Consider the following 55,680-nt stretch of genomic DNA (forward strand, 5'->3'; position numbering starts at 1 on the left):
ACCAGATCGCAAGCCGCCAGGAAGGCGACCGAGTCGTCGTAGTTCGGCGCCATCGGCTCGTAGAGCGGATCGCCGGCGTTCTGGCGGTCGACCACGGCGGCCATGCGCTTCATCGTCTCCATCACCTGCTGCTCGGTGCAGACGCCATGATGCAGCCAGTTGGCAATGTGCTGCGAGGAGATGCGCAGCGTAGCGCGGTCTTCCATCAGGCCGACATCGTGGATGTCAGGCACCTTGGAGCAGCCGACCCCCTGGTCGATCCAGCGCACGACATAGCCGAGGATTCCCTGGGCATTGTTGTCGAGCTCGCGCTGGATCTCCTCCGGCGTCCAGTTGGGACGGGTGGCCACCGGGATCGAAAGGATGTCGTCCAGTTTCGCCCGCGGTCTTGACTTGAGCTGCTGCTGGACGGCCTTCACGTCGACCTTGTGGTAGTGCGTGGCATGCAGCGTCGCGGCGGTCGGAGACGGCACCCAGGCGGTGTTCGCGCCGGCCTTGGGGTGCGCGATCTTCTGCTCCAGCATTTCGGCCATCTTGTCGGGCATGGCCCACATGCCCTTGCCGATCTGCGCACGGCCGGAGAAGCCGCATTCGAGGCCAATGTCGACGTTCTGGTTCTCGTAGGCCCCGATCCAGGCCGACTGCTTCATGTCGCCCTTGCGGATCATTGGGCCGGCTTCCATCGAGGTGCGGATCTCGTCGCCGGTGCGGTCAAGGAAGCCTGTGTTGATGAAGACCACGCGCTCCCTGGCGGCGCGGACGCACTCCTTGAGGTTGACGGTGGTTCGCCGCTCCTCATCCATGATCCCCATCTTGATCGTGTTGGGCGCCAGACCGAGCATCTCCTCCACGCGTGAAAAAATCTCGACGGCGAAGGCGACCTCCTCGGGCCCGTGCATCTTGGGCTTCACGACATAGATCGATCCGGTCCGCGAATTGGCGCGGCGGCCGTTCGGGCCGACGTCTTGCAGGCCGCAGAGAACCGTGACCGCCGCATCCAGCAGGCCCTCAGGCACTTCGTTCCCATCCCGATCCAGGACCGCGGGCGTGGTCATCAGGTGGCCGACATTGCGCACCAGCATCAGCGAGCGCGCCGTCACCGAGACGCTTGAGCCGTCCGGCGCGGTGTAGTCGAGGTCGGGGGTGAGTTTCCGAGTAAAAGTACGGCCGCCCTTCGAGACCTCCTCGGTGAGGTCGCCTTTCATCAGGCCCAGCCAGTTGCGGTAGACCAGCACCTTGTCCTCGGCGTCGACCGCCGCGACAGAGTCCTCGCAGTCCATGATGGTCGTGATCGCCGCCTCGATCCTGACGTCCGAAATGCCGGCGGGATCGGTCTTGCCGATCACCGACGCGCGGTCGAACAGGATTTCGATGCCGAGGCCATGGTTGCGTAGCAGGATTTTTCTCGGCGCGTCAGGCTGCCCAATATAGCCCGCGAATTGTGATCCGTTCGAAAGCGAAAGCGTCTGGAGTGTTTCCTCGCCGTCGCCAATCGTATGGGCACGGTGGAGAACCAGGGCACCATCTTTCACCGACACACTGCCGACATCGCTCCAACTCGCGCCCTCGATCGGCACGGCCGCATCGAGGAACTTCCTGGCCCAGGCGATGACCTTGGCGCCGCGCCCGGGATTGTAGCCGCCTTCGCGCTCGCCCGCCTCAGTCTCCGGAATGGCATCGGTGCCGTAGAGCGCGTCGTAGAGGGATCCCCAGCGCGCATTCGCAGCGTTCAGCGCATAGCGGGCATTGGAGACCGGGACGACGAGCTGCGGCCCGGCGATCTCGGCGATCTCGGGATCGACGTTCTGGGTGGAGATCTCGAAATCGGGTCCCTCGGGAACGAGATAGCCGATCTCCGCGAGGAATGAGCGGTAGGCGGAAAGATCGGCGGGCGCGCCGTTCTCCTCATGCCAGGCGTCGAGCTTGGCCTGCAGGGCATCGCGCTTTGCGAGAAGCGCACGATTGCGTGGGGACAGATCATGGATCAGGGCGGAGAGCCCGCTCCAGAACTGGTTCGCGTCAACCTCGGTACCGGAAAGTGCCTCATCCTCGACGAAGCGCGCCAGTTCCGCGGCCACCTTGAGCCCATTCCTGTCGACGCGGTCTGACATGCCAGTACTCCGTGCTCCTCGCGATTTTGAATGGCCGCGCAATGACACGTACGCAGGGTAGGGTCAATTGCAGGCATTCTGCAAAGCGTTTCACAAAAATGGATCGCGTTCGAAGAATTCTTGCGCCCACTGTCGGATGCCGATCCTCCCGGACGTCATTTTGTCGACAAGAAGGAGAAGGCGATGGCCAAGGAACCAACCATCGAAGTCGAAAACATGATCAGCCCGGGATCGCGCTACCGGGTCAACGCGGCGAAATACGAGGCGATGAAAGACGCGATGCTCGCGATCCTGCCGGATCGCGCGCCCGGACTTTCAGTCAGCGAGATCAAGGCGGCCGCTCTGCCGCTGCTGCCGGACGAACTCTTCCCCGGCGGCGACAAGGCCGGCTGGTGGATCAAATGCGTGCAACTCGACCTGGAAGCGAAGTCGGTGCTGAAGCGGACCTCAAAGCCGGTGCGGCTTTACAGGGCGTAGGGCGATTCATTCCAGCTACAAGCATAGTCCCTCACCGCACCCTCTCTCCGCTCGCGGGGAAAAGGTGCCGGCAGGCGGATGAGGGGCCCCAGCCGCCGCAGCTTAACTCGCGATGCGCGGCCGGCCTGCCGCAACCGCGGTGATTGTCGCCTCGATGAACATCCGCTGACCTTCGATGGTCGAACTCCTGATGTCGCGGGATACGTCGATCTCCGCGGCATCGGCCCCGGCCGCGTTGGCCGCCTCGGCAGCCAGTTCACGGACACGCTTCTCGGCAGCGGCGAGCGCCTCGTCCTCGTCAAGGAAGTCGCGCACCAGGTCGCCGGCCGACAGCCGGAACAGGCCCTCGCGCGGCTGGGAAACCAAGGCCTCGGCCGACACGCGCACCTGGCCCACCACAGCGCCGAGCGCGTTCGCCACATCGGCATCGCCAGGCACGGCGCATTCATTGCCGACCAGCGGCGGCAGTCCGGCATAGTGGAGCGAGGCGGACGCGCCGAGGCCGATCACCGGACGGTCCAGCGCGACACTCAGGCGGGCTATGCCCCCCGTTCCATCGACCGCCCGCTGCACCAGCGCGTGCGCCACCGTCTCTGCGCCGTCGAGGCCGTCCTCGGCGAATGAGGTCTCCAGGATCACCTCGGCGGAAAAGCGCGTCACGGCGCTGAGCACGCGCTCGCACAGCGCTTCCGCCGTCTCGCCGATCGGCTGGCCGCGACCATCGCGTTTGCGAGCAAACAGTTCGGCGCCCATCCGCCCGCATGCACCGTTCCAGTTCGCCTGCCGACCGAGCACATGTGCGGCATCCGACGGCGTGAAGCCGCACACATGGACGAGCCCGCGCGCGACCAGCCGGTTCAGAGTCGCAATCTGCATGTTGGAGGTGACGAGCGTGTCCAACGGCACCGGCGTCGCTGATATCTGATCGTAGAGCTTCTGCTCCGGCGGGGTCAGGCCGGCGGAAAGGCGCTCCGGAACCCCGGTCCGAATGGCGAAGCGGCCGTCGAGGCGGCCCGGGTTGGGTGCGCGGAGCTGCCGCTCCAGATGCTGCGTGACGGTCTCGGCGTGCGACACCCCGACGAGCGAGAGCGGCACCAGCCGCCGCGGCCCGAGCAGGATTTTCGGATCGAGCCCTCCGTCTTCCAGCCGCACCTCGGAATCGCCGCCGAGGCCGAAGGTGCGCATCGCGACCGCTTCCACCATGGTGCGGAAGCCGCCCACCGTCGCACCCTGCGGATCGAGCCTCGGATGGCCGTGGTCGAGCACCGCAACGTCGGTCGTGGTCCCGCCGATATCCGAAACGACGGCGTTGTCGAAGCCGGTCAAGTGCCGAGCCCCGACGAGGCTGGCCGCTGGGCCGGATAGGATGGTCTCGATCGGCCGGTGGCGAGCGAAGTCGGACGACACCAACGCACCGTCGCCGCGGACCACCATGAGCGGCGCGGCGATCCCGCGGCCCTCGAGAAATCCTTCGGTGGCGGATATCAGCCGGTCGATCATCGAGATCAGCCTGGCATTGAGAAGGGTGGTCAGCGCCCTGCGAGGTCCGCCGAGTTGCGCGGAAAGCTCGTGGCTGGTGGTGACCGGCAGGCCTGTGCGCTCCCGGATGAGATCGCGAGCCTGGATTTCGTGCGAAGGATTGCGGGTGGAGAAATAGGCGCAGACGGCAAAACCGGAGACGGAACCGCCGAGCGTCGGCAATGCCTCTTCGAGCGCGGCGAGGTCCAGCGGCCGGGCATTGCCATGGACGTCATGGCCGCCTTCGCAGAACACCACCGGATCGCCGCCAAGCGCCTTGTCCAGTCCGTCACGCTCAAGATCGGCGGGAGTGAAACCGATCATGATGAGGGCGACGCGCCCGCCCTGCCCTTCGACCAGCGCATTGGTGGCGAGGGTCGTCGACATCGAAACGAGCTTTACGGAACCGGGAGCCGCGCCGGAATCCTTCAGCACGGCGTCGGCCGCCCCCGAGATGCCGACGGCAAGATCGTGCCGGGTCGTCAGCGACTTGGCCTTGGCGACGACGCCGGTCGCCTCCGACCAGAGAACCGCGTCGGTATAGGTGCCGCCGGTGTCTATCCCTAAGAAAAGGCTCATTGCGATATCATCTCCTCCTGCTCCAGGGTCAGCGGCTTAATGCCTGCCGGCACTGGCTCAGGCTTTTCCTGCGTGATCGGAGCAGGCTGCTGGGTAGAAGTTCTTTGCGGAAGAGAACTCGTCGAAGGGCCGGCACATGCCGCGAGGGCCGCGCATGTCATGACCGGGAGAAGGCGGATGGCACGGGAGATCGAAGTCATTCAGGGAAGCTGTGGAGCCGGTCGGGAGCCGAAGTGTTCGTTATGCCAGGAAGGCCTTGGGACTCTGGACCGCGCTTAGCCTGAATCCCGGCACTTAGCCAGCCCGCCGCCGGGCTGGCCTATCGTCCATGGAAGCGATGGCCCTGCACCTCAATTCGAGCTCATGGCGCCAAGCAGCTTGCGCAGGTCCCCGAAGATCGCGATCAGGCCGAAGACGATCGCCGCCACAAAGACGAAGAACACCGACACCGCCGCCATGGTCGGCGTATAGCCGTAGCGGAGCGCGTTGAAGATTTTTATGGGCAAGGTCTCCAGCGTGAAGCCGACCGTCATATAGGCCACGATGTACTCGTTGAGCGACAGCACGAAGGCGAAGGCGTAGCCCGAGACCAGGTAGGGAACGATGAGCGGCAGAACGACGGTGCGCATGATCGTGCGGTCGTCGGCACCCATGGTCGAGGCCGCCTCGGTCAGGGAGCGATCGATCGAGGCGAAACCCAGCGACAGTGTGACCAGTGGCAGGGTGACGAAGAAGATGCCGTGGCTGATGGCGGCGGTCCAGGGCTGGCCGTAGAGGCCGCTGGAGGCCCAGAAGGTGAGCATCCCCAGCGCCGTGATCACCGGCGGCAGGATGAAGGGGGCGATGCCGAGAAGCTGGAAAATGTTCGCCCAGGGCGCGATGCGCCGCCACAGGAACCAGGCGAGCGGCAGCGCGATCGAGACGGCGATGGCTGCCGAACTCAGCGCCAGCAGGACCGAGGCGATCAGCGCGCGACGCCACTCCGGGTCGAAGAAGATCTGGGCGTACCAGGAGAGCGAGAAGCCGACCGGAGGAAAGGCGAGGTCCTGCTTCTCGTTGACCGACACGCCCAGCACGACGATCAGCGGCATGGCCAGGAACAGGCCTACGGCCGCAAGGTAGAGCCTACTTAGGATCTTGCCGCTCATGCCGCGCTCTCCCTCCGTCCGACCAGAAGCGTAAGGCCGACCAGCGCCAGCGAGATCAGCACCAGGAACACCGCCATCGCAGCGGCGAAGGGCATGTTGGACTGATAGATCGCCTGATCGGTGATCAGCACCGACAGCGTCCAATGCTGCGGTCGGCCGAGGATCTGCGGCAACAGGTAGGAGCCCAGCGCGAAGACGAAGACCATGATGATGGTCGCCACCAGCGTGTTCCGTAGCGCCGGAACCACCACGTTGAAGAAGGCGCGTCCGGGCGAGGCGCCGAGCGTGCGCGCCGCTTCGACCAGGGTCGGATCGAGCCGCACCAGGGCGGGGTAGAGCACGAGGATGGAATAGGGCAGCGCCTGATAGACCATTCCCGTCAGCACCGCACCGAAGCTCGGCAGAAGGGCAACGGGCTGATCTATGAGCCCCAGCCAGACAAGGAGGTTGGAGATGCCGGCGGTTCGGGACAGGAGCGTCGACCAGGAGAAGCCGATGATGACTTCCGACAGCGACAGGACCGACAGGAGCGCCACCAGCCAGACGGTCTGGATCGCTCTCGACTGGCGGACGAGCAGATAGGTGAACGGAAAGGCGATGGTGACGCAGCAGAGGGCCACGAGCACCGACAGGAGCAGTGAGAAGCCCAGCACCTGCCCGAAGAACAGCGACAGGAAGCGGGCATAGTTATCGAAAACGAAGGCGGTCTTGTAGAAGCCGGCCGGATCGCGCTGGAAGAAGCTGACCGCGATCATCGTCGAGAAGGGCACGACGAAGAAGATGATCAGCATCAAGCCGGGATAGACCAGCGGCGCATAATCGGTGAGCGAGCGGGTGTGTTCGCGTTTCATCGGGCAGGCTCCGTGGCCGGAGTTCGCCCGAATAGCACCCCTATGAAACCTGTTACGCTCATGCCTTCACCACCACGCAGGCTTCCGGCGGCAGCGTGATGCCCACCGCATTGCCCTCGGCGAACTCGCCGCGGTCGCGCGGGGTGGTGACGGCGACGATCTTCGTCCCAGAGGCCTCCACGAAGGTCTCGATGGTGCCGCCGAGATCGCGCACGAAGGTGACCGTCCCCGGGATCGTGCCCGGCTGCGGCGGACCAAGCTGCACGTCCTCGGGCCGGATCGAGACAAAGGCTTTCGACGCCCCCTCTGGCAGAGTGAGGCCGGGGATCGCGGTGCCGAGCACCGCCGCCCGGCCGGCCGAATCCCTTTCGACCGGAAGCAGGTTGGTCGAGCCGATGAAGTCTGCAACGAAGGCGTCCGCCGGCTTGCGATAGATGTCGACCGGTGCAGCCGCCTGACGAATGCGACCGCGATCCATGACCACGACGAGGTCCGCCATGGTCATGGCCTCCCGCTGATCGTGCGTCACCACGATCGTGGTGATACCGAGCCGCTGCTGCAGCTGTCTCAACTCAACCTGCATCGACTCGCGCAATTTTGCATCAAGCGCCGACATGGGCTCGTCGAGCAGGAAGAGTTTTGGCGACAGAGCCAGGGCGCGTGCGATGGCGACCCGTTGGCGTTGGCCGCCAGAGAGTTTCGATACGGCTCGGTCGGCGAAGCCGGGCAGATGTACCAGCTTCAGCAACTCTTCCGCCCGGCTCTTCTGCTCCTGCCTGGAGGCCCCGCGGATACGCAGCGCATAGGAGACGTTGTCGCCGACGGACAGGTGTGGGAACAGCGCGAGCGACTGGAAGACCATGCCGAAGTTGCGCTTGTGGGTCGGGACCGAGGTTATGTCGTCACCGTCGAGCATTACTGCCCCGGCGGTCGGCTCCTCCAGGCCCGCGATCATCCTGAGCAGTGTGGTCTTGCCGCAGCCCGATGGGCCGAGCAGGCAGACGAAGGTGCCGTGCGGAACCGACAGGCTTACCTCGTCGACGGCTTTGAAATCGGCGAACTGCTTGGTGACGCCTTGGATTGATAATCCGGACATGTAGAGGTCCCGGTGTTCGAGGCTGGACACTGCGGCTGGATGCTGATGCATGAACTTCATGCCGCTGGTCAGCAACTGAAAACTACGATTGATTGGCGGGTGAGAGGAATTCGGGAGCGGAAGCAGCGGCGCCGAGCCAGCCGGCGCATCGGGGAGGATGGGCCACCCCGACCGCGGCGACGGCCTCGCCCTCGAACTGGAGGGACGCCATGTGGTTCTGGCCATATAGCGTCACCCTGGAACTGAAAAGGACCCGGACTGGCTGGCAAGTCGTGTTCCGGGTCCAATTCAGGATCTAGGAAAGGGGGCCGGGCGAAAGCCTGGCTCCCACTCCAGCTTCCAAAATAACGCCAAACCGGTGGGCGGACAAGGCTCCCTCGCCTGAGCCTCAGCCTACGATCATCTCCGTCCACTTCTGGTTCAGCCAGTCGGCCTTGGTCGCGTGCAGGTCGTAGCGAGGAATGATCGGCTCGATCTCGGTCGAAACCGCGGCGAACTCCTCTGGCGTCAGATCGAGCACCTCGCGCTTCAGCGTCGGCGCGGTTCCCACCTTGCGCGACATCAGGCCCTGGATCGAGGGCTGGCTCATGTAGTCGATGAAGACCAGCGCCTCGTCCATCTTCTTCGAAGCCCTGGACACCGCCCAGCAGCCCGAATCCTGGATGCCGCCCTCCTTCGGGAAGGTCGAACGCACGGGGTGACCTTCGGACGCGGCCAGCCCGGTGACGTCGTGGTAGTACTGGCCCATCGGGATCTCGCCCGACTTCAGAGCCTGCTCGAATTGAGCCTCGTCGCGATACCAGAGCCGGACGTTCGGCTTGACCTCGGCGAGCTTCTCGAAAGCCTTGAGCTGGCCTTCCTCGGTATCCAGCGCATTCGTGCCGCCGAAGAAGGTCTTCGCCGTCACTTCCAGCAGAAAGGAGTTGGAGACGAGCGCGAGCAGGCCGAGCTTGTCCTTGTTGGCCGCATCCCACAGCGCCTCCCACGATTCCGGCGCCTGCGGATAGACGTCGGTGTTGGTGACGAGTGTGATGTACCAGGCCACCGCGCCGATGCCGGCGATGCGCCCATCCTGATACTTGGACACGAACTGCGGCAGCAGGTCGCCAAAATGTTTGATGCGCGTCTCATCGATCGGCGCCCAGAGCTCGGTGGACTGGCCCTTGAGCATCGGCACCTGCGCCATCATCGACACGTCGGCGGGGGCCTGTCCTGCCCGGGCGGCCTGCTCGAGTTGCACCAGCCATGCCTCGCCGGTCGGCTCTGCAACGGACTCCACGGCGATGCCTGTCGCCTTGGTGAAGTCCGGGAAGATGTGCTCGTCGAAGGACTTCTTGAAGTAGCCGCCATAGACGCCGACCTTCAGCGACTTGTCCTGCGCTCTCAGCACCGATGGCATGGCGAGTGCGCCGGCGCCGACGACGGCACCAGCCAGCACCGTGCGGCGGCTGATCTTGGTGTTCATGTCCTTCTCCTCTTCTAAGGCCGCTCCGGCCTATGTTCTCAAGCGGTTTTCGAACCCCTCGTACCGCGTTCTTCTCAGTCCCCCTTGCCGCCGATCGACGGGCTGAACACCATCAGCGACAGGATCTCGAACAGAACCTGCGCGCCGGCGTGCGCCGTGTTGGTCGTGGCATCATACTGGGGCGCGACCTCGACGACGTCGCCGCCGACCAGGTTGACGCCCTTAAGCCCGCGCAGCAATTCCAGCACCTCGCGCGTGGTCAGCCCGCCCACTTCGGGGGTGCCTGTCCCGGGGGCGAAGGCCGGGTCGAGGCTATCGATATCAAAGGAGAGATAGGTCGGCCCGTCACCGACGATCCGCTTGGCCTTCTCGATGATTGCCGGGATTCCCATGCCGGAAATCTCCTCGGCATGGATGACCGTCATGCCGGATTCATAGGAGAATTCCCACAGGTATTCCGAGGAGCCACGGATGCCGATCTGGATCGTGCGGGCCGGATCGAGTGCGCCGTCAAGCACGGCGTTGCGGAACGGGCCGCCATGGTGAAACTTGGTGCCGTCGAAGGCGCCGCCGGTGTCGCAATGGGCGTCGATGTGGATCATGCCGACGGGACGGTCGCGCCCGACCGCCTTCAGGATCGGATGGGTGATCGAGTGATCGCCGCCCACCGAGAGCGGCGCGACGCCGGCAGCCACGATCTGGCTGATGCGCTTCTCGATGTCCTCATGGCTCATCTCGAGCCGGTAGCGGCTGCGGAACGGCACGTCGCCGATATCGGCAACGCGCAGGTCGTGCACGGGGGCGCAGTCCAGCACATGGTTGTAGGGGCCGATGCGCTCGATCGTCCTCAGAGCCCGCGGCCCGAAGCGGGAGCCGTTGCGGTTGGTGACGCCGAGATCCATGGGCACGCCGACGATCGCGACCTGCAGATCGCTGAGGTCCTGCGCTTCGGCATCAACCGGCCTGTAAGGGGCGGAAAGGAATGTCGGCACACCGGAATAGGGCGCGAGCCGGGTGCCGCCCTTGGTGAAGATGCGATCGGCGACCTTGCGGAAGCGCGGATCGAACATTTCGCCGCCGTGACTCTCGCCATATTTGCTGCGGAGTTCCTCGAGCTTGCTCGGATCGATCGCCATCGCTTTTCCTCCTGAATTCTTCCCGCAGCTATGCGCCAAAAATGCGGGCTGATCCGATAAACCTCAGGGATTATCGCAGCCCCAGCTACTTGGCGGAAATTGGGCCAAAACGGTTGAGGGATCAATTGACATTGCTATAGCCTGTTCTGTGAGAAAATCTCACAGGCTGAACTCCAAAATCCCATGACCCGCCGGCTGCCTCCTCTCAATCCACTGCGCGCCTTCGAAGCGACCGCCCGCTACGGCTCGCTGACGCGCGCGGCGGCCGAGCTCAACGTGACGCACGGCGCGGTAAGCCACCAGATCAAGGCGCTGGAAACCTCGCTCAAGGCGAAACTGTTCGAACGAACCGGCCAGCGGTTGAAGCTCACGCCACAGGGCGCCGACCTGCTGCCGGCGGTTGCCGGCGCCTTCGAGAGCATCGCGGCGGCCACCGCGCGGATGACCCGGCCGACCGGCTCCGGATCGCTGGTGGTGAGTTGCGTGCCGGCGCTGCTGTCGCTCTGGGTCCTGCCGCGGCTCGGCTCGTTTGCGGCGCGCTATCCGAACATCCGGCTGAGGATGGTACCATCCAATGCGCCGGAGGACCTGCTGTCCCAGGAGATCGACATCTGCGTCCATTATGGCGCCCGCCAGTGGGGTGATTGCTGGTTCCGCAAATGGTCGGACCTGGAACTCTTTCCGGTGGTGAGCCCGACTTTGATGAACAACCGGCCGATCCGGAACATACGGGACCTTGCCGACCACCTCGTCCTTCACGGCGATGACGGTCGTGAATGGCAGACCTGGCTGGCGGCAGCCGACGCGCTCGACCTACCACGCGACCAGCAACTTCACCTCAGCGATGCGCGTCTTTCAACCGAGGCGGCGCTGCACGGGCTCGGCGTGGCGCTCGGAGACAGCGTGACGGCGAGCGACCTGCTTGCGCGCGGCCAGTTGGTGACGCCCTTCAACATCCGCGTTCCCGCGGTCGACTCCTTCTACGTGGCATGCCGCAACGGGGTGCGTTCGGCGCCTGTGGCGCAGGCCTTCATCGACTGGCTCTTCGCCGAACGCGATGCAGCTACCCGGAACGAGGCGGGACTGGGCGGACAGATCGGAATCCGGAAGAAGCGTGGACGCCAAGCAGCGGCCTTGTCACCCTGACCCGAGACTTTCAGCCCCGCCCAGTTGTTGTTCTTGATGTAGCAAGGTCCCCTCGTCGGAGAACCGAAGCGTCTGTCCGCAAGAACTGCCGAAGAGGAGGTACTGCAAAACTGCCGTGGCCCGCGCCGCAGGCCGTACTTTTTGTCGGTCCAGGGGCCGAAAATAACGCAACATTCGGATTCGATGCTATACGCGGGTACCGGAGCCCGACACATGGCGGGAGTTTGCATTCGAGGGGCCGATGGCCACGACCGACATAGCGCGACGCGTCTACGACCACACCTGGAAGCTCGATCCGATCATCCGCAGCCTGCTGGACACGGATTTCTACAAGCTTCTGATGCTGCAGATGATCTGGGGCATGTACCCGAACGTCGATGCGACCTTTTCGCTGATCAACCGCACCACGAAGGTCCGCCTTGCCGAGGAGATCGACGAAGGGGCCCTGCGGGAGCAACTCGACCATGCGCGGACGCTCCGTTTCACCAAGAAGGAGATGATCTGGCTGGCCGGCAACACTTTCTATGGCCGCAAGCAGATTTTTGAGCCGGAGTTCCTGGCGTGGCTGGAGAACTTCCGACTTCCTGAATACAACCTCGAAAAGCGCGACGGCCAATACATCCTCGAATTCTCGGGACCGTGGATGTACACCACCATGTGGGAAATCCCGGCTCTGGCGATCATCAACGAACTGCGTTCGCGCGCCGCAATGCGCGGTTTCGGACCCTTCGCGCTGGACGTGCTCTATGCCCGCGCCAAGGCCAAGCTGTGGGCCAAGACCGAGCGACTGCGCAAGCTGCCAGACCTGAAGATTTCCGACTTCGGCACGCGGCGCCGCCACAGCTTTCTCTGGCAGCGCTGGTGCGTGGAAGCGCTGAAGGAGGGCATCGGCCCGGCCTTCACCGGCACCTCCAACGTGCTGCTTGCCATGGACTCGGACCTTGAAGCGCTCGGCACCAATGCGCACGAGCTCCCCATGGTATTCGCAGCGCTCACCGACAGCGACGAGGAACTGCGCCGCTCGCCTTACCGGGTGCTTCTCGACTGGCAGCGCTACTATGGCGGCAACCTTCTGATCGTACTGCCCGATACGTTCGGCACGGCCGCCTTTCTGCGCGACGCTCCGGACTGGGTAGCGGAATGGACGGGTTTTCGCCCCGACAGCGCGCCGGAAATCGAGGGCGGCGAGCAGATCCTGACATGGTGGCGCTCGAAGGGGATCGATCCGCGCGACAAGCTGCTGATCTTCTCCGACGGGCTCGACGCGGAGGCCATCGAGACGACCTACCGTCACTTCGAAGGTAAGGTGCGGATGTCCTTCGGCTGGGGGACCAATCTCACCAACGATTTCGAGGGCTGCGCGCCGACCGAGACGGACAGCCTCAATCCGATCTCGCTGGTGTGCAAGGTGTCCTCTGCCAACGGCCGCCCGGCCGTGAAGCTTGCGGACAATCCCCGCAAGGCGACGGGCGACCCCGAGGAGATCGCGCGCTACCTGCGCGTGTTCGGCGAGAAGGGGCGGGTCGAGCAGGCGGTAAAGGTGTGAGGCGCGGGCGGCTGGGGGTGCTGCAACGAGCATGCTCCACTTCGCGTCATGTACTTGCCGACGCACCGTCCACCCTCTTCGCCGCCCTCCTCTTCCCCACCCAGGCCCTCGCCCATGCCTCGGACCGCGGGCACATCCTCCTGCTGCCGACAGGTCACTATCTCGTGGGCGGGGCCGCAGCCGTCGCAATCAGCTTCCTGGCATTGGCAGTCCTCCCACGACGAGCATTGGGCCCGCTCGCGGCCCGGCGGCTCCCGCTGGTCATGCTGCCCTCGTCCCTACCCTTCTGGACCAACCTGGCAAGCTTCGCCTTCCTGTGCGTCCTGATCGCGGCCGGCATCTTCGGCAGCCGCGATCCGCTCTCTAACCCGCTGCCGCTCGCGATCTGGACCATGCTCTGGGTCGGCCTCACCCTGATCGTCGGCGTCTTCGGCAATTTTTGGAGCTGGATCGACCCATGGTACGCGCCGGTGCGGATGGCCCGCCGCCTCTTCTCCAAGCCACACCTCGCCTATCCGAAAGCGCTCGGCTACTGGCCGGCAGTCGTGCTGTTCGCCGGCTTTGCCTGGTTCGAGTTGATCGACATCGCGCCGGACGACCCGTACCGGCTTGCCATTGCCGTCGCCTCATACTGGCTGCTCACCTTCGGCTGCATGCTTGCATTCGGATACGAGCCATGGAGCCGGCAGGCCGAGTTCCTCTCCGTCTTCTTCCGCATGATTTCGCGCCTCGGCATCATCGAGACGGCACGTGACGCAAGCGGCAGGCTCCGGCTCGCACTGTGCGCGCCGGCGGCAAAGCTGTGGCGCGAGGAACCGCTTCCCCTCTCTGGTGCGGTCTTCCTGCTTGCGGCGCTCGGTTCGGTTTCCTTCGACGGCTTCTCGAAGACTTTTGCTTGGCTGGGGCTGATCGGTGTCAACCCGCTGGAGTATCCAGGCCGTTCGGCCGTTCAGGGCGCGAACACCGTCGGTCTATTGCTCTTCTGCGCCGGGCTCATCGCCCTCTTCCTTGCCGCCGTCTCCCTGGGCGCCCGTGTTGGCAAGCAGTTCGACCGGCGCGTCGCGGCCGGGCGGCTGGTATGGTCGATCGTGCCGATCGCGCTCGCCTACCACTTCTCCCACTATCTCACGGCCTTCCTCGTCAACGCCCAGTACTTCGTGGTCGCGTTGTCCGATCCCTTCGGGCTCGGCTGGGACCTGTTCGGCACGGCGCACATGCTGGTGAGCGCGGGCATCACCATGGGGTCGGAATCGGCCTGGGTGATCTGGAATCTGCAGGCCTTCGCCATCATCGCCGGCCACGTGCTGGCGCTCGTGATCGCGCATGCCCTGGCAGCCGAGCCTGATGCTCCTCCCCGGACGGTCTGGGCAGAGCTTCCCCTCACCCTGCTGATGATCGGCTACACGGTCTTCGGCCTCTGGCTGTTGTCGACGCCGACGGCGGGATAGCGCTGTCCTAGGGGAAAGTAGCGCTCTTGCGACCCCCAACCTTTGGTGATTTAGTCCGCACAAGATCAGGCCTGGACAGGGGAATTTGCCTTGGTCCGGAGGCCAACCAGGAGGGGAACCGACATGACCACTACCAAGGCTGGCGGCTCGGATGCCACCAAAATCAGCCGCCGCAGCACGCTTAAGGGCCTGGCGACAACGGCGGGACTCGCCGCCGCTCCCGGCTTCGTCCGCTATGCCCAGGCGCAGAGCTCGACGCCGATCAAGATCGGCTTCCAGTCGCACCGCACCGGCATTGGCGCCGCCTATGGCCGCTGGTACGAGCGGACCACAGCCGCAGCCGTAAAGCTGATTAACGAGGCGGGCGGCATCAACGGCCGGCCGGTCGAGGTCATAATCGAGGACGACGGCACCGATCCTGGTCGCGGAGCGGAGGTCGTCGGCAAGTTCGCCACCCAGCACAAGGTGGACGTCGCCTACGGCACGCTGTTCTCGCATGTGGTGATCGGCTCGGCACCGGCAGCCGGCGAAGCCAAGCTGCCCTACTTCGTCGTGAGCGAAGGCCATCACGTCGCCTCGACAAAACTCAACCGCTATGTGTTCCAGCCCGGCATCACCGACGTGAGGAGCCAAATCCAGTCGGTCGCGCCGTGGATCGCCGGCAATGTCGGCAAGAAGGTCACGCAGATCTTCCCGGATTTCGCCTTCGGCTACGACCACCGCGACTACCTGCCGCCGGCGCTCAAGGCGCAGGGCGCAGAGGTGATCGCGCAGATCGCGATTCCGCCGACGGAGAGCTCGTTCACCCGCTACTTCCCGCAGATCCCGCCAGAGACCGAGGTGCTCTACCACGTCATGGTCGGCCCGGCGGTGCTCACCTTCGTCAAGGAGCTTGGCGAGTTCTACGGCTCCAACCGGCCGCAACTCTTCGGTTTCATCGACAGCCTGGAGGCAGTCGACATCAACAGCCCTGGCCTCGAGTTCCTGGATGGCAGCCATTTCTGGGAAGGCTCGCCACGCTACGCCCAGCCCAACGACTCGGATGCCCAGAAAGCCTATCGCGCGGCCGTCGGCATCGACGAGAACGGAGCTGCCGCCGGCGATCCGAAGGACGTGTCGACGGCGGCGCACATGTTCGGCTGCTGGGAGACGCTCTACGTCATCAAGAAGGCGATGGAGGATTCTGGCTACCGCGGGCCAGAGGACCGCGCCAAGCTTGTCGAGGCCACCGAAGCCCTGACGGAGTTCGCCGAAGGGCCGGAGCACCCGCAAGGCCCAAAAACCTTCAACGGCAAGATCCACCAGTGTTTCGGCATCCAGAACATTTCCAAGGTCGAGGGCGGGCGGCTCAACGTCGTGCACAAGACCAGGATCGAGGACGGGCTCTACGAGCCGGAAGGCGACTACACCACCATGCCGCTTTGAGGTCGCCGCGCAGGCAACTGGCGGGAGAGGTACTGACGCGGTATATACGGCGTCAGTACTCAGGAGAGATCATCATGGCCAAGGAAGCCGTCTTCACCATGAAGCTCGAACCCGAATTGCGCGACGCCTTCATGGCGGCGGCGAAACGGGAAGACCGCCCGGCGTCGCAGATTTTGCGCGAGTTCATGCGCGATTTCGTGGAGCGAGACGAGGAGTATCTAGAGTTTTTGCGCCGGAAGGTGGAGCACTCGAGGCGCCAGTTCGCCGCCGGAGAAAGCCTGTCCCAGGAAGAAGTCGACGCTAGGGCCGCGGAAAGGCGGCGTAAGCTAATGACCGGCCTCGATAACGAGGCCGGTTCGTGAAGGTAAGGTGGTCGACCGCCGCGAACCGACATCTCGACGAGATCGTTGAGTATATTGCCTTCGATAGTCCCGCCGCTGCGTTGCGGATGGACGACTTGTTGCGCGATGCGGCGAGGCGATTGGCCGACTTCCCCAATCTCGGAAAACCAGGGGCCATAGCCGGCACCCGCGAGTTGATCCCGCATAGAAGCTATCGCATCGTTTATGAGATCGATGACGACCTAGTGCGCATCCTGGCCGTAGTTCACACCTCTCGGCTGTGGCCTCCGTTCTCTGGCGAAGACGACTAGATGGCATTCGGTCCGCACCTACTCCTCGCCGCGCTCGAAGGGCTCGTCACTTCGGCCGTCCTGGCGCTGACGGCTCTCGGCCTGTCGCTGGTCTTCGGGGTCATGCGCGTGGTCAACGTCGCTCACGGCGAGTTCTACATGCTGGGCGCGGTGATCGCCTGGTGGGTAGCATCCCTCGTCGGCGGGCACCCTGCCGTAGGTTTTCTTGCTGCCCTCGTGATCAGCCCACTGATCGTCGGCGTCATTGCTTTCGCGGCGGAACGACTGGTGCTGGCGCGGCTGTCCTACAGCCCGGAGGCCACGATCGTCGCCACCATCGGCATGCTCTACATTCTGCAGCAGGCGGCGCTCAGCCTCTACGGACCGGAAGCGAGGCCGGTGCCGCCGCCCTTCAATTATCGCATCCTGCTGCCCTGGTTCGGCTATTCCGGCTACAAGCTGTCCGTGGTCGTGGCCTCGGCGCTCCTGCTTCTTGCGACATGGTACGTGCTCGCAAAGACGCGGATCGGCCTCGTCATGCGCGCCACCCAATACGACCGGGAGACGGCGCAGGCCTTCGGCATACCGGTCGGCCAGGTCTATGCCGGGGTGTTCGCCCTCGGCGCGATGCTGGCGGCGGTGGCCGCCGTGCTCATCGTGCCGATCAGCCAGGCGCATTATCTGATGGGGCATGACCCGCTGCTGCTGTCGTTCATCGTCGTCATCATCGGCGGCCTCGGCTCGCTGCGCGGCACGGTCGTCGCGGCGGTGGCGATCGGCATGGCCGACGGCATCATCTCCGTCTTCTTCTCGCCGACGCTGGCCAAGATCATCGCTACGCTGCTGGTGGCGCTCGTGCTCGTGTTCCGCCCTCAGGGCCTGTTCGGCGAGACGGCGCGTTGAAACCGGTGAATACGCCAGCAAGGCCTCTCATCCTACACGGCGCCGTCATAGCCGTCCTGTTCGCACTCAACTTCCTGCTGCCCGACTACCACCACGGCGTGCTTGCGCGCGTGATGGTGCTCGCGGTGTTCGCGATGGGCTACAATCTGCTGTTCGGCTATACCGGGCTGCTCAGCCTCGGACACGCGATGTTCTTCGCCGCCGGACTCTATGGCGCGGCACTGCCCATGGTACATCTGGAGTGGAGCGCGCTCTCCAGCTTCGGAACGGGTATCGCAGCCGGCGCGCTTTTAGCACTGGCGGTGAGCTTACTGGCGCTCAGGACCACCGGCGTGGCCTTCATGATCGTCACGATGATGTTCGCCCAGGTCGCCTATCTGCTGACGCTCTATTTCGGCGAGTGGACGCGAGGCGACGAGGGACTGGTCATCCCGCAGCCGCAGCGGCACATCGCGCTCCCCGGACTGGACCTCGACCTGACGAGCCCAACGACGCGATATATGACCGCACTCGTCCTGTTCTCGGCAGTGCTGCTGGCGACGCTTGCCATCGTGCGCTCCGGCTTCGGCCGCGTGCTGGTAGCGATACGCGAGAACGAGGAGCGGACGCGCCTGCTCGGCTTCGACGTCTTTGCCAACAAGCTCGCCGCCGTCACGCTCTCGGGCGCGATCTGCGCCGCGGCAGGGGCGACCTATGCGATCCTTTTCGGCTATGCGGGCGCGACCTTTGCCTCGATCCAGTATTCGATCCTGCCGCTGCTCTGGGTACTGCTTGGAGGTGCGGCCACCACGCTCGGTCCGCTGATCGGCGTGCTGTTGATGTACTATCTCGTCGATGCCTCGGGTCCTCTGCTGGAGCAGTACCTGCCGGGATGGAAATTGAGCAGTCTGGGCATTGTCGGCGTCTCGCTGGTGCTGCTGGTCCTCTTCTTCCCGAAGGGGATTCTCGGAACGGTGCGGGAGCGGTGGGTGAAATGGCTGCCGTGACGCCCTTGCTCACCACCACGGGCCTAAAAAAAGTCTTCGGCGGGCTGACCGCAGTCGACGCTGTCGACTTCGCCGTCATGCCGGGCGAGATCCGCGCGGTGATCGGGCCAAACGGCGCCGGCAAGACCACCTTCGTCAGCCTGATCTGCGGTCGCCTGCCGCCATCCTCCGGCGAAATACGGTTCGATGGGCGCGACATCACCGGCCTGCCGGCGCATCGCCGGGTCCGGCTCGGCATCGCCTACACGTTCCAGATCACCAGCGTCTTCGCCAATCTCAGCGTCTACGACAATGTCGCGCTGGCGGTTCAACGCACGGCCGCCGATCGGCGCTGGACGGGCTCGCTCCGCGACGGCGTCATGTCCGCCCTGTCGCGGACCGGGCTCGCCGGCCGGGCGCAGGAAAGGGCCGGTGCGCTTGCCTACGGCCACCAGCGACTGCTGGAGGTGGCAATGGGTCTGGCGCTGCGGCCGCGGCTGCTCATCCTCGACGAGCCGACCCAGGGCCTTTCCGACGGCGAGATCGAAAGCTTCACCGATCTCGTGCGCGAGATCGCGCAGGATGCCACGGTGCTTCTGATCGAACACAACATGCCGGTGGTCATGGCGCTCGCCCATCGCATCACGGTGCTGGATGCCGGAAAGGTGCTGGCTGAGGGCAGCCCGGAGGAAATCAGGGCCAACGCCGCGGTGCAGGCGGCGTATCTGGGGGCGACAGCCGCATGACCGCCGTCCTCACCATCTCCGGCCTCGACTGCTATTACGGCGCGGTCCAGGTGCTGCGCGGGTTCTCGCTCACGCTGGAGCGCGGCGAGGTCCACTGCCTGCTCGGCCGCAACGGCGCGGGTAAGACGACGGCGCTGAAGGCGATCATGGGGCTTGTCCCCGCCCGGGCAGGTAGCATCGTCCTCAAAGGCCGAGAACTGACGCGCCTGCCACCGCACGAAGTGCCGAAGGCGGGGATCGCCTATGTACCGCAAGGGCGGCGGCTGTTCGCCGAGATGACGGTCGCCGAGAACCTCGAGATCGGGCTCATGACGCGCGGCAAGGGCGACCAAACGCGCGAAAGCGTGCTTGAACTCTTCCCACTCCTGCGTGAGCGTTTGAGGCAGCGTTCCGGCACGCTTTCAGGCGGCGAGCAGCAGATGCTGGCGATGGCGCGGGCTCTATGCCTGGAGCCGGACGTGCTCCTGCTGGACGAGCCGACCGAAGGCCTGATGCCCTCCATGATCGCGCGAATCCGCGAGACGGTCGCGACCCTCGGGCAGCGGGGAGTCTCGACCATCCTGGTCGAGCAGCGCGTCGACGCGGTGCTGCCGGTCGCCACCCGCGTCACCTTCGTCGACACCGGCCGGGCGCGGCAGACGGTGGCGGTCGAGGAGGTGCGCGCCAATCCCGGCATGGTGATGCACTATGTCGGGGTGACCTGACGCTCGCTCTAAGCTTTTGTTTTGCCGCATGATCTTGTCCGAAAAGTTTGCAACTTTTCGGGATCATGCTCAATCGCCGAAGAACAGCCACCCGGCGAGCAGGAAGGTTGGGATCAGCACCGCGCCGGACCACAGCATGTAGCCGAAGAAGCTCGGCATCTTCACGCCCTGGTAGCGGGCGATGGCGTAGACCATGAAGTTCGGCGCGTTGCCAATATAGGTGTTGGCGCCCATGAAGACCGCGCCAGTCGAGATCGCAGCCAGCGTCCCGGCCAGCGTTGTCATGAGGGTCTCAGGGTCGCCGCCGGCCAGTTCGAAGAAGACGAGGTAGGTCGGCGCGTTGTCGAGGAAGGACGACAGCCCTCCGGTCAGCCAGAAGTAGGCGAGTTCGTTCGGCTGGCCGTCCGGACCGGAAACCAGTTCGACCAGAGGCGCGAGCGCGCCCTGATGACCGGCGCGCAGGATCGCGATCACCGGCACGATGCAGATGAAGATGCTGGCGAACAGCTTGGCGACCTCGGCGATCGGCGCCCAGGAGAAACCGTTCGCCTTCCGGTATTCCGAACGGGTGACAGCCAGCGAGATCAGCGCAAGAGCGACGATGACCACGTCGCGCACGATATTCTGCCATTCGAGCGGCACGCCCGCGACCGTGAAGGCCACGCCCGGCTTCCATGATGCCGAAAGCAGGATGGCGCCGATGACGCCGGCCAGCAGCGGCAGGTTGACAAGGCCTCGGATACGGATGCGGCTATCAGGAGTCGGGTCCTTGATCTTGGGCATTCCGGCTTCCCGCAGGTGCAGGAACGTGTCCAGCGCGACGAACACGGCAAGCACGATCCCACCGACGATCAGCGTTTCCAGCCAGAGATGCGTCGTCGTCCAGAAGAAGTCGACGCCGCGCAGGAAGCCAACGAACAGAGGCGGGTCGCCGAGCGGCGTCAGCGCGCCGCCGATGTTCGAGACGAGGAAGATGAAGAACACCACGACATGCGCATTGAAGGGGCGGTTGTCGTTGGCTCGGATCATGGGACGGATCATGATCATGGACGCCCCGGTGGTACCTACCACCGAGGCCAGCAGTGCGCCGATGACCAGCAGTGCCGCATTGGTCGCCGGCGTGCCGTGAATATTGCCCCCAACCAGAATGCCGCCGGCGATCGTGAACAGCGCGAACAGAAGGATGATGAAGGACAGGTATTCCAGGAGCAGCGTGTGCAGCACCGCTTCGAGCGAAACCGGCCAGCCGTACATGAAGATCATTGGCAGCACAGCGAGCGCCGCCCAGACGGCAGCAAACTTGCCGTAGTGATGCTCCCACAGATGCGGGTAGAGCAGCGGTCCGGTCGCGATGCAAAGCAGCAGGCCGAGGAAGGGCAGCCCCCACAGCAGCGACATCGACTGGCCGGGCAGGCCATGCGCTTCGGCGGCCGCCGCCGTGCCACAGCCGGCGAGGAACACGAGCGCCGCAAAAGCGCCGCGCAATGCTGATCTCATGAGCCCTCTTTCGAACTTGCCGGGAGAGCGATGCGTCACAACCCGGAAACCTAGCGGTCGAGCTTGATTACGCCAGCGCGACCCCGGCGTCTCGCATTTTTGCGATCATCGCATCGAGCGATCCACCGATATCGATCGCACGACAGGCTTCGAGTTGGACCTTCACGTCGAAGCCCAGCCGAATGCCGTCGAGCGCGGAAAACGCCACGCAGAAGTCCGTCGCAAGGCCGGCCAGGGTGAGCGAGGTGAGGCCGCGCTCGCGCAGATATCCGGCCAGCCCAGTCGGGGTCGTGCGGTCGTTTTCGAAGAAGGCCGAATAGCTGTCAACGGAAGCGCGAAAGCCTTTGCGCAGGATCAGTTCCGCCTTGCTCCACTTCAGCGCTGGATGGAAGGCGGCGCCGCCGGTCCCTTGAACGCAATGATCCGGCCAAAGGGTCTGCTCGCCATAATGCAGAGTTTTGGTCTCGAAGGCTGCCTTGCCGGGGTGAACCGAGGCGAAGCTGGAATGGCGCTCCGGATGCCAGTCCTGTGTGAGCACCACATGCTCGAACCTCGAAATGAGGTCGTTGATCAGCGGCACAATCGCATCTCCGTCGGCCACCGCAAGCGCTCCGCCGGGACAGAAATCGTTCTGGACATCGATGACGATGAGCGCTTCCTGTGTCATTTATTCCAAGCCTCCTGTGCCCGCGGTCGGGAAAGTCGGGGGAAGACCGTGCGGCGTAACCCCGGCAATTCGAACCGCCAGTTCCAAGTGTTGTGCAGACGGTCTCAGAACTCCATAGCAATGTTGGCTTTGACAAAGCCACATACGCTGATACCATTTGCACACGAACGATTTTCATCGGCTTTCCGGCCGAAAAGGCATTGCGTGACCCGCTACGCGAAACCCGAGAAGGTCGAGGACGCTCTCGCGCTGCTGGCCGAGGGCGAGTGGCGGGTGCTTTCCGGCGGGACCGATTTTTATCCGGCCCAGGGATCACGGCCGATCCGGGATAACGTCCTTGATATCGCTGGGTTATCTGATCTGCGAGGCATCACAGAGACTTCGGATCACTGGGTGCTTGGCGCCCGTACGACCTGGACGGAGGTGCTTGGCGCCGACCTTCCTCCTTCCTTCAACGCCCTGAAGCAGGCGGGCCGCGACGTCGGGTCGGTTCAGATCCAGAATGTCGCCACGGTGGCCGGCAATCTCTGCAACGCCTCGCCGGCAGCCGACGGCGTGCCTGCACTCATGGTGCTCAGTGCGGAGGTGGAGCTTCGGTCCCTCGCCGGAGCGCGCCATGTTCCCCTCCACGAGTTCATCCTCGGCAACCGGCGCACCGCGCTGAGCAAGGACGAACTCGTGACGGCGATCCGTGTGCCGAAAGCAGCCAGCGCAGGCCAGTCCGCCTTCGTGAAGCTTGGGGCGCGGCGCTATCTCGTCATCTCGATCGCCATGGCGGCGGCCCGCATCGAAACCGCTTCCGACGGGACCATAGCGATGGCCGCCATTACGGTCGGCGCCTGCTCGCCGGTAGCCCGGCGCCTTGGTGGCCTTGAGGGGGCTATCGTCGGCCTGCATCGCGGAGCCAACTTGCGTGGGGCATTGCGCGACGCGCCGATGCCAGAGCTGTCGCCCATCGACGACGTGCGCGGAACGGCTGAGTACCGTCTCGAGGCCGCGCGCGAAATCGCCACCCGCGCGGTTATGGCTGCAGTGGCGGATTTCCCTCAAGAAGGGGAATGGGCGGCATGAGCACGGACAGGCTTTCCGTCCGCTTCGAGGTCAACGGAGAGCCTGTCACCGTCTATGTCCCTCCGCTTCGGCGGCTCTCCTCCGTCCTGCGCGACGATCTGAGGCTGACCGGCACGAAGGTAGGATGCGACGCCGGCGATTGCGGCGCCTGCACGGTGATCCTCGACGGGCAGGCTGTCTGTTCGTGCCTAGTGCCCGCCTCCAGGGCGGAGGGGACCTCGATCCGCACGGTCGAAGGACTGGCGAACGGCACGCTATCGGCGCTGCAGGCTTCTTTCCTGGCCCATGGCGCGGCGCAATGCGGCATCTGCACGCCCGGGCTGCTGGTCTCGGCTGCCGCGCTGCTGGAGATGAACGCCGCTCCTTCGGAAGAGCAGGTCCAGGATGCCTTGGGCGGAGTACTCTGCCGCTGCACCGGCTACCGCAAGATCATATCGGCGGTGATGGGTGCGCGCTGGTATGACAATCCGCACGGAACACTCCCCTCTGGCCTGCCGGCCATCTCCCCCTCAAGGGGGGAGATCTGCAGCTTCGCGGCCTCGCCTTCGCCTTCGACGCTGGAGATTGGCGAAGCAATCGACGACGGCCGAATCTCCCCCCTTGAGGGGGAGATGGCCGGCAGGCCAGAGGGGGGTGCCTGTTCGATCCGCGCAACTTTCCGCATGCCTGAGGCCGGCCATGCCGTCGGCGCCTCGCCGGTCCGCCTTGACGGCATCCCGAAAGTCCTCGGAACCGAAGCCTACGGCGCGGATTCCTTCCCGTCGGATGCTCTGTTCGTCCTAGTAGTCCGGTCGCCGCACCATCACGCACACTTCACCTTCGGCGACCTGGAGACCTTCGTGGAAACCCATTCCGGCATCGCCGCCGTCTTCACCGCCGCCGACATCCCGGGTGAGAACCGCTTCGGCGCCATACCGGCCTTCGCCGACCAGCCGGCGCTGGCCGAAGGCATCGCCCGCTTTCGCGGCGAGGCCGTCGCGCTGATCGCGGGAGAGCGAGAGGCGATCGAGGCACTCGATCCCTCCGAATTCCCGATCAACTGGGAGCCGCTGCCGCACTATCTTGAGATCGATGAGGCGGCAGCTGACGACGCGCAGAAGCTACATTCCGACCGGATCGGAAACGTCCTCACAAAGGGGTTCGTCGAGCGGGGCGATCCGGAGAGTGCGTTGGAACGCGCGACCGTGACCGCGTCGCAGCGCATCGAGACCTCCTATGTCGAGCATGCCTATATCGAGCCGGAGGCCGGCTTTGCGCGCATGGAAGGCGAAACGCTCGTCATTACCGCCTGCACGCAGGCGCCCTATCTCGACCGCGACGACACGGGAAAAGTGCTCGGCCTGCTGCCCGAAAGGGTGCGCATCGTGCCGACGGCAACTGGCGGCGGGTTCGGCTCGAAACTCGACGTCTCGCTGCAGCCGCTGATCGGGCTGTTGGCGCTGAAGACGGGCAGGCCCGCCGCGCTCGCCTACTCGCGCCAAGAGTCCATGATGTCGACGACGAAGCGCCACCCAGCCCGCATGGAGGCGACGATCGGGACCGATGCCGAGGGCCGCATCACCGGCATGGTGTTTTCCGGCGACTTCAACACGGGCGCCTATGCGAGTTGGGGACCGACGGTGGCGAACCGCGTGCCGGTACACGCCTGTGGCCCCTATCGCACGCCAAACTATCGCGCGCTCGCGCGGGCAATCCACACGCACGGCCCTATCTCCGGGGCATTCCGCGGTTTTGGCGTCCCGCAGGCCACGATCATGCTGGAGACGCTGTATGACGAGCTTGCCGGCAAGCTCGGGATGGACCGGCTGGAATTCCGCCTAAGGAACGCGCTGCGCGACGGCGACCAGACCGCCACCGGGCAGGTGCTGAACAGCGGCGTCGGCATTCTCGCCTGCCTGGAGGCACTCAAGCCCCGCTGGCAGGAAGCTCTGGAAGAGGCGGATGCCTTCAATACCAGGCACTCAGGCGTGAAGCGCGGCGTGGGTGTCGCCTCGTGCTGGTACGGCTGCGGCAACACCTCGCTGCCGAACCCCTCCACCATGCGGATTGGTATCGCACCAGACTGCAGGGTGGTGCTGCACCAGGGCGCCGTGGATATCGGCCAGGGCTCCAACACGGTGATCGCGCAAATCGCCGCCGACGCGCTCGGCCTGCCGCTCGACCGGTTCCGCTTGAGGAGCGCCGATACCGGGATCACGCCGGACGCCGGCAAGACCTCGGCCTCGCGCCAAACCTTCGTCAGCGGCAAGGCGGCGGAGAAGGCGGCGCGGAGCCTGCGGGAGAAGATCCTGCGCTTCGCCAATGTCTCCGGCTCGGCCTCGCTCTCGCTGGAAGCGGGGATGCTCTTGATTGGCGAGGGCGAGGCCGTGCGGCGCATCGAGCTTGCAAACCTTCCTCAGGACGAACACGGCCTCGTCTTCGCCGCCGAGGAGACCTACGATCCGCCTACCACCCCTCTCGACAGCAAGGGACAAGGCAGCCCCTACGCGGTCTATGGCTGGGGCGCGCAGATCGCGGAACTGGAGGTCGATCTTGCGCTGGGCACGGTCCGGCTGCTCAGGATCACCGCCGCGCACGATGTCGGCAGGGCGATCAACCCACTGCTCGCCGAAGGCCAGATCGAGGGCGGCATCGCGCAAGGCATCGGCATGGCGCTCATGGAGGAATACGTCCCCGGCCGCACCGAGAACCTGCACGACTATCTCATCCCCACCATCGGCGACGTGCCGCCGATCGATACAATCCTGGTCGAGGTGCCCGACCCGGAGGGTCCGTTCGGCGCCAAGGGGCTTGGCGAGCACGTGCTCATCCCCACCGCGCCGGCCATCCTCAATGCGATCCGCCACGCGACCGGCGTGCTGGTGACGAAGATGCCGGCGACGCCCAGCCGGGTGCTGGCAGCGCTGAGGAAGAAGGAGCGCGCGGATCCCTCCCCCTTGAGGGGAGGGTGGAGCATTCCATGAGCGAACTCGCCGAACGCTTCGACACCCACGATCCCGGCGCCAAGCGGGTGGCGGAAAAAGTCCGCTGCGACGCCTGCCCGGTGATGTGCTACATCGCCGAGGGCCGTACCGGCGCCTGCGACCGCTATGCGAATGCCGGCGGGAAGATCTTGCGCTGCGATCCGCTGCGCGTCCTGGAATACGCCGCCGCGAGCAATACTCCCCTCGTGCCGTTCGGCGCGGAAGCGCCAGACTGGGACGGCTCGCTGGTCAACACCTCCCGCCCTTTCGTCAGCGCCATCGGCGCCGGCACGACCTATCCCGACTACAAGCCGGCGCCCTTCATCGTCAGCCAGGAGGTCGAGGGCGTCGACCTCGTCACGGTGGTGACGGAGGGCATTTTTTCCTACTGCGGCGTGAAGGTGAAGATCGACACCGACCGCTTCGTCGGGCCGGAGACCGCGACCGTGCGCGCCCAGGGCGAGGCGGTCGGCCACGTAACCACCGGCGAATACGGCTCGCAGATGCTGTCGCTTGGCGGCGTGCATCATCTCACCGGCGGCTCGAAATCGGAGGGGCGGGTCACCTGCGACACCCTGCTCGACCTCTGCAACAAGAAGCCGGTGGAGCTCGCGGTGGACGGCGGCGCCAGCCTCATCGTGCAGGCCGGCAAGGCGCCGGTGATCGACGGTAAACGCGAGAGCCGGATGCGGGTCGGCTGCGGCTCGGCCACGATCGGCATGTTCGCCACCCAATGGCGCGGCCTAGTCGACGAGGTGGTCGTGGTCGACGACCACATCACCGGCGTCGTCTCCGAGCACCAGGCCGGCAAGGTGCTAGGCTGGCAGGACACCGGGATAAAGATCTTGGGGAGGCGCTCGACGCCCGGGCGCTATTTCAAGGTGTCGGAACCGGGACTCGGATGGGGCGGGACGACGATCTCCGACCCGCTGTCGATCCTCGGCGACTGGAACCCGAAGAAAGGCGCCCGGCCCGGCCTGTCGCTGCTGATGGTCTCGACCACCGGCGAGCAGTTCGCCTATTTCGAGCTGGATGAGGCGCTCAGGCCGGTGGAGAAGCCTTTTCCCGAGCGACTCAGGAAATCGGTCAGTCTGATCGAGGAGAATTGCGAGCCGGCCCTGTGCACGGTCTTGTTCGTCGGCGGCGCGGGCGGATCGCTGCGCGCGGGCGTGACCGAGAACCCCGTTAATCTCACCCGCTCCGTGCAGCGGCTGCAGACCTATGTGACCGTCGGCGGCGCGCCGGTCTATGTGTGGCCGGGCGGCGGCATCACCCTGATGGTCGACGTCATGCGCGTGCCAGACGGCGCCTTCGGCTACGTGCCGACGCCGGCGCTGGTCGCCCCGATCGAGTTCACGCTCAGGCGCGACGATTACCTCGCGCTCGGCGGCTACGAGTCTGACATCCGGACCGTGGAGGACGTCCTCGCCAGGGGCGGCGAGTATCTCAATCCTCGCCATGGCGAGATTGCATCGCGGGATAATTTCTGGCCGCCGCTGCAGCAGCTTCGGCACACCGGAGCGGCATGATGGAAGCTCCGTCCGCCCGCTGGCTGCCCGACGGCAGGCGGCTCCACCTCCACCACGGGCCGATCGACCTGATCGTTGAGGCGTTCGGCAGGCCGGATCAGATTTCAGCGGCCTACGCTCAAGCGGTCAGACGGTTTCAGACGGTGCTAGCGGAACTCGTGGACGAACTGCCGGACCTGCGGCGGCCGTCCTCGCTGCAAGGCAGCCGTGCGTTCAGAGGACCGACGGCCCGGCGAATGGAGGCTGCCACGACGCCGCTGGCCGAAAACTTCATCACGCCGATGGCTGCGGTCGCCGGTTCGGTGGCCGACGAGGTCATGGCGGCGATGATCTCGGGTCGCCTCCTGGACCGCGCCTATGTGAACAATGGCGGCGATATCGCGCTGCATCTTGCGTCGGGGCAGGAACTCACGCTGGCCATCGCCGGCACGGGCCACGGCTTCGCCGACCGGATCGTCGTGCGCGCGGACGAACAAGTGCGCGGCGTCGCCACCAGCGGCTGGCGGGGCCGCAGTTTCTCGCTCGGCATCGCCGATGCCGTCACGGTGCTGGCGCGGATAGGCGCTGAAGCCGACGCCGCCGCGACCATCATCGCCAATGCCGTCGACCTGCCCGGTCACCCGGCGGTGCAGCGGCAGCCGGCGCGTGAAATCGCGCCCGACAGCGATCTGGGCGGCATTCCCGTCACGGTGGGCGTCGGCACGCTTACTGCGGAGGAGATTGCGGAGGCGCTGGAGCGTGGGTTGTCTGTGGCGGAGGATTTGCGCCGACGAGAGTTGATCATCGCGGCGGCGCTGTTTCTGGCGGGAGATGCGAGGGTGGCGGGGGATATTTTGCCGGCTCTGACCAACGAAACCGAGACCAGCTTAGCCGAGTCGAGCCGTGTAATGCCTCGAGGGTCCGTCCTCGCCCACCGGAGTTTCCCAGCATGACCGGCGAAGACAACGTGCTGAAACTCGTCGACGCCGAGCCGTCCGACGTATATCGCCTGCAGGATCAGATCGGCTTCCTCCTGCGGCGCGCGCACCAGCGGCATGTCGCGATCTTCGCCTCGCGCATCGCCGACCTGACGCCGCCGCAGTTCGCCGCCCTCGCCCGCCTGCGCGACATTGGCGAGACCTCGCAGAACCAGCTTGGTGCCCTGATCGCGATGGACGCCGCCACGGTGAAGGGCGTGATCGACCGGCTCAAGGCGCGCGGTCTGGTGGAGATCCAGAAAAGCGTGTCCGACAAGCGGCGGTTGATGGTACGGCTCACGGACGAGGGACGCCGGGTCGTCGAGGAACTCATCCCGCGCGCCGCCGCGATCAGCAAGGAGACGCTGTCGCCGCTTTCGGAACGCGAGGCCTTGACGCTGATCAAGCTGCTTTCCAAGATCGTCTGAGCTTCCCGCCTGTCCTCCCCCGGAAAACCCCAAATCGACCTCCAGAGCGGACCGTGTACTGATACGGAAACGGGTCTTCGCCGCCGAATTCTCCAATCGGCACCCAACTGAGACGCTGCGTCTACAGGCCGCTGCCATATTGGAAAGCTGTTTTCTATCCGCACGTTGACCCAAAACTCGTTTGTATACTAATTACCTCCGGTATCACGGCTTCACCTACCGGGCATGCGCAAGAGCGCGCGGACATTCGATCTCCGCCTGCTCGGAGACACCGCGCCCCGAAGCAAACGCGAAGAGGCGCGCGATGAATTCTCCCCTGGTGCTCGGCAAGACCGACGCCCGGCCCCTGGCCTTCCCGGTCCCGGCCAACGTCTATGTCGAGACGGTGGTGTCGGTCCGGCACTATACCGACCGGCTGTTCTCGTTCCGGATCACGCGGCCGCAGTCGCTGCGCTTCCGCTCCGGCGAGTTCGTCATGATCGGCCTGCCCAATGCCGAGAAGCCGGTGTTCCGCGCCTATTCGGTGGCCAGCCCGGCCTGGGACGAGGAACTGGAGTTCTTCTCGATCAAGGTGCCGGACGGTCCGCTGACCTCGGAACTGCAGAAGATCCAGCCCGGCGACCCGATCCTGATGCGCCAGAAGGCCACCGGCACGCTCGTCGTCGACGCGCTCACGCCGGCCAAGCGGGTGTTCATGATCTCGACCGGCACCGGCTTCGCGCCCTTCGCCAGCCTGCTGCGCGACCCGGAGACCTACGAGAAATTCGAGCAGGTCGTGGTTACTCACACCTGCCGCGACCGGGACGAACTCGTCTACGGCCAGGAGCTCGTCGCGAGCATTGTCGAAGATCCTCTGATCGGCGAGTTCGCGGCCGGGCGCGTGACGCTCTATTCCACGACCACCCGGGAAACCTCACCGCACATGGGCCGCATCACCGCGCTGATGGACTCCGGCAAGTTCTACGAGGACCTCGGCATCGAGAAGCTCGATCCGGCCAATGACCGCGTGATGATCTGCGGCTCCATGCACATGCTGAAGGACGTCAAGGAGCGCGTCGAAGCGCTCGGTTTCCGCGAGGGCTCGGTCAGCCATCCCGGCGACTTCGTCGTCGAGCGCGCGTTCGTGGGGTGAGTGGGGTCCTCATCCTGGCTGATCAGGCTGGCGATGAGCTCATCCCGGGTCATGCCTTCAATGTAGACTTATTCCGCCGCGACTTCCAACGCCGCGGAACCTGGCGCCGGAATCCTCAATCGAATGCCCGGCTCTCCTTGGTCAGGCCGAGGCGCTCGCGGATCAGCCAGCGCCGCATCAGCAGTATCGCGACCACGACCAGTCCTATCGACAGCCCGATCCAGATGCCGCTGCCCTTGAGGCCGAGCGGAAACGCCAGCAGCACGCCCAGCGGCAGGCCGACGCCCCAATATCCGAGGGCTGCGTAGACCATCGGCATGCGCGTGTCGTGCAGGCCGCGCAGCATGCCTGCACCGACCGCCTGCGCCCCGTCCGCTATCTGGAAGAGGGCAGCGAAGGCCAGGAAGGTGACCGCCAGGACGACCACCTCCGCATTCTCCGGTCGGCCGAGATCGACGAAAGCGGCGATCAGAAGCTCGGGAATCGAGATCATCGTCAGTGCCATCAGCGCCATGAAGCCGACGCCGATCACGAGCGCCGTCCATCCAGCGCGGCGGATGCCATCGGGATCGCGCGCGCCGAGAGCCAGGCCTACCCGCACTGTCACCGCCTGATTGACGCCGAGCGGAACCATGAAGGTGATCGAGGCGATCTGCATGGCTATCGAATGGGCTGCGAGCGAAGCCGCCGAGATCAGTCCCATGAGCAAGGCCGCGACGTTGAAGACGGAGACCTCGAACAGGAGAATGCCGCCGATCGGCAGGCCGAGCTTGATCAGCGCCAGGAAGCGCGGCCAATCGGGGCGCCAGAAGCGGCCGAAAAGGTGATAGCGGCGGAAGGTCCGCTCCAGCGACACAACTAATGCCATGCCGAGGAACATGCCGAAACTCGCCAGTGAGGTGGCGAGTCCGGCACCGGCTATGCCCATATCCGGAAGCCCGAGCCGGCCGAACATCAACGCCCAGGCGAGCAGTGCGTTGAGCGCCACGGCGGCGAAGACGACCACCAGCGCCCATCCCGGTCGCTCCAGCGCCGAGATGAAGGAACGCAGCACGATATACCCGTAGAAGGGCAGTGCGGCCCACTGCAGCCAGCGCAGGTAGTGGGCTGCATCCGCCGCAAGCGCGGGTTCCTGCCCCATGGCGAGCAGAACGTGCTCGGCGTTCCAGAGAAACAGCCAGATCGGAATGCAGGCGAAGACGGCGACCCACAGGCCCTGCCGGACCGTGCGCCGCACGTCCCGGACGGAATGGCGGCGGCGCCCGAGTTCGGTCGCCATCATGGGGGACGTCGCCAGGACGAGACCGAGGCCGAAGATGTAGGGTGCGAAGTAGAGGTTGGAGCCGAGCGCGCCTGCGGCCAGGGTCTCTGGGCCGATCCGGCCCATGAGCAGGACATCGGTCGCGTTCATCGCGACCTGGCCGAGATTGGTCAGAATCATCGGCCAGCTCAACGCGAGCGTTGCGCGAATCTCGTCGCGCCATGGGCTTGCCGGCGCTTTCGCGCCAGTCTCTATGGCGGTCATTGTCCTGTCTTTCCGGCGCGGACACGACAAACGGTCAAGTGCCGCGGACCACCGCTTCAAGGCGGTGGATCTGCATTGGTTGTGCCACGATGTAGTCGGCTTCGGAACTCGCCAGGAACACAGCCATGCCGGTGAGGTCGGCGGGGGTGGCCATCCTGCCGAAGGGCACCACCTTGCCGACCTGCCGCTTCTTCTCGCCGATCGGCAGGTTCTCGTATCTGGCGAAGAGCGAGTCGACATGGTCCCAGTGCTCGCCGTCGACTACGCCGGGTGCGATGGCGTTGACGTTGATTCCGTGCTTGATCAGGTCGAGCCCGGCCGACTGGGTGATCGAGATTACCGCGGCCTTGGTCGAGCAGTAGACCGCGACCAGCGCCTCGCCGCGGCGGCCGGCCTGGCTCGCCATATTGATGATCTTGCCGCCCTTGCCACGCGCGATCATCGAGCGCGCCGCGGACTGCAGCGTGAACAGCGTGCCGAACACATTCACCGCATAGAGCCGCTCGTAGCTCTCTTTGGTGACTTCGACGATCGGCGCCAGATCGAACAGTGCGGCATTGTTGATGAGGATGTCGATGCCGCCGGTGCGATCGTCCACCGCCTTCACGGCCGCTTCGATGGAGGCGAGGTCGGTCACGTCGAGCTTCACCGCATAGGCGCCCTCGCCCAGTTCCCCGGCCGTGCGCTCGGCCGCCTCGATGTTGATGTCGCCGATCGCCACCATCGCGCCTTCGGCCAGATAGGCGGCTGCGAAGGCCTTGCCTATTCCGCGCGCGGCGCCGGTGATCAGTGCCGATTTGCCTTGCAGCCGTTGCATGGGAGTTCCTCCAAAGGAAGCGGGTTAGACGGATGGAGGTTTCGCTGGGCGATCAACCGGTATTGGGACACGATACTCGCAGTTGACCAAGTACTCGGTGGCGATCTTTAAGCTTTTGTCGCCGCACTCGAAACACGGATCAGAAGGATTCTCGCTCCCGGCCGGCTTGATCCGATCATTCCGGCAGGAATGATTCATCGAGAATCTGTTCGATGCTGAACGGACACTCGACCGGTAAGACGGCCTTCCGAAGGCCCGTCTCTGCGGCAGCCTTCAATCGAGCAAGATCATAGGACCACGAGAGAACCTCGGTCGGTACGTTCTTCAGGCTAGGGCTTTCCTCTGTCAGGGCACTTATCTGGCGCCGCTGCTCAAGAATGGTCAATTGCCATCCAGCTTTCCGCTTGTGGGGCTGCAATTGCCATTTCAAGAGATGGCGTACCAGAACTTCCAGCCGGTTCCTTATCTCCTTTCTGTCGCTCCGCCCCAGGCTCTCGATCTCCTCGGCAAGGTTCTCGCGATCGAGGTCGGCCAGTCGCCCCTCACGCAGGAGCGCGCCCTGCTCGGCGCACCAGGCAGCGTAGTCCTCGCCATAGGAGGTCAGTTGCCGTTTCAACAGGTGTCTGTTCATGGCTGCAATGATGGACCCTGCAAAGACTATTTCCAAGTATGACTTGAAGCTCATGGCAAAGCGATCGAACCACCGTGGAGCCTCAACCGGCGGTTGACGCAAGGTCACAAGCCCGCCACACTTAGAATTGGACCGAATATGCCGGAAAACGGCTACTGCGCGCGGAGCGCGGGGTCCAGCGGGAGGGGGAAGCATGAACCTGAAGCACATCGTCGTCTGCGCGCTGATCGGCGCAGGCGTCACCGGAGCGGCGGCAGCCGAAACCCAGATGCAGCGCGGCGAATACCTCGTCAGGGGCCCTGCGGGATGCGGCAACTGCCACACGCCGCTTGGGCCTGAGGGCTTCGACATGTCGAAGGAACTGGCGGGACGTCTCGTAGAGAAGAACGAGCACTTCACCGCCTATGCTGCCAACATCACACCCGGCGGACGGGTCGCCAGTTGGAGCGACGCCGAGTTCGCGCGAGCGATCCGCGAAGGCATCCGTCCCGATGGCAGCGTGATTGGTCCGCCGATGCCCATCACGATGTACCGCGGCCTGGGAGATGAGGACCTTGCGGCGATCGTCGCCTTCCTCCGCACCGTGCCGGCGGTGAACGAGGAATCGCCAGAATCCGAATACCGCATTTCCCTGCCGCCGGCCTACGGACCGCCGGTCGAGAGCGTCGAGGCGCCCGAGCGCGGAGTTACTGTAGAGTATGGTGCCTATCTCGCCGGCCCGATCTCGCACTGCATGGAATGCCACACGCCCATGGGACCCAAGGGTCCGATGGTGGACACCGTGCCGGGCCAGGGCGGTTTCCAGTTTCACGGGCCTTGGGGCATCTCGGTCGCGTCCAACATCACGCCCAGCGAGGATGGCATAGCCGCCCACACCGACGAAGAGTTGAAGGCGATGATCACCAAAGGCGTGCGGCCGAACGGCGCGCCGATGCTGCCGCCCATGCCCTATCCCTATCTGGCAAAGATGACGCCGGAGGATCTCGATGCCGTGGTTCTCTATCTGCGCAGCCTGAAGCCGCTGCCCGACTCACAGAAGTAGAGGCGGCGCAGCGTCCACTCCCGCGGTGCTACCACCGCAGTGGGCTAGTTCGGGAACAGTTCAGCCGGCCTTGCGTTCGCCCGACGATAGTCGTCGAACCGAACGGGAGAATGGCCAACATGATCCACATCCGCCATGAGGTCAGGCTTGCCGCGTTCCTGGTGCCTCTCCTGGCCACCGGGGCATCGCACGCCCAAGCTTCGCTCAACCAGGAGGCGGTGGATGCCATCGTCGGCTCGCAAGTGCACGAAGAGCAGGCCCGCGCCGCCGCCGAGCCGCAGAAGGTGATCTCTGCGATCGAGAAGACGGCCGAAAGCACCACGACCGTGCGAAAGGTATCGAAGCTCGACAAGGTCGAGATCGTGTTCCTGACGGATTCGAGCCGAATGGAAGGCGGGCCGCCGCCCGAAGTGGAATCCAAGCTCGAGGAGCACAAGCGCGAGATCAAGCAGTTGCGGAACGAGATCGAGGGCAACGCGATGCTCTATCACGCCCTCGACTCGCGTCAGGTTCTGGTGAAGGACATACTCGCCGTCGAGTTCGACAATGCGAACGGGGTTCTGATCTACGCGGCTGCGAAGCCGCCCACCAACAGGTGAGCGACAGAGACGGGTGGGAACACCCCGAACTCACGTGCGTCGCAACACGAGTCCAAAGACGGTCGCCGGTCGGTCTCAGCCCCCTCATCCTGGAACTTTGCGCCGAAAATCCTTGTTAGTAGTCAGTCGCCTGCTGTGGCCGGCATAACTGTGGAGGCCATGAATGCGGCAGCTCGCAATCGCCTTTTCAGCCGTCATCTTGATGTGCTCGTACGCCAGCGGCGCCGACTTGACGCCCCAGGCGGTCAATACTGCGACCCCATCGGAGTGGGACAAGGAAGGGGATGGGCCCGATCCCTTCATCGTCCGCGTCCAGGTGCTGCTCGACCGGGCCCGCTTCTCGCCGGGTGTGATCGACGGCGTCCCAGGCGATAATTTGAAGGAAGCCGTAGGCACGTTCGAAGAGTTCAACGACCTGCAGGCGGATGGTCAGATCGATGAGAAGTTCTGGGCCGCCATTCAACGCGACAATGGCCCCGCGCTGACGACCTATACGATCACCGAGGCCGACCAGAACCAGCTCTACGTCCGCGACGTCCCTGAGGACTATGGAGAAATGGCCCGAATGGAGTGGCTCGGCTACAGCGGTCCACGCGAGATGCTCGCGGCGCGCTTCCACATGGACGAAGATCTCCTCGCCGAGCTCAATCCTCACGCCGACTTCGCCAGGCCCGGGACAAGAATTACGATCGCGGCAGTCGAAAGGCCAGCCGAAGCAAAGGTTTCCCGCATCGCGGTCGAGCGCAAGGCGGGGCGGGTGCTAGCCTTCGGCGAAGGCGGCGAACTGGTGGCCGCCTACCCCGCCAGCATCGGCAGCACCGAGACCCCGACGCCATCTGGTTCCTATAAGGTCAAAGGCGTCGCCAAAGAACCGCCCTACAGCTACGACCCGAAAAAGAACTTCCAGCAGGGGCACAACACCAAGCCGCTGGAACTGCCACCCGGTCCCAAAAACCCCGTCGGGCTGGTCTGGATCGATCTTTCCAAGCCAACCTACGGCATTCACGGAACGCCGAATCCTGCCCTAGTCGGCAAGACGCAGAGCCACGGCTGCGTTCGGCTTACCAATTGGGACGCCATCGACCTGTCGCGACGCGTCAAGCCCGGCGTGCCGGTCGAGTTCAGGTAAGGTCGCGGTCACGTCGCCCGCCGAAAAGGGCCATCAAGCTCACGCTGCCCGAGGAGCTACTGGAAGGCAGCCTTCGGCTTTCAACACGCGCTTGGTGGCGGCGGGATTTTTTGCCAGCATCGCTGCTGGCCGGATCGGCCGCGCGACGAAGTTTCCGCCGCAGTTCGGGCACACGCCTCCAAGCACCCGGTCGACGCAGTCGCTGCAGAAGGTGCACTCGTAAGTGCATATCCTGGCGTCTGGAGAATCCGGCGATAGGTCGCGGTCGCAGCATTCGCAGTTGGGACGCAATTCGAGCATCCTTTCCTCCCCTACCAATCGGCTTGCCCGTAACCGGCTCGGTCCCATCAGGGAAGTCGACCCTTACCCACGCCTCGGCGATTGGCACGCAGTAAGTTCAATGCAACCTTGTCCCGTGGCGTGCAGTTCACCCCAATACACTTCGGTTGTTGCGTTGCGGGCGCACGATTTCTATACCTGCCAGAGTTATCGTGCGTTTATCTTGTGAACTGCGGTCCTTAGGACCCTTTTTGGATGCGAGATAGAAGAGCGTCTGCGGCAAGCGGCGCCTGGAGTGGGAGGTACAATGGACCAGCTTGCTCGGGAAATCATCGCCAAGATCACGCCTCATGCCGATCCCGGAATCGGCGAGATCACGCCGGATACGGAACTGACTGATCTGGGCATCCACTCTCTCGAACTCACAGAGATCATCTTCGACATCGAAGAGGCCTATGGCATCGAAATCGAAATGAGCACAGCCGAGGCGTGGAGTAAGCTCAGCAGCGTCGGCGACATCGTGGATGCCGTCCGCGGCCTCACGGCCGAAAACGGCTGACATGGCGCGTCAGAGGATCGTCATCACCGGCCTTGGCGGTCTTTGCGGCCTCGGTGCAGACGTGCCGGCCATCTGGCAAGGAATGCGGGAGGGCCGCTCGGCAATCGGGCCCATCACCAACGCTCGGGCGGACGATCTCAAGATCAAGATCGGCGCCGAGATCAAGGAACTGCCGCCGCACGACATAGACCGCAAGCAACTGGCGACGATGGATCGCTTCTCGATCTTCGCCGTCATAGCAGCGGGCGAGGCGATCAGGGCGGCCGGACTGGAACTCACCGAGGCGCAGCAATCGCGGGCCGGCGCGGTCATCGGAACCGGCATCTATGGCGCCGCCACCAGCGACGAGTCCTACTGGCAAATCTATCACGACGGCCGCACCCGCGTCGGCATATTCTCGATCCCCAAGATCATGCCCGGAGCCCCGGCCGGCCAAATCAGCATGGCCTACAGGCTCCGCGGCCCGGTCTTTGGTGTGACGTCAGCCTGCGCCTCCTCCAACCATGCGATCTCTGTGGCCGCCGACCAGATCCGCCTCGGCCGCGCCGACGTCATGGTGGCCGGCGGCACCGATGCCGCAATCGTCTTTGGCGTGCTGCGCGGCTGGGAAGCGCTGCGGGCGGTCGCGCGCGACACCTGCCGCCCCTTCTCGGCCGACCGCGACGGACTCGTCATCGGCGAAGGCGCCGGAATGGCAGTGCTCGAAACCTACGAACACGCCAAGGCACGCGGCGCGCCTATACTGGCCGAGCTTGCCGGAACCGGCATGTCGGGCGATGCGTCGGACATCGTCTCACCCACCGTGGAAGGGCCGGTGGCGGCGATGCGCGCCTGCCTCGCCGATGCCGGGCTCGCGCCCGAAGATATCGACTACGTCAATGCCCACGGCACCGGGACCAAGGCCAACGACCTGACGGAGACGCTCGCCATCCGGCAGGTCTTCGGCGCGCATGCCGACCGGCTGTCCGTCTCGTCGACCAAGTCGATGCATGGCCACTGCATGGGAGCCGCCGGGGCCATCGAGATGATCGCCTGCATCATGGCGATGCGCGAGGGCATCGTTCCGCCCACTGCAAACTACACGACCCCCGATCCCGACTGCGACCTCAACGTGACGCCGAACGTCGCGCGGGAGCGCAAGGTGCGCGCGGCGCTCAGCAACAGCTTCGCCTTCGGAGGGACCAACGCGGTGCTGGCGTTCAAGGCAGTGTGATCCAACAGGATTCTCCCTCCGCCGGAGCCATCGCTTTTTCTGCCCGAACCAACTGATGACCCGCATAGCGCCTGCCAACGAAGCGCTGCAGCGCTGCTCTCAATGCGCGCATTGGGAACGTTATCATCACGCGGCGGTTGGTCCGGCCTAAGCAACGAAACGGGACGGGCTTTGAATGCTGGCGAACAGTGAACTCCTATTTCGGCCGAACGTGCGCATCTACGGGCCCATCGACGACAGGGCGGTGCTTGATGCGCTCGATCAGATCAACGCCGTGCTCGACGGAGAGCAGGATCTGGTCATCGAGCTCAATACTCGGGGCGGAGATGCGGACGCAGCGCGGCGGATCGCCCTGGAGATTAAGCTTTTCCGTGAAAGAAGCGGCCGCAACGCCTACTGCGTGGGCAAGACGGTCGTCTATTCCGCCGGCGTCACCATCCTGGCGGCAGTCTCGAAACGCTTCCGGTTCCTGGCCAGGGATGCGGTCCTGCTCATCCACGAACGGCGGCTGGAGGACAGCATCGCTTTGAACGGGCCGATCAAGGCCTGCATTCAGATCGTGCGCGAACAGCTCTCGATGCTGGAGACGGCCGAGAAACTGGAGTTGCAGGGGTTCGCCGAATTCGCCGAGGGCAGCAAGCTGTCGGCAGAGGATCTCTACAGGCGTGCGACCGAGAGTTGCTACCTGTTTTCGGAGGAAGCCGTGGAACTCGGTCTCGTTGCGGGAATACTCGAGTAACCGCCATCGAATGATGCGTGGCATGGCGCTGGCGGGGCCCCATGCCCTCCTCGGATTAGGTGTGGACGAGGATGTCGGCCTCCTTCGCCGCGGCGACGAAAGCTTCGCGCGCCAGATCCGGCGTTTCCTTGCCCTGCCTGGCCATGATCATGGAGGCGAAGGCATCGGCGTGCCGTGGGCCGCGGAAAGTGGGCCATTTGTCACGTAGCCAGTCGATAGCTTCGTCGGTGTCGGAGACGACGTGGATCTCGGAAGCACTGACGACCTCGACCGGCTCGGAAAACAGCATCATCGCGTACGCTCTCCCTTGTTGTCCTTCTTTGAAGCGTCGCCGATAACTACCCAATTGATGCTTTGTTCCCAAGTCGCTCATTCGGATGACCGCCTTTCGGTAGGGGAACGAAGCGAGCCGCAGCCACGTTAGAATTGCCGGTGTCGTGTTCGGCGGGCATCGGTAGAGCGAGGCTGTCTTGGCGCCAAGGGCGAACTGGAAAGGGTTTCTGAAGGTCGGAGAGCTCACCTGTCACGTGGCGCTCTACACGGCCGCGTCGACCTCCGAGCGCATCGCCTTCCACACCGTCAATCGCGCTACCGGTCATCGCGTACACAGGCAGTTCGTCGACAGCGAGACCGGAAAGGCGGTCGAGAAGGAAGACCAGGTCAAGGGCTACGACCTGGGTTCGGGCGACTATATCGTGCTCGAGCCGGAAGAGATCGCCGAGGCGGTCCCGCAGAGCGACAAGACGCTCGCAGTCTCTGCCTTCCTGTCCTGCTCAGACATCGACAAGGCCTATTTCGACAAGCCCTATTATCTCGCTCCGGCCGACAAGATGGCGGAGGAGGCGTATGTGATCTTGCGGGACGGCATGCGCAAGGAGAACGTCGCGGCGATCGCCCAGACGGTCCTGTTCAGACGCATGCGCAGCGTCCTGATCCGTCCCTATGGAAAGGGCCTGCTCGCCAATACGCTCAACTTCGACTACGAGGTGCGCTCGGCCGAAGAGGCGTTCGACCAGATTCCCGACCTGAAGATCAAGGGCGAGATGCTGGATCTCGCCGAGCACATCATCGACACCAAGCGCGGTGAGTTCGACCCGACCTCGTTCGACGACCGCTACGAGGCAGCACTTGCCGAACTGGTGAAGGCGAAGATCGAGGGCCGCAAGATCGAGGCGCCGAAGCCGCCCAAGAGCACCAAGGTCATCGACCTCATGGAGGCGCTGCGCCAGAGCGCCGGCGCGGCCGCCAAGAAGGCGCCCGCCAAGACGGCTGCCAAGGCGCGCTCCGCAGGCAAGGAAAAACCCAGGCACGCGCCGGCCCGGCGCAAGGCGAGTTGAGCCATGGCGCTCGAGGTCTACCGCAGCAAGCGCGATTTTTCCGCCACGCCGGAGCCTAGGGGAAAGAAGGCGAGCAAGGCGGGCAACAGCTTCGTCATCCAGAAGCATGCGGCGACCCGGCTGCATTACGACCTGCGCCTCGAAATGGACGGGGTGCTGAAGAGTTGGGCGGTCACTAAAGGCCCGAGCCTGGTGCCCGGCGACAAGCGCCTCGCCGTCCATGTCGAGGACCATCCGCTGGAATACGGCACATTCGAAGGCACGATCCCCAAGGGCGAATATGGCGGCGGCACGGTGATCGTCTGGGACAATGGCACCTGGGCGCCCGTGCACGACGCGAAGAAGGGCTTTGCCAAGGGCCACCTCGAGTTCGAGTTGCGCGGTGAGAAGCTTCACGGCCGCTGGCATCTCGTGCGCATGGCGGGCAGGCCGCGGGAGAAGCGCGAGAACTGGCTGCTGATCAAGGGAGACGACGAGTTCGCGCGGACGGAAATGGACCCCGACATCCTCGAGGAGCGGCCGGAGTCGGTGCAGACCGGCCGCGAGATCAAGGATGTGGAGGGCGAGGAGCCCGGCTGGTCCTCAAAGACCGGCAGGATCAAGAAAAAGAAGTCCGCTGCGCCGGCTGTGTCCGCCAAGACGGCCCCCGCGCCGAAGCCGGACGGAGAGGCGGTTCAGCTTCCCGATCTGGCCAAAATCAAGGGAGCGAAGAAGGCGGCGCTGCCGGATTTCCTGCAGCCGACGCTCGCCAGCCTCGTATCGTCGCCTCCCGCCGGCGAGCGCTGGCTGCACGAAATAAAGTTCGACGGCTACCGGCTCGAGGCCCGCATCGACAACGGCAAGGTTACGCTCGTCACCCGTAGCGGCCTCGACTGGACGGCCAAGTTCGGAAAGGCCCTGGTCGACGCGCTAGCCGCTCTGCCGGTGCAGACGGCCCTTCTCGATGGCGAACTGGTGGTGGAGACCGGGACCGGTGCCTCCGACTTCTCCGCCCTGCAGGCCGACCTCAGCGAAGGGCGCACAGATCGCTTCCGCTTCTACGTCTTCGACCTGCTTTATCTCGACGGCTACGACCTCACGGCGCTTCCCTTGATCAAGCGCAAGGAACTGCTCGAAGCGCTCGTTCAGGGTGAAGGGGGGCTGGTCCGCTACAGCGGCCATTTCGAGGAGAACGGCGATCTGGTGCTGCGCCACGCCTGCAGGCTGAGCCTGGAGGGCATCGTTTCGAAGCTGCGCGGCTCGCCTTACCGGCCGGGACGTGGCAAGTCGTGGGTCAAGTCGAAATGCTCGGCCAGGCAGGAGTTCGTGATCGCCGGCTACGTGCCTTCGACCACCTCGAACAAGGCGATCGGCTCGCTGGTGCTCGGCGTCCACGAGGACGGCAAGCTGCACCATGTCGGTCGGGTCGGCACGGGTTTCACGGCGGCAGTGGCGGAGGACCTCTGGAAGCGGCTGGATCCGATGGTGATCCCGAAAAGTCCGTTTGCGGAAAGACTCGCCTCGGAAGAAGCGCGCCAGGTCCGCTTCGTCAGGCCGGAACTGGTGGCCGAGGTGGAGTTCCGGGCCTGGACCGCCGACGGGCACCTGCGCCACGCCTCGTTCCGAGGCTTGCGCGAGGACAAGCCAGCGGAGGAAATCGTGCGCGAGGCAAAGCAAACCGAGAAGGCCGCGGAACTGCCGAAGCGGAGCGTCAAGCTCACCCATCCCGATCGCCTCTACTGGCCGGAGGACGGCGTCACCAAGGAAGGTCTGGCCGACTACTACGCCGAGGTCTGGCGCTACATGGCGCCCTATGTCGTTGGCCGGGCTCTGGCGCTGGTCCGCTGCCCGAGCGGCATCCACGGCGAAAGATTCTTCCAGAAGCACGCCTGGAAGGGCCTCAACGAGCACATCGTGCTGGTGAAGGATCCCAAGAACGCCTCCGACGAGCCGCTGATCAGCGTCAACGACCTCGACGGCCTGATTGGGCTGGTCCAGGCGGCAACCCTGGAGATCCATCCATGGGGTTCGACCGTTTCGGATTGGGAGCGGCCGGACACGATCATCATGGACCTCGACCCCGGCGAAGACGTCCCATGGGAGACCGTCATCGAGGCCGCGCATGAAACGGCAGAGCGGCTGCGCCAGGCAGGACTGCATCCCTTCGTGAAGACGTCCGGCGGCAAGGGCCTGCATGTGGTTGCGCCGGTCAAGCCCAGCTCACAATGGCCGGCAATCAAGGCCTTTACCAAGCAGATCGCGGATTCGATGGCCGCCGACAGCCCGGAGAAGTACGTATCCACTATCACCAAGGCCAAGCGCCACGGCAAGATCCTGGTGGACTATCTGCGCAACCAGCGCGGCGCTACCGCCGTCGCAGCCTACTCGACCCGGGCGCGCGCCGGTGCGGCCGTTTCCATGCCGCTTGCATGGGAAGAACTGAGCCCGGTGATCGGCCCTGCCTATTTCACGGTCGAGAACACGCCGAACCGGCTCGCATCCCTCCCCTCCGATCCCTGGCAGGATTTTCGCGCCTCTGCCGTGCCGCTGGATCTCGGTCCGCGGCGAAGGAAAGCCGCATGATCACACGACGTACCGTGCAGTTCGCCCGCATGCCCTCAGCCCTCATCAGCAGATTCAAATACAACCCGGAGACGCGATGCCTGTCCGTCTGGTTCGTGAGGACCCGCCGCCGCTACGACTACGAGGATGTTCCGCCAGAAACCCATGAGGAGTTCCGGCGCGCATTCTCGAAGGGCAGCTTCTTCAACCGGCACATACGCGACCACTTCCGGTTCAGCGTGGCCGAGGAGGCGGCCGAGCCGCAATTGTCTCTCCCGGTGAATCCCGCCGCCCGGCCCTCGGCAGCGCCCAGCCGTCGATCAGCAGAGCGGCGCATGAAATAGGCGGGGCGCGGCGGCCGCAGCTTCAACAAATCTGCTCAAACGTGCACTGCCGCGGCGCCTTGTCAGGCCGCCAGCGCAGGAGCTTCGTGCCGTGCCGGAAGCGGTCGCCGGTGACGTGGTCGAAGCGGACTTCCACGACAAGCTCCGGCCGCAGCGGCTCCCATTCGCCGCTCCGCTCCGTGCTCCAGCGGCTGGGGCCGCCCGGCGCCTTGCCGGTGAAGCCGGGCGGCTCACGCAGCGCCTCGAGCCGGCGGGTGAGTTCGCCGCGCTCGTCGTTCGAGATGGTGGAGGTGAAGCCGACGTGATCGAGCTTCCCCTCCTTGTCGTAGAGGCCGAGGAGAAGCGATCCGACCTGCCGCTCGCCGGCGAGGTAGCGAAAGCCCCCGACAACGCAGTCGGCAGTGCGCAGGCGCTTCACCTTGACCATCGCGCGCTCGCCGGGCTGGTAGGGCTGGTCGACCCGTTTCGCCACCACGCCGTCAGTAGCGCCATGGCCGGCATGGCTGAGCCATGCGTTCGCGTCGCGGGCGTCCCGGGTCACGGGCGAGAGCGCCAGCCATGGACTGCCTGCTGAAGCGACGAAGGACTCCAGCGCCGCCCGCCTCTGCTCAAGCGGCCGGTCCAGGAGCTTCGTGCCCGTCGGATCCACGAGCATGTCGAACAGGATGAGGTTAGCCGGCGTTTCAGCAGCCAGCTTCCTGATCCGGCTCTCGGCCGGGTGCAGCCGCATCTGCAGGGCGTCGAAGGAGACTTTTCCGTCAATCGCGATGACGATCTCGCCGTCGACGACGAAGCGCAGCGCGTCTAGCGCCCTCAATGCATCGACCAACTCCGGAAAGTAGCGCCCCAGGGGCTTGCCGGACTTCGCCCGGAGATCGACCTGGTCGGCCTCCTTGAATGCTAGGCAGCGGAAACCGTCCCACTTGGGCTCGTACTGCCACGAGCCGCCCTCCGGCAACTTGTCGGCCGTCTTCGCCTCCATCGGCTCGAGGGTGAGCGGCAGCGTGAAGCCGGCCGTTACCGGCTGTTCGCCTGCACCCAAATCGGAGTTGGGGCGCAGCGGCATCAACCCTACTTGCCCTTGCCCTTCTCAGCGCTGATGCTCTTGCGAAGCGCGTCCAAGATGCTGACCACGTTTGTCGGCGTAGGCTCCTTCTCGGCCTTCGCCTTTGCAGGGCGCTTGCGGCCCTTCTTCTTGGCTTCGATTATTTCGAGAAGCTTGGACTGGACCGGGTCGCTGACCATGTGGGGGTCCCAGGGCTTCATCCTCTCCTCGATCAGCGTGGTGGCCAGCTTCATGAGCTTGGGATCGGCCTTGGTCTCGCCGATGCCACCGAAATAATCCTCCGGCTTGCGGACTTCATCCCCGTAGCGCAGGGTCCAGACGACAATCCCCTTGCCGCGCGGCTCCAGCATCACAGCACGCTCGCGCCGATACATGACCAATCGCGAGATGCCGACCGTGTGCGTCGCCTCCATCGCGTCGCGAATGACGGAGAATGCCTCCTCGCCGACCGGATCGTCCGGCGTCAGGTAGTGGGCCTTGTCCAGCCAGATCCAGCTGATCGTATCGGCATCGACGAACATGTCGATATCAATCGTGCGGGTGCTCTCCAGCGCGACCGCTTCCAGTTCATCGTCCTCGAGGAGCACGAATTCGTCCTCGCCGCGCTCATAACCCTTCACCTCGTCGTCCTCGGCGACAGGCTTTTCGCTTACGGCATCGACATACTGGCTGACCACGCGGTGGCCGCTCTTGCGGTTGAGCGTGTGGAAGCGGACTTTTTCGCTCTCGGAAGTGGCCGGCATCATGGCGACCGGGCAGGTCACCAGCGAGAGCTTCAGATAGCCTTTCCAGAACGGGCGCGGCGCCATCGGTTGACCTCCAGCACGTCAGAACGTGCCGTCGCGAGGGAATGTTCCGAGCAGCAGCCCTATCCTATCGAACCGGCGGTCACGCGCTAGTCGAAATCAAAAATCTCGCCGAGCAGCGACTTGCGCTTCTTGTGCGGTCGGTATCCCCGATCGTCGCGATAATGGTCCTCGCGATATTTGGGCTCCTCCCGATACTTCGGCTCCTCGCGATAGCGCGTCTCCTGGACGGGGTTGGCGGTCTCCTGTTCGGCGGAACGCTCGATAATCTTGTCGAGTTCACCGCGATCCAGCCACACGCCCCGGCACTTCGGGCAATAGTCGATCTCGATGCCCTGGCGCTCGGTCATGGCAAGCTCGGTATTGTCGATCGGGCACTTCATGGCGGACTCCTGTTGCCCCAACTAGATTGGGCGGGGCCGGAGCACCTTCAAGGCGTACCACCGCGACTGAATCGCCGTCGCGAGAGCGCGAGACCTGCTGACGGGTTGGAGGCGCCCGCGCTAGACGCCGGCCCGGAAGGCCTTGGGCAGATAGCGCTCGATCAATTCCTCGACATGGTCGTTGCGCTGGCGTGCCGAATCTCCGCCCATCACCACGACAATGAGCTTTCTCCCGTCACGAGCCACCGACGTGGCGATGTTGAAGCCAGACGCCCGGATATAGCCGGTCTTGATACCATCGACGCCCGTCACACGGCCGATCAGGTCGTTGTGGCCGCGGATCGTGCGTCCTCGGAAGGCGAAGTTCTGGCTGGAGAAATAGGGAAAATAGGCCGGGAAACGTTTCCGGAGCGCGATGCCGAGCACCGCCATATCGCGCGCGGTCGTCTGCTGCCCGGCGTCCGGCAAACCGGAGGCATTGCGGAAGATCGTGCCGCGCATGCCGATCGCCCGCGCCTTGGCGGTCATGGCCTGGGCGAACTGTTCTTCCGTCCCGCCGAGATACTCGGCAACCGCAACGGCCACGTCGTTGGCCGACTTGGTCACGAGCGCGCGGATTGCGGAATCGACGTCGATGGACTGACCGGGCTTGAAGCCGATCTTGGTCGGCGGCTGTTTCGCGGCATAGGCGGAGACCGGGATTTCGGTGGATGCGCTGACCCGGCCCAATTCCATCGCTTCGAAGAGCATGTAGAGCGTCATCATCTTGGTCAGCGACGCGGGATAGCGGGGTGCGTTGGAATCCGCTTCGTGCAGAACCCTGCCGCTGTTCGCGTCGACCACGATCGCCGCATATTTCGTCGAGGAAAGGCGGGGCGCCGAAGGCGGTCCTACGTCCAGCGTCTGGACCGTGGAGCAGGCCGCCAAAGACAGAAAAAGGAACAGCAGCGCCAATGCCCGCATTGGCGCAACAACGGCCGTCATGAATGCACGCCTCGACTCGATCCCGCGATTTGCCACTCCATACCCCTCGCGAAGCAGCCGGCGGACGCTAACCCAGATGGGGCACCAGCCGCAATGCAGGAACAGCCGCGCTTGCGACGCTCGCATCACCGGCGCGGGCATTTGACAGTGACTGTTCGGCTAGCGGTCCAGCACTTCCCTGATCTTGGCGGCGAGTTGGTCGATCGAAAACGGCTTGTGGATGAAATCCACATCGTGGTCGAGCACGCCGTTATGCACGACGGCGTTCCTTGTGAACCCTGTGGTGAACAGCACCTTCAACTCCGGACGCTGCTCCCGTGCCACACTGGCGAGCTTGCGGCCATGGGTCCCCGGCATGATCAGGTCGGTGAGCAGCAGCGCCACCTCTCCGGACTCCGCCAGAAGGCGCAGCGCGTCGTCCGCATCTTCGGCTTCCAGCACCCGGTAGCCTAGCTCCCGCAGGGATGCCACAGTGCCGGCGCGCACGAGACGATCGTCTTCCACCACGAGGATCAGTTCGCTCGGCGGATGGGCTCCGCGGGCGGGCCTGCTCTGCGGGATCGGGCGGTCGTCGCCAAAATACCGCGGCAGGTAGATCTTCACGGCCGTGCCCTGGCCAGGTTCGGAATAGATCTTCAGATGCCCGCCGCTCTGCTTGACGAAGCCGAAGACCTGGCTGAGGCCGAGCCCGGTACCCTTGGCCCCTTTCGTGGTGTAGAAAGGCTCGACCGCCTTCTCGGCGACCTCAGGGGCCATGCCGGTGCCGGTGTCACTGATCGCGATCAGCACATACTGCCCCGCCGGCACATCCATGTGCTCTTCGGCATAGCGCTCGTCGAGGCAGCAGTTGGCGGTCTCGATGGTAAGCTTGCCGCCTTCCGGCATGGCGTCGCGGCCGTTGACCGCGAGATTGAGCAGCGCATTCTCGAGCTGGCTGACATCGACGAAGGTGAGCCATAGCCCGCCCGCGAGAACCGTTTCGATCTGGATGGGCTCGCCGAGCGTGCGGCGGAGCAGTTCGGACATGCCGGTCACCAGCCGGTTGGCGTCGATGACCTTCGGGGATAGCGGCTGCTGCCGCGAGAAGGCCAGCAGTCGCGAGGTGAGGTTCGCCGCGCGCGTGGTGGCGTCGACAGCCGCGTCGACGAACGGCTGGATGTCGCTCTCGCCGCGCTTCAGCTTGCGCTGCATGAGGTTGAGCGCGCTCATGATGACCGCGAGCATGTTGTTGAAATCATGAGCGATGCCGCCGGTCAGTTGACCGATCGCCTCCATCTTCTGCATCTGCCGGACCTGCGCTTCGGCCAACTCCCGTGTGGCGATCTCCTTCTGCAACGCCTTGTTGTTGCGGCTCAGCTGATCCTGCACGACGGCGACGTCCTCGAGCCGCCGCCGTGCGCTCAGCACCCCGAACACCCCGAGCGAAAGAACAGCCAGCGCGGCCACCACAGAGTATAGTCGCATCCACTCATTCATTCGTTCGCTGTTCGCCAGCCTCTGCTGGAGAATGGCGCTTTCGTCCCTCCGTATATCGATGATGATGGTGCGTATCCGGTCCATCAGCAGCTTGCCCTGGTTGCTGCGGACGAGTGCGATTGCGGACGAGGCGTTGTTCTGGTCGTAGAGGGAAATCGATTCAGCGATCTCGCCAAGCTTGTCGGATATCGCGGCAGACAAGGCATCGACCTGGGCACGACGCCCGGCGTTGCCGGCGGCAGCGGCTCGTACCTCCTCCAGCGCCTTGGGCAAGGCGTTGCGGGCGGCGCGGTAGAGATCGAGATAGGACCCTTCTCCGGTCAGCAGATAGCCGCGCTGGCTCGTTTCGGCATCCTGGATAAGGCTTTGCAGAGTGATGACCTGGCGCTGGAATTCGAACGCCAGCCGGATCCGCTCATTATCGTGCCGCTGCGCCTCGATCAGGCCGGTCAGGCCAACCACAATGGCCGCAAGCACCACAAAGCCCACGATGAGCGGGATCAATTGCGCCAGAAATGCCTTGCGTAGCCGTGCGATCATCACGGTTCCGCTCTGATCATTGTGCCCACGGCACCATACGTATCAGGCAATAGGAGCCCTGCATATCGGCATTAGGGATGCTAGACTGCTCCAGAAGTCTGACCGCTTGGGGGCGCCACGCGCCCAATGGCGAGGAGTGGAGGAGTTGACATGTCGGAGATCGCGACGCTGGCTGCCACCATTTTCAAGCGGGCCGGCAAGGCGAGGCGCTTTGTCGTCGCGCTCGCCGGGCCGCCGGGAGCGGGGAAGTCGACTCTGGCGGAAGCCCTTTACGACCTCTTTCCCGAGGGCAGTGCCACGGTGGTGTCGATGGACGGCTTCCATTTCGACGATGTCGTGCTCAACGCCCGCGGGCTGCGGGCTCGCAAGGGAGCGCCCGAGACCTTCGATTTCCATGGCTTCGAGGCACTCCTGCAGCGGATCCGCGCCAATGAAGCGGAGATCGCCATCCCGGTTTTCGACCGCACGGTGGAGCTTTCGCGCGCCGGCGCGGCGATCATCGGCCAGGATGTGAAGTTCGTCCTCGTCGAAGGCAATTACCTTCTCCTAGACGAGGAGCCATGGAACAGATTGGCACCGCTGTTCGATTTTTCGATCTTCATCGACGCGCCGAGGGAGGCGCTTGATGAACGGCTTCGGGAAAGGTGGCACGATCACGGCAAATCGGAAGCCGATGCGAGGGCCTGGATCGATACGAACGACATGCCCAATATCGACCGGGTGCTGGCGCGCCGTCGCCCGGCAGACCTCGTGATGAGGCACAACTGAGCGGATTCGGAGAGGCGGCTGCCGTAGCTCTTTCCAGTGCTGCCGCCTCAGGGCCGCGGCGGGATGTTCAAGCCGCGCTGCGTAGCGGGTCGCGCCAGGCCGGCATCGAGCCAGCGCATGACATTCCTGAAGCCGTCCAGGCCAAGGAGTTCGGTCGCATCGTAGAAGACTTTCAGCGCGCGTACCCAGCCCAGCATCGACACGTCGGCGATGGTGTGCTCGTCGTCCATGATCCACTCGCGGCCTTCCAGCCGCTTGTCGAGGACGCCGAGCAGGCGCTTGCTCTCGTCGCGGTAGCGCTCCAGCGGCCGCTTGTCGGCAATGTCGCGTCCCGCGAACTTGTGGAAGAAGCCCAATTGGCCGAACATCGGTCCGATGCCGCCCATCTGGAAGAACACCCACTGGATCGTCTCATAACGGCGGGCCGGATCGGCGGGCATGAGCTTGCCGGTCTTGTCTGCGAGATAGAGCAGGATCGCCCCGGACTCGAACAGCGCGAGCGGCTTGCCGCCTGGTCCATCCGGATCCAGAATGGCCGGGATCTTCCCATTGGGATTGAGCGACAGGAATTCCGGCGTCCAGCTCTCGTTCTTCAGGATGTTGACCAGATGCGCCTCATAGGGAAGGCCGACCTCCTCGAGCGCGATCGAGATCTTCACGCCGTTCGGCGTCGGAAAGGAATAAAGCTGCAGGCGATCCGGATGCCTGGCCGTCCAGCGCGAAGCAACGGGAAAACCGGAAAGGTCGCTCATGAGTGTCTCCACCGAAGATGGGCCTGGACCAGACAGCCGGCGCGGAACTTAGGGTCCGGCACTGCGGCTGTCGAGAGGCCGGCGATGGTCGCATTCTTAGACAACGGCAACTCGGTTATCGAGAAACACCAGCGTCCCGGCCTGCCGAACATGGTTGCAACAGAGCGGACGCTTGAACGTTGATGCCTCCACACACTGGAGAAAGCCATGCACGTCGCCAATCTGCAGCTCGAAGGCCTACTGATGGCCATCGCCTCGATCAACAATGTGCTTGTGCGAAAGGGAATCCTGACCACCGACGAGATCGACACGGCCCTGCGCAGGGCGGAAGCGGCAATGACGGGTGAAGAGCGGAACCACGAGGATCTCTCGCCCTCCAACGTAGACGCGGTGTGCTTCCCGATTCGCCTGCTGCAACTGGCCAACCTCGGCCAGTCGGAAGGTGGGGTACAGTCCTTCTCCGAACTCACCCGTTCCGTTGGGCAACTCAAACAGCCCTACGGCGACCAGCGGTAGATAAGCGGGCCAGGAAGCCGTCCGCCTCCTCGCCCATCGGCGCCAGGTTGGCGTCGATCAGTGGAATCTGCTGTGTCATGGAGCGCTTTCTCCGCGTTGCCGGCCATTCGCCTCTTCGGGCGGGCGCATCAACCGTTGCAGTGGCTCGGAGATCGATTCGTCACGGAGGAGCCGTATGACCGCATCCACGGCCGGGGTGTTGTCTGGGCACGCAACGCGAATGATGGAGCGGAGAGCCTTTGGGTCGCAACCAGGCGGATGACGTGCTAGAGTCAGCTCGCGATGGATCGCTGGCCCTCAATCCCCTACGCGGAATGGCGTGAGACCTGCGCGTCCCTCCATTTGTGGTCTCAGATCATCGGCAAGTACCGCCTCGCGCACACGCCATGGGTCAACCACTCCTGGCACGCCACGCTCTACGTTACGCCACGCGGCCTGACCACAGGGCCTGTCCCGGACCCAGGAGGGCTGGTGACCGTCAGTCTGGACTTCTGCGACCACGCTCTGGTGGTCGAGGCGGGAGGAGGTGCGCGGGCAACGTTTCCTTTGCGGCCCATGAGCGTCGCCGAGTTCTTCGGCCTGACCAAAGAGGCAATTCGGTCGATCGGCGGGCAGCCAGCTATCCATGGGGTTCCGAACGAAATCGCTGACGTGGTCCCGTTCGCAAATGACAATGCGGAACGGCCCTACGACGCGGATGCCGTCCGCCGCTTCCACAAAACTCTGGTCAATGTCTCGTGCCTGTTCCAGCAGTTCCGAACAGGCTTCATTGGCAAGGTTTCCCCGGTCCACCTCTTCTGGGGTTCATTCGACCTGGCGGTGACACGTTTCTCCGGCAGGCCGGCGCCGATGCATCCGGGCGGTGTGCCGAACCTTCCCGACAGCGTTACGCGGGAAGCATACAGCCATGAAGTGTCCTCGGCCGGGTTCTGGCCTGGAGGCTCGGGAGCGGAGGATGCGATGTTCTACTCCTATGCCTATCCAGCCCCCAGCGGGTTCTCGGAACGAAAGGTCGAGCCTGGCGAGGCCTGGTTCGACGCTGCGCTTGGTGAGTTCCTCCTCCCGTATGAGGCAGTGCGCCAGAGCAAGGATCCCGAGCAAACGCTGCTGCTCTTTCTGGAGTCCACCTACCGGGCAGCTGCCGATACGGGAAACTGGCCGCGGAGCGCTTTGGAATGCGAGCCGGGGCGTCCGCGAATCCCGCGGCGGGTCTAGCTCAGGGCTCAGACTACTGCCGAATCGCTTGGGATGATATCGGCGCAACTGCAGCGCCAAAAAAGATCGATTGCCCTAGGCAAACAGCGGTCATCGCCGCCTCATCTCATCAGTCGAAATGCGGACAAATGGGCGTCTCGCGGGCTGGATGCCGGTGTTGCCATCAATCTACCGCCCACTCCTTGCTCTCCGTCCGTAAGCACTCGATCACTCCTCGCCGCGAGGATCGAATCGAACGAAGCGATGCGGTCGATAGCATAAGGTATCCGCAGCTAGCCCCGCATGTAGCGGGAGGTGGCCAGACCGCGGATCGACCTACAGTGGGCAGACGAGAGTAACGCTTCGCACGGCAAGCGCTCCGTTCAGGCGTGGATCTGCTTGACAAAGAAGGACTGATCGGGAATCAGTGGTCTGACCATTGTAAGGCCAGTTGGGAGGGGTGCCGGCCGATGTCCATCATGCTTGCCGAGGGCGACGATCTTTCGGGCGCGGAGAAGGTGTTCGCCTTCTTCCGCGACGCGCTGCTCGACGGCTCGCTACAGCCTGGCGAGCGCCTGCTCGGCGAGCGGGAACTGTCGCTCCAGCTTGGCGTCTCGCGGCCGCTGTTGCGCGAGGCACTCCGCTCGCTCGCAATGCTCGGCTTCCTTGATATCCGCCATGGCAAAGGTGCCTATGTGCGCCAAGCCGACATCAACGTTCTGTCGGATTTCTTCACCTTCAGCCTCGCCCAGCAGCCGGACATCCTCGACGATGTGATGCAGGCTCGCATCGCCATCGAGTGCCAGGCGATCAGGCTAGCCTGCGAGCGCGCCACCGAGAGCGACCTCAAGCGCATCGGATCGGAGCTCACCCGGCTGATGGACACGCTCCACGATCCGGTCGAGGGCGGTGCTGCGGACTTCGCCTTCCACCGGGCGATCGTCGAGGCGGGCCACAGCGAGGCGCTGACCACGCTGTACGGTGCGATCAGCGAACTGCTGCGCCGCAGCCACGTCCAGCGTCGCGAGGTCACCGTCTCGGAGCCCGGCATCGTCGACTACCTCGTCGAGGCGCACCGAGAGGTGTTCCTGTCGATCATCGAGCGCGACGCGGATGCCGCCGACCGCAAGCTCCGCGACCATTTCACCATCGGCGACGAGTTCCGCCGCCGCAGCCTGATCTCGGCCTTCGCCCGAAGGCCGCAGACCTAAGCACGAAGCATGAAGCAAGGGAGGATTTTCGACATGCTGCAGAGGACCATCATTCGCGCCCTGACCGGCGCCACCGTCGCGCTCGCCTTGACGGGCGCAGCCCTCTCCGCCGACCTGCGCTACGCGCATGTGGGCGCGGAGGGCGACATCCAGACGATCTATGCCGCCGAGGCGGCCAAGGGCATCGCCGCCGCGACCAACAACGAGGTGACGGTGACCGTCTATCCGGCGAGCCAGCTCGGCGGCGTCGCCGAAATGGTCGACGGCATCAAGATGGGTTCCATTTCGATCGGCCACCACGACTTCGCCTCGCTCGCGCGCCTCGTGCCCGAAGTGGCGGTGTTCAACGCGCCCTTCATCTATCGTGACGGCGAGCATGCCTTGAAGGCGACCGATCCGGCGACTTCGCCGGCGCTGCAGGCGATCAACGAGAAGCTGGTCGCGCAGGGCGTGCGCATCATCGGTCGCATCTATCGCGGCGACCGGCAGATCTCGTCCAACTTCCCGGTGAAGTCGCCGGCCGATCTCGCCGGCAAGCCGTTCCGCGCCGTGCCGCTCGAGCTCTGGGTCTCGATGGTCAAGGGCTTCGGTGCGATCCCGACCCCGGTTGAGGTCGCCGAGTTGCCGACCGCGCTGATGACCGGCGTGGTCGTCGGCCAGGAGAACCCGCTCACGATGATCGCCTCCAATAACCTCAATGAGGTGCAGTCGCACATCTCGATGACGGGCCACATGCGCGCCGTGCTCGCGGTCTTCGTCAACGAGGAGATCTGGCAGGGGCTTGCCGAGGAGCAGCGATCGGCGATCACCAAGGTGCTGGACGACGAAGCGAAGAAGTCGCTGCAGATGGCGCAGGAAGGCGAAGCCAAGCTCGTCGAGGAGCTCAAGGGCCGCGGTATGACCGTCATCACCGAGGCTGACGGGCTGGACGTCGCTGCGTTCCGCGAAAAGGTCGGCGCCCAGATCGCCCAGGACTTCCCGAACTTCACGCCGCTGATCGAGCAGATCCAGGCAGTGAAGTAAGTCTCGACAAGCCGGGGCCTTGTTGCCCCGGCCGCCCACCAAATCAATCGTCCGCTGCACCTTGCGTGCCGCGCGACCGGCAGGGAGAACGGGATGCGCGTCCCGGAACGCATTCTCACGGCATTCGTCGTCATCGTCATGGCGGGCCTCGTGCTTGTGCCCACGGCTCAGGTCATCATGCGCGGCGTGTTCGTGCTGCCCTTCATCGGGGCGGAGGAGTTCACGCGCTTCCTGCTGATCTGCCTGATCTTCTGCGCCTATCCGCTGGTGGTGGAGAACGGCGAGAACATCGTCATGGGCGAGTTCAAGGCGGCGATGCCGAAGCGACTGCGCGGGATCGTCAACTGGACGATTTCGATCACGGCCATCGGCGCGACCGGCTTCATCGCCTATGTCACCGCGACGAACATCTCGAAGAACCTCACCAACGCGACGCCGACGCTCGGCATCCCGTTCTGGATATTCCTCGGCGCGACCCTGTTCGGCTTCGCCGGCGCCGCGCTCATCCATCTTCTCCACCTGCGCAAACCGCCGCAGGCCGACACCAACATCGCGGTTTGACACTTATGGGTTTCGCAGTCGTCATCGCCTTCCTGGCGCTCTTCATGCTCGGCTTCCCGGTGGTCTATGCCATCCTGCTGCCGTCCATCGCCTACGTGCTGATCGAGGGACTTCCCCTCGGCCTCCTTGCCCAGCGCATCACCTACGCGCTCGATTCCTTCCCGCTGGTCGCGGTGCCGCTGTTCATCTTCGTCGGCAACCTGATGAACCTGTCCGGCATCACCGACCGCATCTTCCGTTTCGCCTACACGCTGGTCGGCCGCGTCCCCGGCGGTCTGGCGCAGGTGAACGTCTTCGGCAGCCTCGTCTTCTCCGGAATGTCTGGCGCCGCGCTCGCCGACATTGGCGGGCTCGGCCGCATCGAGATCGACGCCATGAAGAAGCGCGGCTTTGATGCGTCCTTCGCGGGCGCCGTCACGGCCGCCTCGGCCACGCTCGGGCCAATCTTCCCGCCATCGATTCCGCTGATCGTCTACGGTTCGGTCACCAGCGTCTCGATCGTTCAACTGCTGATCGCGGGCATCATGCCGGCACTGGTCTGCACGGTGCTGCTGATGGTGACGGTGCTGATCGTGGCGACCCGTCACAAGCATCCCCGCGCCGAGCGCTGGCCGACGCCGTGGGAGGTCGTGCGCGACTTCCTGCCGGCGCTGCCGGCCATCATCGCGCCCGTGTTGATGATCGCCGGCATGACCTACGGCGCCTTCACGCCGACGGAAGCTGCGGCAATGACGGCGATGTATGTGATCGTCATCAGCGCGGTGTTCTACCGCGAACTCACCCTCGAGCACCTGTGGAACTCGGCGGTGCTGACGGCGCGCAGTTCGTCGGCGATCCTCATCATCGTCGCGGCGGCCGCTCTATTCGGTTGGATCCTGGCGGTGGAGCAGGTGCCGCAGACCTTCGCGGCAGCACTCCTCAGCCTCTCGAGCGACCCGCTGATGCTGCTGATCATCGCCAATCTCATCTTCTTCGTCGCCGGCATGTTCCTCGATTCCACGACGGCGACGCTGCTCCTGGTGCCGATCATCGCGCCGCCGCTGGTGCTGGCGGGCGTCGACCCCGTCCAACTCGGCATCGTGACGATCTTCAACCTGATGATCGGCCTGCTGACGCCACCGATGGGCCTATCTCTGTTCCTCGTGTCGGACATCGCCAAGGTGTCGATCCGGCAGCTTCTCAAGTCGCTGCTCCCCTTCTACATCCCGTTGCTGACCACGCTTGCGATCCTCACCTTCGCGAAGGATTTCACGCTATGGCTGCCTCGAATGATCGCCCAGTAATTTTCCGGAGACCCTCCAAGATGCGCATCGTCATCGGTTCCGACCACGCCGGCTTCCCGCTCAAGGCGACCATCATCGACCACATCAGGTCGCTGGGGCACGAGGTGCATGACGCGGGATCCTACGACCCCAATCCGGTCGACTTCCCGGACATTGCGAAGACGGTCACTTCGTCGATCATCGAGGGCAAGGCCGACCGCGGGCTCATGGTCTGCGGCACCGGC

The 55,680-nt window shown here is 64.5% G+C and carries 54 protein-coding genes (2 of these 54 running past the window's edge); 34 read left to right on the forward strand and 20 right to left on the reverse strand.

Annotated features, from left to right (window positions below; all coding sequences use genetic code 11):
- Window positions 1-2,111 carry the 5' portion of a malate synthase G gene (locus tag HUI96_RS21255; protein WP_188256696.1) on the reverse strand. Its footprint begins 94 nt before the window's first position, so the window shows 2,111 of its 2,205 coding nt (coding positions 1-2,111); the start codon lies at window positions 2,109-2,111; the stop codon falls past the left edge of the window.
- A 183-nt stretch (window positions 2,112-2,294) separates the two neighbouring features.
- On the opposite strand from HUI96_RS21255, the gene HUI96_RS21260 reads away from it, so the two are divergent.
- On the forward strand, window positions 2,295-2,588 hold the full coding sequence (locus HUI96_RS21260; RefSeq protein WP_188256697.1) for a DUF6958 family protein: 294 nt from the start codon (window positions 2,295-2,297) through the stop codon (window positions 2,586-2,588).
- 102 nt (window positions 2,589-2,690) lie between these two features.
- Here HUI96_RS21260 and HUI96_RS21265 read toward each other — a convergent pair whose 3' ends face one another.
- The 6 genes from HUI96_RS21265 to speB form a co-directional block, all read right to left on the reverse strand.
- Window positions 2,691-4,685: a hydantoinase/oxoprolinase N-terminal domain-containing protein gene (locus tag HUI96_RS21265; RefSeq protein WP_188256698.1), complete on the reverse strand. Its 1,995-nt coding sequence runs from the start codon at window positions 4,683-4,685 to the stop codon at window positions 2,691-2,693.
- 350 nt (window positions 4,686-5,035) lie between these two features.
- Window positions 5,036-5,833 carry an ABC transporter permease gene (locus HUI96_RS21270; protein ID WP_188256699.1) on the reverse strand — a complete coding sequence of 266 codons (798 nt, stop codon included), beginning with the start codon at window positions 5,831-5,833 and terminating at the stop codon, window positions 5,036-5,038.
- Window positions 5,830-6,684, reverse strand: a complete 855-nt coding sequence (locus tag HUI96_RS21275; protein WP_188256700.1) for an ABC transporter permease — start codon at window positions 6,682-6,684, stop codon at window positions 5,830-5,832. Before HUI96_RS21275 ends, HUI96_RS21270 begins: the two co-directional genes overlap by 4 nt.
- Window positions 6,685-6,742: 58 nt before the next feature.
- Window positions 6,743-7,780, reverse strand: coding sequence for an ABC transporter ATP-binding protein (locus HUI96_RS21280; RefSeq protein ID WP_188256813.1), 1,038 nt, complete (start codon window positions 7,778-7,780; stop codon window positions 6,743-6,745).
- Between the two features lie 388 nt (window positions 7,781-8,168).
- Window positions 8,169-9,245: an ABC transporter substrate-binding protein gene (locus tag HUI96_RS21285; protein ID WP_188256701.1), complete on the reverse strand. Its 1,077-nt coding sequence runs from the start codon at window positions 9,243-9,245 to the stop codon at window positions 8,169-8,171.
- Between the two features lie 74 nt (window positions 9,246-9,319).
- Window positions 9,320-10,381, reverse strand: coding sequence for an agmatinase (gene speB / locus HUI96_RS21290; protein WP_188256702.1), 1,062 nt, complete (start codon window positions 10,379-10,381; stop codon window positions 9,320-9,322).
- A gap of 183 nt (window positions 10,382-10,564) precedes the next feature.
- Between speB and gcvA the strand changes: the two genes are divergently transcribed.
- The 10 genes from gcvA to HUI96_RS21340 all read left to right on the forward strand — a co-directional run bounded on the left by gcvA (window position 10,565) and on the right by HUI96_RS21340 (window position 19,895).
- Window positions 10,565-11,527: a transcriptional regulator GcvA gene (gcvA, locus tag HUI96_RS21295; RefSeq protein WP_188256703.1), complete on the forward strand. Its 963-nt coding sequence runs from the start codon at window positions 10,565-10,567 to the stop codon at window positions 11,525-11,527.
- Between the two features lie 241 nt (window positions 11,528-11,768).
- On the forward strand, window positions 11,769-13,073 hold the full coding sequence (pncB, locus tag HUI96_RS21300) for a nicotinate phosphoribosyltransferase (RefSeq protein ID WP_188256704.1): 1,305 nt from the start codon (window positions 11,769-11,771) through the stop codon (window positions 13,071-13,073).
- 17 nt (window positions 13,074-13,090) lie between these two features.
- Entirely contained in the window at window positions 13,091-14,521 is a 1,431-nt protein-coding gene (locus HUI96_RS21305; protein ID WP_337918531.1) for a hypothetical protein, read from the forward strand.
- A gap of 123 nt (window positions 14,522-14,644) precedes the next feature.
- Window positions 14,645-15,946, forward strand: a complete 1,302-nt coding sequence (locus HUI96_RS21310) for an ABC transporter substrate-binding protein (RefSeq protein ID WP_188256705.1) — start codon at window positions 14,645-14,647, stop codon at window positions 15,944-15,946.
- 74 nt (window positions 15,947-16,020) lie between these two features.
- Window positions 16,021-16,308: a CopG family ribbon-helix-helix protein gene (locus HUI96_RS29545; RefSeq protein WP_188256706.1), complete on the forward strand. Its 288-nt coding sequence runs from the start codon at window positions 16,021-16,023 to the stop codon at window positions 16,306-16,308.
- Window positions 16,305-16,598, forward strand: coding sequence for a type II toxin-antitoxin system mRNA interferase toxin, RelE/StbE family (locus tag HUI96_RS21320; protein WP_188256707.1), 294 nt, complete (start codon window positions 16,305-16,307; stop codon window positions 16,596-16,598). Before HUI96_RS29545 ends, HUI96_RS21320 begins: the two co-directional genes overlap by 4 nt.
- Complete coding sequence (locus tag HUI96_RS21325) at window positions 16,599-17,480, forward strand: branched-chain amino acid ABC transporter permease (protein ID WP_188256708.1); 882 nt, start codon at window positions 16,599-16,601, stop codon at window positions 17,478-17,480. It begins immediately after the preceding gene.
- On the forward strand, window positions 17,477-18,466 hold the full coding sequence (locus HUI96_RS21330; protein ID WP_237684279.1) for a branched-chain amino acid ABC transporter permease: 990 nt from the start codon (window positions 17,477-17,479) through the stop codon (window positions 18,464-18,466). The genes HUI96_RS21325 and HUI96_RS21330 overlap by 4 nt, the downstream gene beginning before the upstream one ends.
- On the forward strand, window positions 18,463-19,191 hold the full coding sequence (locus HUI96_RS21335) for an ATP-binding cassette domain-containing protein (RefSeq protein ID WP_188256816.1): 729 nt from the start codon (window positions 18,463-18,465) through the stop codon (window positions 19,189-19,191). The genes HUI96_RS21330 and HUI96_RS21335 overlap by 4 nt, the downstream gene beginning before the upstream one ends.
- Entirely contained in the window at window positions 19,188-19,895 is a 708-nt protein-coding gene (locus tag HUI96_RS21340) for an ABC transporter ATP-binding protein (RefSeq protein WP_188256709.1), read from the forward strand. The genes HUI96_RS21335 and HUI96_RS21340 overlap by 4 nt, the downstream gene beginning before the upstream one ends.
- Window positions 19,896-19,964: 69 nt before the next feature.
- On the opposite strand, the gene HUI96_RS21345 is transcribed toward HUI96_RS21340, so the two are convergent.
- Complete coding sequence (locus HUI96_RS21345) at window positions 19,965-21,392, reverse strand: sodium:proton antiporter (RefSeq protein WP_188256710.1); 1,428 nt, start codon at window positions 21,390-21,392, stop codon at window positions 19,965-19,967.
- Window positions 21,393-21,459: 67 nt separating this feature from the next.
- Entirely contained in the window at window positions 21,460-22,059 is a 600-nt protein-coding gene (pncA, locus tag HUI96_RS21350) for a bifunctional nicotinamidase/pyrazinamidase (protein ID WP_188256711.1), read from the reverse strand.
- Between the two features lie 204 nt (window positions 22,060-22,263).
- Here pncA and HUI96_RS21355 point away from each other — a divergent pair, with 204 nt between their 5' ends.
- From HUI96_RS21355 to HUI96_RS21380, 6 genes are all read left to right on the forward strand, one after another.
- Window positions 22,264-23,130, forward strand: a complete 867-nt coding sequence (locus HUI96_RS21355) for an FAD binding domain-containing protein (protein WP_188256712.1) — start codon at window positions 22,264-22,266, stop codon at window positions 23,128-23,130.
- Entirely contained in the window at window positions 23,127-26,093 is a 2,967-nt protein-coding gene (locus HUI96_RS21360; RefSeq protein WP_237684280.1) for a molybdopterin-dependent oxidoreductase, read from the forward strand. Before HUI96_RS21355 ends, HUI96_RS21360 begins: the two co-directional genes overlap by 4 nt.
- Entirely contained in the window at window positions 26,090-27,622 is a 1,533-nt protein-coding gene (locus HUI96_RS21365) for a 6-hydroxynicotinate reductase (RefSeq protein WP_188256714.1), read from the forward strand. Before HUI96_RS21360 ends, HUI96_RS21365 begins: the two co-directional genes overlap by 4 nt.
- A complete protein-coding gene (locus HUI96_RS21370; protein ID WP_188256817.1) occupies window positions 27,622-28,554 on the forward strand; it encodes a UPF0280 family protein in 933 nt (310 codons plus the stop codon). Before HUI96_RS21365 ends, HUI96_RS21370 begins: the two co-directional genes overlap by 1 nt.
- Entirely contained in the window at window positions 28,551-29,006 is a 456-nt protein-coding gene (locus tag HUI96_RS21375) for a MarR family winged helix-turn-helix transcriptional regulator (RefSeq protein WP_188256715.1), read from the forward strand. Before HUI96_RS21370 ends, HUI96_RS21375 begins: the two co-directional genes overlap by 4 nt.
- A 304-nt stretch (window positions 29,007-29,310) precedes the next feature.
- Window positions 29,311-30,138: a ferredoxin--NADP reductase gene (locus HUI96_RS21380; protein ID WP_188256716.1), complete on the forward strand. Its 828-nt coding sequence runs from the start codon at window positions 29,311-29,313 to the stop codon at window positions 30,136-30,138.
- 115 nt (window positions 30,139-30,253) lie between these two features.
- Here HUI96_RS21380 and HUI96_RS21385 read toward each other — a convergent pair whose 3' ends face one another.
- From HUI96_RS21385 to HUI96_RS21395, 3 genes are all read right to left on the reverse strand, one after another.
- Entirely contained in the window at window positions 30,254-31,663 is a 1,410-nt protein-coding gene (locus HUI96_RS21385) for an MATE family efflux transporter (protein WP_188256717.1), read from the reverse strand.
- Between the two features lie 34 nt (window positions 31,664-31,697).
- A complete protein-coding gene (locus tag HUI96_RS21390; protein WP_188256718.1) occupies window positions 31,698-32,480 on the reverse strand; it encodes an L-iditol 2-dehydrogenase in 783 nt (260 codons plus the stop codon).
- Window positions 32,481-32,655: 175 nt separating this feature from the next.
- The gene (locus HUI96_RS21395) at window positions 32,656-33,165 is read right to left on the reverse strand and encodes a DUF29 domain-containing protein (protein WP_237684281.1); all 510 of its coding nucleotides are present in this window, start codon (window positions 33,163-33,165) and stop codon (window positions 32,656-32,658) included.
- Between the two features lie 139 nt (window positions 33,166-33,304).
- On the opposite strand from HUI96_RS21395, the gene HUI96_RS21400 reads away from it, so the two are divergent.
- From HUI96_RS21400 to HUI96_RS21410, 3 genes are all read left to right on the forward strand, one after another.
- Window positions 33,305-34,153, forward strand: coding sequence for a c-type cytochrome (locus HUI96_RS21400; RefSeq protein WP_188256719.1), 849 nt, complete (start codon window positions 33,305-33,307; stop codon window positions 34,151-34,153).
- Window positions 34,154-34,263: 110 nt separating this feature from the next.
- The gene (locus tag HUI96_RS21405) at window positions 34,264-34,752 is read left to right on the forward strand and encodes a hypothetical protein (protein WP_188256720.1); all 489 of its coding nucleotides are present in this window, start codon (window positions 34,264-34,266) and stop codon (window positions 34,750-34,752) included.
- Window positions 34,753-34,915: 163 nt separating this feature from the next.
- On the forward strand, window positions 34,916-35,881 hold the full coding sequence (locus tag HUI96_RS21410; RefSeq protein ID WP_188256721.1) for a L,D-transpeptidase family protein: 966 nt from the start codon (window positions 34,916-34,918) through the stop codon (window positions 35,879-35,881).
- Between the two features lie 39 nt (window positions 35,882-35,920).
- Here the strand turns inward: HUI96_RS21410 and HUI96_RS21415 are convergent, their stop codons facing one another.
- A complete protein-coding gene (locus tag HUI96_RS21415) occupies window positions 35,921-36,181 on the reverse strand; it encodes a DUF1272 domain-containing protein (protein WP_188256722.1) in 261 nt (86 codons plus the stop codon).
- A gap of 286 nt (window positions 36,182-36,467) precedes the next feature.
- Between HUI96_RS21415 and HUI96_RS21420 the strand changes: the two genes are divergently transcribed.
- The 3 genes from HUI96_RS21420 to HUI96_RS21430 all read left to right on the forward strand — a co-directional run bounded on the left by HUI96_RS21420 (window position 36,468) and on the right by HUI96_RS21430 (window position 38,671).
- On the forward strand, window positions 36,468-36,719 hold the full coding sequence (locus HUI96_RS21420) for an acyl carrier protein (protein WP_188256723.1): 252 nt from the start codon (window positions 36,468-36,470) through the stop codon (window positions 36,717-36,719).
- A gap of 1 nt (window position 36,720) precedes the next feature.
- A complete protein-coding gene (locus tag HUI96_RS21425; RefSeq protein ID WP_188256724.1) occupies window positions 36,721-37,932 on the forward strand; it encodes a beta-ketoacyl-[acyl-carrier-protein] synthase family protein in 1,212 nt (403 codons plus the stop codon).
- Window positions 37,933-38,107: 175 nt separating this feature from the next.
- Entirely contained in the window at window positions 38,108-38,671 is a 564-nt protein-coding gene (locus HUI96_RS21430) for an ATP-dependent Clp protease proteolytic subunit (protein WP_188256725.1), read from the forward strand.
- 55 nt (window positions 38,672-38,726) lie between these two features.
- Here HUI96_RS21430 and HUI96_RS21435 read toward each other — a convergent pair whose 3' ends face one another.
- Window positions 38,727-38,963 (reverse strand): DUF982 domain-containing protein, encoded by a 237-nt coding sequence (locus HUI96_RS21435; protein WP_188256726.1) that lies wholly within the window; start codon window positions 38,961-38,963, stop codon window positions 38,727-38,729.
- A gap of 178 nt (window positions 38,964-39,141) precedes the next feature.
- Between HUI96_RS21435 and HUI96_RS21440 the strand changes: the two genes are divergently transcribed.
- Genes HUI96_RS21440 through HUI96_RS30095 form a run of 3 tightly spaced genes read left to right on the forward strand, consistent with a single transcriptional unit; the run spans window position 39,142 to window position 42,893 of the window.
- Window positions 39,142-40,008 carry a Ku protein gene (locus tag HUI96_RS21440; protein ID WP_188256727.1) on the forward strand — a complete coding sequence of 289 codons (867 nt, stop codon included), beginning with the start codon at window positions 39,142-39,144 and terminating at the stop codon, window positions 40,006-40,008.
- A 3-nt stretch (window positions 40,009-40,011) separates the two neighbouring features.
- Entirely contained in the window at window positions 40,012-42,570 is a 2,559-nt protein-coding gene (ligD, locus tag HUI96_RS21445) for a DNA ligase D (protein ID WP_188256728.1), read from the forward strand.
- Window positions 42,567-42,893 carry a KTSC domain-containing protein gene (locus HUI96_RS30095; protein ID WP_337918535.1) on the forward strand — a complete coding sequence of 109 codons (327 nt, stop codon included), beginning with the start codon at window positions 42,567-42,569 and terminating at the stop codon, window positions 42,891-42,893. The genes ligD and HUI96_RS30095 overlap by 4 nt, the downstream gene beginning before the upstream one ends.
- Before the next feature lie 22 nt (window positions 42,894-42,915).
- On the opposite strand, the gene HUI96_RS21455 is transcribed toward HUI96_RS30095, so the two are convergent.
- The 5 genes from HUI96_RS21455 to HUI96_RS21475 form a co-directional block, all read right to left on the reverse strand.
- Window positions 42,916-43,959 carry an ATP-dependent DNA ligase gene (locus HUI96_RS21455; RefSeq protein WP_188256729.1) on the reverse strand — a complete coding sequence of 348 codons (1,044 nt, stop codon included), beginning with the start codon at window positions 43,957-43,959 and terminating at the stop codon, window positions 42,916-42,918.
- 5 nt (window positions 43,960-43,964) lie between these two features.
- On the reverse strand, window positions 43,965-44,768 hold the full coding sequence (locus HUI96_RS21460; RefSeq protein ID WP_188256730.1) for a Ku protein: 804 nt from the start codon (window positions 44,766-44,768) through the stop codon (window positions 43,965-43,967).
- A gap of 86 nt (window positions 44,769-44,854) precedes the next feature.
- Window positions 44,855-45,148 (reverse strand): zf-TFIIB domain-containing protein, encoded by a 294-nt coding sequence (locus tag HUI96_RS21465; protein WP_188256731.1) that lies wholly within the window; start codon window positions 45,146-45,148, stop codon window positions 44,855-44,857.
- A 120-nt stretch (window positions 45,149-45,268) separates the two neighbouring features.
- The gene (locus HUI96_RS21470) at window positions 45,269-46,132 is read right to left on the reverse strand and encodes a D-alanyl-D-alanine carboxypeptidase family protein (protein WP_188256732.1); all 864 of its coding nucleotides are present in this window, start codon (window positions 46,130-46,132) and stop codon (window positions 45,269-45,271) included.
- 159 nt (window positions 46,133-46,291) lie between these two features.
- Entirely contained in the window at window positions 46,292-48,148 is a 1,857-nt protein-coding gene (locus tag HUI96_RS21475; protein WP_188256733.1) for a CHASE3 domain-containing protein, read from the reverse strand.
- Window positions 48,149-48,298: 150 nt separating this feature from the next.
- On the opposite strand from HUI96_RS21475, the gene HUI96_RS21480 reads away from it, so the two are divergent.
- On the forward strand, window positions 48,299-48,916 hold the full coding sequence (locus HUI96_RS21480; RefSeq protein WP_188256734.1) for a nucleoside triphosphate hydrolase: 618 nt from the start codon (window positions 48,299-48,301) through the stop codon (window positions 48,914-48,916).
- A 47-nt stretch (window positions 48,917-48,963) separates the two neighbouring features.
- Here the strand turns inward: HUI96_RS21480 and HUI96_RS21485 are convergent, their stop codons facing one another.
- A complete protein-coding gene (locus HUI96_RS21485) occupies window positions 48,964-49,668 on the reverse strand; it encodes a glutathione S-transferase N-terminal domain-containing protein (protein WP_188256735.1) in 705 nt (234 codons plus the stop codon).
- 207 nt (window positions 49,669-49,875) lie between these two features.
- On the opposite strand from HUI96_RS21485, the gene HUI96_RS21490 reads away from it, so the two are divergent.
- The 7 genes from HUI96_RS21490 to rpiB form a co-directional block, all read left to right on the forward strand.
- The gene (locus HUI96_RS21490) at window positions 49,876-50,184 is read left to right on the forward strand and encodes a hypothetical protein (RefSeq protein ID WP_188256736.1); all 309 of its coding nucleotides are present in this window, start codon (window positions 49,876-49,878) and stop codon (window positions 50,182-50,184) included.
- A gap of 282 nt (window positions 50,185-50,466) precedes the next feature.
- A complete protein-coding gene (locus HUI96_RS21495) occupies window positions 50,467-51,399 on the forward strand; it encodes a DUF5996 family protein (protein WP_188256737.1) in 933 nt (310 codons plus the stop codon).
- Between the two features lie 449 nt (window positions 51,400-51,848).
- The gene (locus tag HUI96_RS21500) at window positions 51,849-52,589 is read left to right on the forward strand and encodes a FadR/GntR family transcriptional regulator (RefSeq protein ID WP_188256738.1); all 741 of its coding nucleotides are present in this window, start codon (window positions 51,849-51,851) and stop codon (window positions 52,587-52,589) included.
- Between the two features lie 33 nt (window positions 52,590-52,622).
- Entirely contained in the window at window positions 52,623-53,612 is a 990-nt protein-coding gene (locus tag HUI96_RS21505) for a TRAP transporter substrate-binding protein (RefSeq protein ID WP_188256739.1), read from the forward strand.
- A 93-nt stretch (window positions 53,613-53,705) separates the two neighbouring features.
- The gene (locus HUI96_RS21510) at window positions 53,706-54,173 is read left to right on the forward strand and encodes a TRAP transporter small permease (RefSeq protein ID WP_188256740.1); all 468 of its coding nucleotides are present in this window, start codon (window positions 53,706-53,708) and stop codon (window positions 54,171-54,173) included.
- Between the two features lie 5 nt (window positions 54,174-54,178).
- Window positions 54,179-55,456 carry a TRAP transporter large permease gene (locus HUI96_RS21515; protein WP_188256741.1) on the forward strand — a complete coding sequence of 426 codons (1,278 nt, stop codon included), beginning with the start codon at window positions 54,179-54,181 and terminating at the stop codon, window positions 55,454-55,456.
- 20 nt (window positions 55,457-55,476) lie between these two features.
- Window positions 55,477-55,680, forward strand: the 5' portion of a protein-coding gene (gene rpiB / locus HUI96_RS21520; RefSeq protein ID WP_188256742.1) for a ribose 5-phosphate isomerase B. It continues 243 nt past the right edge of the window; 204 of the gene's 447 nt are visible here — the first part of the coding sequence; the start codon lies at window positions 55,477-55,479; the stop codon falls past the right edge of the window.

Origin of the sequence: Pseudaminobacter soli (ex Zhang et al. 2022), from assembly GCF_014595955.1 — a bacterium.
Lineage (GTDB): Bacteria > Pseudomonadota > Alphaproteobacteria > Rhizobiales > Rhizobiaceae > Kumtagia > Kumtagia pseudosoli.

Excerpts from the sequence above, each read along its gene's own strand:
- HUI96_RS21260 (WP_188256697.1), top strand. The coding sequence starts at position 2,295 with ATGGCCAAGGAACCAACCATCGAAGTCGAAAACATGATCAGCCCGGGA.
- HUI96_RS21265 (WP_188256698.1), bottom strand. The coding sequence starts at position 4,685 with ATGAGCCTTTTCTTAGGGATAGACACCGGCGGCACCTATACCGACGCG.
- HUI96_RS21270 (WP_188256699.1), bottom strand. The coding sequence starts at position 5,833 with ATGAGCGGCAAGATCCTAAGTAGGCTCTACCTTGCGGCCGTAGGCCTG.
- HUI96_RS21275 (WP_188256700.1), bottom strand. The coding sequence starts at position 6,684 with ATGAAACGCGAACACACCCGCTCGCTCACCGATTATGCGCCGCTGGTC.
- HUI96_RS21280 (WP_188256813.1), bottom strand. The coding sequence starts at position 7,780 with ATGTCCGGATTATCAATCCAAGGCGTCACCAAGCAGTTCGCCGATTTC.
- HUI96_RS21285 (WP_188256701.1), bottom strand. The coding sequence starts at position 9,245 with ATGAACACCAAGATCAGCCGCCGCACGGTGCTGGCTGGTGCCGTCGTC.
- speB (WP_188256702.1), bottom strand. The coding sequence starts at position 10,381 with ATGGCGATCGATCCGAGCAAGCTCGAGGAACTCCGCAGCAAATATGGC.
- gcvA (WP_188256703.1), top strand. The coding sequence starts at position 10,565 with ATGACCCGCCGGCTGCCTCCTCTCAATCCACTGCGCGCCTTCGAAGCG.
- pncB (WP_188256704.1), top strand. The coding sequence starts at position 11,769 with ATGGCCACGACCGACATAGCGCGACGCGTCTACGACCACACCTGGAAG.
- HUI96_RS21310 (WP_188256705.1), top strand. The coding sequence starts at position 14,645 with ATGACCACTACCAAGGCTGGCGGCTCGGATGCCACCAAAATCAGCCGC.
- HUI96_RS29545 (WP_188256706.1), top strand. The coding sequence starts at position 16,021 with ATGGCCAAGGAAGCCGTCTTCACCATGAAGCTCGAACCCGAATTGCGC.
- HUI96_RS21325 (WP_188256708.1), top strand. The coding sequence starts at position 16,599 with ATGGCATTCGGTCCGCACCTACTCCTCGCCGCGCTCGAAGGGCTCGTC.
- HUI96_RS21340 (WP_188256709.1), top strand. The coding sequence starts at position 19,188 with ATGACCGCCGTCCTCACCATCTCCGGCCTCGACTGCTATTACGGCGCG.
- HUI96_RS21345 (WP_188256710.1), bottom strand. The coding sequence starts at position 21,392 with ATGAGATCAGCATTGCGCGGCGCTTTTGCGGCGCTCGTGTTCCTCGCC.
- pncA (WP_188256711.1), bottom strand. The coding sequence starts at position 22,059 with ATGACACAGGAAGCGCTCATCGTCATCGATGTCCAGAACGATTTCTGT.
- HUI96_RS21360 (WP_237684280.1), top strand. The coding sequence starts at position 23,127 with ATGAGCACGGACAGGCTTTCCGTCCGCTTCGAGGTCAACGGAGAGCCT.
- HUI96_RS21365 (WP_188256714.1), top strand. The coding sequence starts at position 26,090 with ATGAGCGAACTCGCCGAACGCTTCGACACCCACGATCCCGGCGCCAAG.
- HUI96_RS21370 (WP_188256817.1), top strand. The coding sequence starts at position 27,622 with ATGGAAGCTCCGTCCGCCCGCTGGCTGCCCGACGGCAGGCGGCTCCAC.
- HUI96_RS21375 (WP_188256715.1), top strand. The coding sequence starts at position 28,551 with ATGACCGGCGAAGACAACGTGCTGAAACTCGTCGACGCCGAGCCGTCC.
- HUI96_RS21380 (WP_188256716.1), top strand. The coding sequence starts at position 29,311 with ATGAATTCTCCCCTGGTGCTCGGCAAGACCGACGCCCGGCCCCTGGCC.
- HUI96_RS21385 (WP_188256717.1), bottom strand. The coding sequence starts at position 31,663 with ATGACCGCCATAGAGACTGGCGCGAAAGCGCCGGCAAGCCCATGGCGC.
- HUI96_RS21390 (WP_188256718.1), bottom strand. The coding sequence starts at position 32,480 with ATGCAACGGCTGCAAGGCAAATCGGCACTGATCACCGGCGCCGCGCGC.
- HUI96_RS21395 (WP_237684281.1), bottom strand. The coding sequence starts at position 33,165 with ATGAGCTTCAAGTCATACTTGGAAATAGTCTTTGCAGGGTCCATCATT.
- HUI96_RS21400 (WP_188256719.1), top strand. The coding sequence starts at position 33,305 with ATGAACCTGAAGCACATCGTCGTCTGCGCGCTGATCGGCGCAGGCGTC.
- HUI96_RS21405 (WP_188256720.1), top strand. The coding sequence starts at position 34,264 with ATGGCCAACATGATCCACATCCGCCATGAGGTCAGGCTTGCCGCGTTC.
- HUI96_RS21410 (WP_188256721.1), top strand. The coding sequence starts at position 34,916 with ATGCGGCAGCTCGCAATCGCCTTTTCAGCCGTCATCTTGATGTGCTCG.
- HUI96_RS21415 (WP_188256722.1), bottom strand. The coding sequence starts at position 36,181 with ATGCTCGAATTGCGTCCCAACTGCGAATGCTGCGACCGCGACCTATCG.
- HUI96_RS21420 (WP_188256723.1), top strand. The coding sequence starts at position 36,468 with ATGGACCAGCTTGCTCGGGAAATCATCGCCAAGATCACGCCTCATGCC.
- HUI96_RS21425 (WP_188256724.1), top strand. The coding sequence starts at position 36,721 with ATGGCGCGTCAGAGGATCGTCATCACCGGCCTTGGCGGTCTTTGCGGC.
- HUI96_RS21430 (WP_188256725.1), top strand. The coding sequence starts at position 38,108 with ATGCTGGCGAACAGTGAACTCCTATTTCGGCCGAACGTGCGCATCTAC.
- HUI96_RS21435 (WP_188256726.1), bottom strand. The coding sequence starts at position 38,963 with ATGATGCTGTTTTCCGAGCCGGTCGAGGTCGTCAGTGCTTCCGAGATC.
- ligD (WP_188256728.1), top strand. The coding sequence starts at position 40,012 with ATGGCGCTCGAGGTCTACCGCAGCAAGCGCGATTTTTCCGCCACGCCG.
- HUI96_RS30095 (WP_337918535.1), top strand. The coding sequence starts at position 42,567 with ATGATCACACGACGTACCGTGCAGTTCGCCCGCATGCCCTCAGCCCTC.
- HUI96_RS21455 (WP_188256729.1), bottom strand. The coding sequence starts at position 43,959 with ATGCCGCTGCGCCCCAACTCCGATTTGGGTGCAGGCGAACAGCCGGTA.
- HUI96_RS21460 (WP_188256730.1), bottom strand. The coding sequence starts at position 44,768 with ATGGCGCCGCGCCCGTTCTGGAAAGGCTATCTGAAGCTCTCGCTGGTG.
- HUI96_RS21465 (WP_188256731.1), bottom strand. The coding sequence starts at position 45,148 with ATGAAGTGCCCGATCGACAATACCGAGCTTGCCATGACCGAGCGCCAG.
- HUI96_RS21470 (WP_188256732.1), bottom strand. The coding sequence starts at position 46,132 with ATGACGGCCGTTGTTGCGCCAATGCGGGCATTGGCGCTGCTGTTCCTT.
- HUI96_RS21475 (WP_188256733.1), bottom strand. The coding sequence starts at position 48,148 with ATGATCGCACGGCTACGCAAGGCATTTCTGGCGCAATTGATCCCGCTC.
- HUI96_RS21480 (WP_188256734.1), top strand. The coding sequence starts at position 48,299 with ATGTCGGAGATCGCGACGCTGGCTGCCACCATTTTCAAGCGGGCCGGC.
- HUI96_RS21485 (WP_188256735.1), bottom strand. The coding sequence starts at position 49,668 with ATGAGCGACCTTTCCGGTTTTCCCGTTGCTTCGCGCTGGACGGCCAGG.
- HUI96_RS21490 (WP_188256736.1), top strand. The coding sequence starts at position 49,876 with ATGCACGTCGCCAATCTGCAGCTCGAAGGCCTACTGATGGCCATCGCC.
- HUI96_RS21495 (WP_188256737.1), top strand. The coding sequence starts at position 50,467 with ATGGATCGCTGGCCCTCAATCCCCTACGCGGAATGGCGTGAGACCTGC.
- HUI96_RS21500 (WP_188256738.1), top strand. The coding sequence starts at position 51,849 with ATGTCCATCATGCTTGCCGAGGGCGACGATCTTTCGGGCGCGGAGAAG.
- HUI96_RS21505 (WP_188256739.1), top strand. The coding sequence starts at position 52,623 with ATGCTGCAGAGGACCATCATTCGCGCCCTGACCGGCGCCACCGTCGCG.
- HUI96_RS21510 (WP_188256740.1), top strand. The coding sequence starts at position 53,706 with ATGCGCGTCCCGGAACGCATTCTCACGGCATTCGTCGTCATCGTCATG.
- HUI96_RS21515 (WP_188256741.1), top strand. The coding sequence starts at position 54,179 with ATGGGTTTCGCAGTCGTCATCGCCTTCCTGGCGCTCTTCATGCTCGGC.